A 57671-nucleotide genomic window follows, 5' to 3' on the forward strand; every position below is an offset into this window, starting at 1 on the left:
GTACCATTAGTGATAGAGCTTACTTTAGTAATAGTACCATTTGTCAATGAACTTAATTGAGTAACATCAACAGTACCATTAGTGATAGAGCTTACTTTAGCGATAGTACCACTTGTCAATGAACTTAATTGAGTTACGTCAACAGTACCATTAGTGATAGAGCTTACTTTAGTAATAGTACCATTTGTCAATGAACTTAATTGAGTAACATCAACAGTACCATTAGTGATGGAACTTACTTTAGTAATAGTACCATTTGTCAATGAATTAACTTGAGTTACATTTACAGTACCACTTGTCAGTGAACTTAATTGAGTTACGTCAACAGTACCATTAGTGATGGAACTTACTTTAGCAATAGTACCATTTGTTAATGAACTTAGTTGAGTAACATCAACAGTACCATTAGTGATAGAGCTTACCTTAGTAATAGTACCATTTGTTAATGAATTCAACTGAGTAACATCAACAGTACCATTAGTGATGGAACTTACTTTAGTAATAGTACCATTTGTCAATGAATTAACCTGAGTTACATTTACAGTACCGCTAGTGATAGAATCTATTTTACTTATTGTTCCTACATTAATATCTAATTCACCATATTGATTTACTTTAAGAGGTAAATAATTACTGCCGTCATACCCAAAAACAGAGGTTTTTAGTTCCTCAGCTGAATTCGAGAAAACTATACTGTTAGCCATATAAAAATCACTTCCTCTATAAAAAATGAAGCCTTCAAAAGCTTCAATACATACTATGCAGTTTTCATAGTAAATGCTACAATAAAAAATAAAATTGTTTTAAAAAAATAGAGCTCAAGCTATTAAATAAAAATTTAAAGCCTAAACCCCATTTTTATAACTAAGAAAAATAATCTATTATATTTTTTTCAAAATCCTCTTCTGGTAATTTTAATTTTTTTAAATAGTATTCTAGTTTATAATTACAAGGAAAGTATTTAATAATAGGCTCTTCTACGGTTAATTCATATTTTAGATTGGTGTTGGATGTAATAATGTATAACATTTCCTTTAATTTGATTTTTTTTGAAGGTGTTAAATTTATAATTTCTTCCCCTGGAAAAACACTGATATTTTTAGCCGACTCAATCATAACTTTAGATATAAATTCAGCAGATAGTGGATTAAAATAATTATTATAGCCATTAACTTTTAAAACTTTATTTTCTTTAATACACCTGTCAATTAAGGACATTAATCTGTTATCTCTTTCAAACCTTCCATAACCATAGGTAAGTCTATATATAATCAATTTTTTATTCTTTACATCTTTCATTATATATTTTATAGCCATTTCAGCGTTATATTTACATATCCCATATAGACTATTAGGATATATATTTTGGTTTTCTTTAACACAGCCAAAGTTTCCGTCATATACAGCTGCACTAGAGAGAAATACAATATTACATTTTATTTTATCTTTCATTTCAAATATATAATTGGTGTCTTTTTTTATAAATTCATAGAAATTATTTGTATTAATATTCGTGTTGCTATTTCCACAAGTAACTATTAAAGTATCAATTTTATCCATAAGTTTTTCATTTTTTACAAAATTATCAAAACTTATTTTATTAAATCCCTGTAATATATTATTTGATTTATTAAAGTATATCATTAATATATCTTTATATTCTTCTTCATAGTTTTTACTTAAGATACTTTGAATATTTTGTCCTATAAATCCACTAGCTCCTAAAACTGCTATCATTTTATATTCTCTTCTTTAATTTGTTTATACCAATCAATCATTTGTTTTATACCTTCTTCAATACTTACTTTTGGAATAAATCCCAGATTTTGCAATTTATCTGCATTAAAATATTTGCTTTGAGATTTAAACTTGCCATTAAATGTTTGCTTTTTTATTAAACTAGGATCTGCAGATAATTCTTTTCTGATAAATTCTGCACTTTCTTCTATAGTTTTATATTCTTTGTTATTTCCTATATTATATGCATGATATTCATGACTATCAAAATTATGCTTTTTAATTATTAATAATATTCCTTCTATAAAATCATCTATATGACACCAAGAACGAACACAATTTTTATCAACATTAATTTCTTCGCCATTTAAAAGCTTCCATGTAAAAATATCCAAGGCAGATTTATATTTTGAAGAATATACTCCTGGTCCGTATACCATAAAAGGTCTTATACCGACTGCCTTTAATCCATAATTTTTAACATAATGTCTAACTAAACTTTCACCAAATAATTTACTTATAGCATAAACATTATTTAAAGTTAAAGGGCTTACATTTAGCATATCATCTTCCATAACTTCTTTATCGTCAAAAATATCTCCATAAACCTCTGAGGTGCTAAAATATACAAATTTAGCATCATACTCTAATGCAATATTTATTAAATTCAAAGTTCCTTTTACTGCAGAGTCAATCATTTTCCAAGGATGCTCTTCACCATTTATTCTACCAACCTCACTTGCAGCATGAATTATATATTTTATATTCCCATCTATTCTTTTTACATTAGTATAGATTTCACCGAAATCGGTAATGTCTGATCTTATATAATCATCATAATCTCTAATATATTGATCTAAAACAACTATTTTGTAATCCTTATATTCTAATTTTAATTTCTCAACTAATTTTTTACCTATAAAGCCTAATCCACCTGTAACTAAAATAACATCTTTCAATTCTTTACATCCCCTTTATAAGATTAATATTTTTATAAAATTCACTAAAGGATTCACTATCCATTAGTTCTATTGATTTTTCAAAAATATTTTGTAAATCTTTTTTATAAAATGTATTTTCCATTTTATATGCAAAATTATTTCCTATATCTTTAAGAGTATCTTTATTTAATTTAATTAGATGATAACTAAATATAGGACGTATATTTAAACAGCTATCGTTAAACCAATTAAATTCTTCTATAAATTTTAAAAAGTCTTTCATATTTCCATGTTTTTTTAATAAATTTAAAATTCTTAGTCTAGTTATATTTGAACCTACTATCATTTTTATTGTACTTTTAGAGGTTTGATTTGGATGAGAAGTGTTAAAAACAGTTTTATCATCGTGAATAAATTTCAGATTTAATAAAATAGCTTTGCTTAGTAAATCCCAATCACCATCCACACTAACTAAGCTTGTATCAAAACCTCCACATTTTTTATATGCTTTCTTTGAAAAAATAAGGCTACTTCCATTTATAGGATTACTGTATGATAAATATGCTAATTTTTTCATTGTATTATCTGATTGCATCAAGTTGAGAATATTATTATCCATATTATATAATGCTCCATTTGTAATATTAGTTCCAAGAATCATTTTATTTGAGAAAACAATATCATAATTTTTATTCTTTAATAGATATAGATCTTGTTCTAATTTATCTGCATCTACATATAAATCATCTACGCTTATCCATCCTATATAATTGGTTTCAGCCATATTAAACCCAAATTTAAGAGCATATATTGCTCGGGAATTTTTATCCAAAGAGTAAATTTTTATATTTCCTATTTTGTCTTTATTTTTTTCTGCTAAAGATACACACTTATTTAGGCTGTTATCTGTGGATTTATCATCTACTAATATCCATTCCACTTTATTTTTAATAGTTTGACTTCCTATACTATTAAAAATATTTTCTAGAAAAATTTCTCCATTATAAATAGGTGTAACTACAGTAATTTCTTTTTCTATATTGCTATGACTGTATATTAGTTTTCCTTGAGTATTTATAATCTTATTATTATATAAAGATATTTCAGAATTAAGATTTATTAAATTATGGTTTTGTTGTGTTTTTGTGTCTTTTCCTTCTATAATTTCACTTATAATCTTATGGTTTGTATCCGATATTGAATAATTTTTTTCTATAAAATTTCTATATTCTATAGAGGAATATTCTTCATCAGAGAGCATATTTACGATATCATCTAAAGAGCTCCATACGTATTTTTCAGGATAAACTTCTTTAGCTCCTACAAAATTATGAATAAGGGGCCTGATTCCTTTTGACATAGCCTCCATAATCCCAAGGCCCTGGCTTTCTAAAACACTGGTACAAATAAGATAATTTTTATCCTCTAACCATTTATTTATATCTTTTTGCCAGCCATAAAATATAATATTTTTTTCTAATCCAAATTCCTTAATCATTTGATGAAAATATAATCTATATCGTTCTTCATCAAAAGTTCCAGCAATATGAAGTTTATATCTATTGTCTGTATCAAAAATCTTTTTAAAGGCATGCATAAGTAACATAGGTCCTTTTTTAAAATTTATATATCCAACATAGGCTATATTAAAACCTTTTTTTCTTTCTTTGTATTCCTGTTTACTTAAATCGATACCATTAGGAATAACATAGACTTTATGCTGAGGTATAAAAATCTTACTTAAAACAATTCTTTTTATATGCTCTGCTACAAATATAACTTTATCAACATTGCTCCAATTAACTTGATATATATAGTTAGTAAAAGCTTCATAACTATGGAGTCTACATATTATTTTTTTATCTTTTGCCATTTCAAGCTTACTTCCATAAGCGACAAGAGGGTCACACCATTCAAACCAACAAATATCTGCCTTTTTCATCTCTTCATCAATTTGATCATAGTGATTTACAATTACTTTTTTTGTATCATACTCTTGCGATAAATATTCAATAATATCATCAATAAAGTTATCCAATCCTGGTAAAATAAAGAATGCTATTTTTTTCTTAGCTTCCACCATATCAACTCCTTTTAAGCTATTAAAAAACATATAGGAAATTAATTTTTAATTTAAAATTAGACCCATATTTATATAATATGATTATGTTGTTGTAATGCTTTTAAAAGAAGATAAAAGTTAAAAAATAGTTTATTTTCAAAATGGAGAATGAGAAAATGTTAATAAATATTATTACGGTATTTATCATAAATTTAAACTTTATTTAAGTAGTGAAAATCCCATTAGTTTATATATCACCCAGATAAGTAAAATGAATACTATATAATTAGGCACATTTTTTAGACTACTAATGTATGTTGTAATTAAAGAATTAGGAATTTATAGTAGTAGGAAATGTAACTAATGAAATTGAGATATCTAAAGATCAGGTTTCAAAGTAATATGATATGAGTAGCTATTACTTATTAAAGTAGTCATTATTTAAAATAATTATAAGGAGTGAACATATATGGCAACAATATCAGGTAGAGTTGTATTCGACCGAGATAGAAGTGCTACGATTAATGCTGGAGATTCAGGTATAGCTAATGTACCCGTGGTATTACAAAATACCGCTTCAGGTCTTAGACTTGTAGTTCTTACAGATGTTAATGGAAATTATTCATTTATAAATGTACCAAATGGTGATTATAGAATTGTACAATCTTTTGGAACACCTGGAGGCGTTCCAACACCAGGAAATTTCAATAACGCAGTAGTTGGACCTGTTCCAGTCGGAACAAATCCTCCAATAAGCTTTGCGACAAACCCTCCACCAGGTTCAACTAATCTAGATTCTTTAACCCCAGATACACTTCTAGTAACTGTTACAGGAGGAGATTTAACAAATGAAAACTTCCTTGATGGTCCAGTTATATATACACCTATACAAAATATACTAGATCCATGTGTGTCAGTTTCAAATGTAAATCTTATTAATGTTGCTGATAATGGAACATTTGGTTTTTTCCCTCCGGGTACTCCCGCTAATACGGGTGCTCCAGTTGAACCTTACCCAGGTGTAACCCCAGATTTTACCTATGTATTACCGGATCCAACTAAGTTTACACCACTTGATGGTGAGTATACAGTACAAAACATTATGACTAATGCAATGAGTAATCAAATAGGTGCTTGGTGGCGTATTGCAGACCATACTACAGGTAATGAAACAGGAAGAATGATGGTGGTAAATGGTTTTAATCCAGGGGCTGTTTTTTTTAGAGATGTAGTTTCAGTACAGCCTAATACAAACTATTTATTTAGTTCTTGGATTTTAAATCTATTTAAAGTAACGGGATTCCCAAATCCTGAGCTTGGTGTACGAATACTTGGTTCAAATGGCGATGTACTATATAGTGCAACATTGGGAGCTCAGATTCCTGTTAATACAAATGCTCCAGAATGGAAACAAATAGGTACTGTAATAAATTCACAAAACAACACAAGCTTAACGGTAGAATTTTTAAGTGAAGGGCCAGCGGTTATTGGAAACGATTATGCTATAGATGATGTATCATTAAACGAAATTCAGATTCCTCTATTTATACCTGTAAAAACTGTTAGTACCCCTGTTGCAAATGTTGGGGAAACAGTAACCTATACAGTAACATTAGAAAATACTTGTACTAGTCCTTTAACAAATGTATTTTTTAAAGATAACGTACCGAATGGATTATCATTTGTGCCTGGCAGCGTAACAGTTAATGGAGTATCAGATATAACATTAGATCCTAATATTGGATTTACTATACCGGATATTCCAGGAGGTTCTACTGCTACTGTAACTTTTGATGCTATAGTTAAAACTGTTCCAACCCCTAATCCAACCCTTAATACAGCAACAATAAATTATTCTTATACACCTGTAGAAGGGGGAATAGAAAACAATTTTACTGTGAATTCTAATACTGTCCCACTTGAGGTAGGTGCTTTAGCAGATGTTTCAGTTGTAAAAACAGGAAGTCCAGACCCAGTAATACCAGGAGAAGTATTGACTTATACAATTGATGTAATGAATGCAGGACCATCAGATGCCCAAAATGTTGTTTTAGATGATGAAATTCAATCTACTATAATAGATCCAGAATTCTCAATAGATGGAGGAGTAACCTTTAATCCATGGCCAACGATTTATGATATAGGAACATTATTAGCGGGTGAAATAAGAACTATTTTAATAAGAGGAACAGTAGCATCATTCGCCACAGGGATTATAAGTAATATTGCAAATGTAATTTCATCAACACCAGATCCTGATCTAAATAACAATACATCAATAGTAAATACAGAAGTTAATGCATTAGCAGATATTTCAGTTGTAAAAACGGCAAGTCCAAACCCAGTAAATCAAGGAGAAATATTAACTTATACAATTGATGTAACAAATGCAGGACCAGCAGATGCCCAAAATGTTGTTTTAACGGATGCTATTCCACCTGAAATTATAGGAGCAGAATTCTCAACAGATGGAGGCGTAATCTTTAGTCCATGGCCAGGAAGTTTTGATATAGGAACATTATTAAATGGCGAAACAAGGACTGTTTTAATAAGAGGAACAGTGTCACCATCAGCAATAGGTACTATAAGGAATACTGCGGGGGTAATTTCATCAACACCTGACCCTGACTTGAATAACAATATGTCAACAGTAGATACCGAAATTAATACAGCAGATATTAGTGTTATAAAAACATCAGATTTAAATCCAGCATTCCCAGGAGAGATACTAACTTATACAATTAGAGTAACAAATGCAGGACCAGCAGATGCCCAAAATGTTGTTTTAACGGATACTATTCCACCTCAAATTGTAGGAGCGGAATTCTCAATAGATGGAGGGGTAACCTTTAATCCATGGCCAGGAAGTTTTAATATAGGAACATTATTAAATGGTGAAACAAGAACTATTTTAATAAGAGGGACAGTAGCGGCATCAGCTTCAGGAATTATATCTAATACTGCTGAGGTAACATCAACAACACCAGATCCTAATCCAGATAACAACACATCAACAGTAGATATAGAAGTTAATGCTTTAGCAGATATTTCAGTTATAAAAACAGGAAGTCCAAATCCAGTAATGTCAGGAGAGACTTTGACCTATACAATTGATGTATCAAACTTTGGGCCATCCCTTGCTGAAAATGTTACTTTAAGTGATGTTATTCCACCTGAAATAACAGGAGCAGAATTCTCAACAGATGGAGGAGTAACCTTTAATCCATGGACAGGAAGTCTTGATCTTGGAACATTATTAAATGCTGAAACAAGAACTATTTTAATAAGAGGAACAGTAGCTCCAGTAGCTCCAGGTTTCATAACTAATACTGCAGATGTAACATCAACAACACCAGATCCTAATCAAAGTAATAACACATCAACATCAGTTATAGAAGTTAATGAATCTACTCAAGTAGCAGATGTTGGAGTTTTTAAATCAGTAGAGATGAATCCGGTAACTCCAGAAGAGATGGTAGTTTATCCGATTAAAGTATCAAATTTTGGACCAGCAGATGCCCAAAATGTTATTTTAACGGATGCTATTCCGCCTGAAATAACAGGAGCAGAATTCTCAACAGACGGAGGAATAACCTTTAATCCATGGCCAGGAAGCTTTAATATAGGAACATTAACAGCTGGTGAAACAAGAAATATTTTAATAAGAGGAACAGTATCACCATCGGCTACAGGGATTATAAGTAATACTGCAGAGGTAAGTTCAACAACAGAAGATCCTAATCCAAGCAATAACACATCTACAGTAGATGTGGAAGTTGTACCATCAGCAGATGTTTCAGTTACAAAAACAGCAGCTCCCAATCCAGTAATACCAGGAGAAATATTGACTTATACAATTAATGTATCCAATGCAGGTCCATCAAATGCCCAGAATGTTGTTTTAACGGATGTCATTTCATCTGATATTATAGCGCCAGAATTTTCAATAGACGGAGGAGTAACCTTTAATCCATGGCCAGAAAGTTTTGATATAGGAACATTACTAAGTGGTGAAACAAGAACTATATTGATAAGAGGAACAGTGTCATCATCAGCTACAGGAACTATAACTAATACTGCAAATATAACTTCATCAATACCAGATCCTAATCTAGACAATAATGAATCTACAATAATTACAGAAGTTAATGCTTTAGCGGATATTTTAGTTGTAAAAACAGGAAGTCCAAACCCAATAGTAACAGGAGAAATATTAACTTATACAATTGTAGTATCCAATGCAGGACCATCAGATGCTAAAAATGTTATTTTGAATGATGAAATCTCATCTAATATTATAGCGCCAGAATTCTCAATAGATGGAGGAGTAACATTTAATCCATGGCCAACAATTTATGTTATAGGAACATTACCAGCTGGTGAAGCAAGAACTATATTGATAAGAGGAATAGTGTCACCATCAGCCACAGGAGTTATAAGTAATACTGCAAGTGTAATTTCATCAACACCAGATCCTAATCTAGACAATAATGAATCTACAACAATGATAGAAGTTAATCCAGCAGCAGATATTGGGGTTATAAAAACATCAAGTCTGAATCCAGTAATGCCAGGAGAAATATTAACTTATACAATTGATGTAACAAATGCAGGACCAGCAGATGCCCAAAATGTTGTTCTGGATGATGCAATTTCACCTGATATTATAGCGCCAGAATTTTCAATAGATGGAGGAGTAACATTTAATCCATGGCCAACAATTTATGTTATAGGAACATTACCAGCTGGAGAAACAAGAACTATTTTAATAAGAGGAACAGTGTCACCATCAGCTACAGGAGTTATAACCAATACTGCAGCTGTAACTTCATCAACACCAGATCCTAATCCAAACAATAATGAATCTACAGTAAATACAGAAGTTAGTGCTGTTGTATCAGCAGATATTTCAGTTGTAAAAACAGCAATCACAAAGCAAGTAAGGTCAGGAGATACGGTAGTTTATACAATTGTAGTATCCAATGCAGGACCATCAGATGCCCAAAATGTTTTTTTAACGGATACTATTCCACCTGAAATAATAGGAGCAGAATTTTCAACAGATGGAGGAGTAACCTTTAGTCCATGGCCAGGAAGTCTTAATATAGGAACATTACCAGCAGGGGCTTCAAGAACTATACTAATAAGAGGTAAGGTAGTATCATCAAATACAAAATGTAAATGCATAACTACTATAACTAATACCGCAAGAGTAACTTCAACAACACCAGATCAAAATCTAAATAATAACACATCAACTGCCACTATAAAGGTTTGCAGATGTTTTATAGTTTGTTTTAAATGTCGTTGCTGTAATAAGTGCAAACCTGATTGTAAGAATGAACATTAAAAATTATTAATATAAAATAAAGGGACTGTCTCACAAAGTATAAAAATACAATGTGAAAAGTCCCTTATCTGCTTTATAGCCAAATTGTATTTGAAAATTTAATCATTACAATATATTTGGGGTTATTTTAAAATATTTTTGTATAATAATTCAAACTGTACCCTTTATTGTTTTTTAGTAGATATAATCTTTAATCATTAATGGCTCTAATATTCCAATCTTCTTAAGAGTAAGAGTAGGGGGAAAATTAGAATTTTGTTTATTATTTTAAATATAAAAGATATTTGGAATAATTTAATGGATAGCGTCCTATGTATTAGTATAGAAGTATTAATAATGAAAGGAGATTAGAAAAATGAAAAAAGTGTTTAAAAGGATATTTCCAATCTCTTTAGTATTAGTTATGTTATTTTTGTTTATTCCTATAACTAATGTATTTGCTAGCTCAAATTCTTCTGACAAAATATTGGTGGGATATTGGCATAATTTTGACAATGGTACTGGAATTATTAGACTGAAGGATGTATCTACTAAGTGGGACGTAGTAAATGTAGCTTTTGGAGAATCTATAGGGGATAGAGCTACTATAGAATTTTCACCAGAAATAGGAACTGATCAGGAATTTAAAAAAGACATTGCATATCTTAATAGCATAGGAAAAAAAGTTGTTCTTTCTATTGGAGGGCAAAATGGGGTAGTATTATTACCTGATGAAGATGCAAAAAAGAATTTTATAGATTCTATGATATCTTTGATTGATAAGTATGGATTTAACGGCATAGATATTGATCTTGAATCTGGGATAAATTTAATAAATAATGATAAAGATTTTAAGAATCCTAAAACTCCACAAATTGTAAATCTTATATCTGCTGTTAGAGATATATGTAACCATTATGGTCCAGATTTTATATTAAGTATGGCGCCTGAAACAGCATATGTACAAGGTGGATATGTGGCTTATGCAGGAAATTGGGGAGCTTATTTACCAATAATACATGGATTAAGAGACAAACTTACTTATATTCATGTACAGCATTATAATGCAGGAGGAAATACAGCACTTGATGGAAACAATTATACACAGGGAACAGCAGATTATGAGGTGGCAATGGCAGAAATGTTATTACAAGGCTTTCCTGTAGCAGGGAATGCAGATAATATATTTCCACCATTAAAGCAAGAACAGGTGGTAATAGGTTTACCCGCTTGTCCGTCAGCTGCTCCAAGTGGAGGATATATTAAACCTAGCGAAATGAAAAAGGCTTTGGACTATCTTATGAAAGGAATTCCTTATGGAGGAAAGTATAAACTTGTAAATAGTAATGGATATCCAGCGTTTAAAGGATTAATGACATGGTCAATTAATTGGGATGCAAAAAGTAATTATGAATTTTCAACAAATTATAGAGAGTATTTTGATAATTTTAAGCAACCACCAGTAACTGAAAAACCATCTATACCAACAGGTTTAAAGGGAGAAGCTATAAGTAAGTCACAAATAAATATAACATGGAATTTAGCACTTGGAGCAACTAGCTATGATTTAAAGGTTGATGGAAACATAATAAGTAATGTGAATAATCCATACAAACATATTAATCTTAAACCAGGCTCTATGCATAGCTATGAGGTAAGGGCTGTGAATTCAGTAGGGAATAGCGAATGGAGTAAAGCTATATTAGTACAAACCAAATCTGAATCTGATGTGGAAAATTGGGGAGCGAATATTTTATATAAAGCTGGAGACATTGTAAGTTATGAAGGAATTAATTACAGATGCATACAGACACATACTTCTTTGATAGGATGGGAACCTATAAATGCTCCTACTCTTTGGAAAAAAATAGACTAGATATAATTGAATTTTAATTATATATATGTTTGAGATAATCATAAATAAAATTTAGCTATAAACGGAGAAGGGACTTCTCATAATGAATCTTTATGCATTATGAGACAGTCCTTTTATTTGTTTAAAAAGAATTTCAATTTCTAAGGGGTTGATTTATATTAGCAATTTATGAATAATCAGGCTTTTATAGTGAGAAACTATACAAAAATAACAAGAAGGAAGGGAACAGAGTGTTGCAAAATATAGGTGAAAAAACAAATAGATTAATTAAAGAAAAGTCCCCATATCTTCTTCAGCATGCTCATAACCCAGTGGATTGGTATCCTTGGGGGGAAGAAGCTTTTGAAAAAGCAAAGATAGAGGTTAAGCCTGTATTTTTAAGTATAGGTTACTCTACTTGTCATTGGTGCCACGTTATGGAAAGGGAGTCCTTTGAGGATGAAGATGTAGCAGAGATTTTAAATGAAAATTTTATTTCTATAAAGGTGGATAGAGAAGAAAGACCAGATATAGATAGTATATATATGAATTTTTGCCAAGCATATACAGGCAGTGGGGGATGGCCGTTAACTATACTTATGACTCCAGATAAAAAGCCTTTTTTTGCAGGGACTTATTTCCCAAAATGGGGGAAACATAATATACCTGGAATTATGGATATTTTAAAATCCATAAATAAGCTTTGGCGTGAAGATAAAAATAAAGTATTAGAATCTAGTAATAGAATATTAGAACAAATAGAAAGATTTCAAGATAATCATGGAGAAGATGAACTTGAAGAATATATTATTGAAGAAGCCGCTCAAACTTTACTAGATAATTTTGATAGCAAATATGGTGGCTTTGGTACAAAACCTAAATTTCCTACAGCTCATTATATATTATTTTTATTAAGATACTATTATTTTAAAAAGGATAAAAAAGTATTAGATGTTATAAATAAAACCTTAACTAGTATGTATAAAGGTGGCATATTTGATCATATAGGTTTTGGATTTTCAAGATATTCTACAGATAATAAGTGGCTTGTACCTCACTTTGAAAAAATGCTTTATGATAATGCGCTCTTATCTATGGCTTATACAGAAGCTTATGAAGCTACAAAGAATCCTTTATATAAAGTTGTAACAGAAAAAATATTAAACTATGTAAAAAAATCTATGACTAGTGAAGAGGGAGGATTTTATTCTGCAGAAGATGCGGATTCTGAAGGAGTAGAAGGAAAATTTTATTTATGGACTAAAAAAGAAATAATGGATATTTTAGGAGAAGAGGATGGAGCGTTTTACTGTAAACTTTATGATATAACATCTAGAGGAAATTTTGAAAAGAAAAATATAGCTAATCTTATACAGACTGACTTAAAAGATGTTGATAATAATAAAGATAAATTAGAAAGAATTAGAGAAAAATTATTTGAGTATAGAGAAAAAAGAATACATCCTCATAAGGATGACAAAATATTAACTTCATGGAATGCTTTAATGATAATAGCTTTTTGTAGAGCAGGTAGAAGTTTTAAAAATGATAATTATATAGACATAGCAAAACAATCAGCAGATTTTATAATAAAAAACTTAATGGATGAAAAGGGTACATTATATGCAAGAATTAGAGAGGAAGAAAGAGGGAATGAAGGATTTATAGATGATTATGCTTTCTTTTTATGGGCACTTATAGAGTTATACGAAGCAAGCTTTGATATTTATTATTTAGAAAAATCTATAGAAGTTGCTGATAGTATGATAGATTTATTCTGGCATAAAGAAAAGGGCGGATTTTACTTATACAGCAAGAATAGTGAAAAGCTCATAGTAAGACCGAAGGAAATTTATGATGGGGCTATGCCCTCAGGAAATGCTGTAGCATCTTTAGCATTGAGTTTACTTTATTATATTACAGGAGAAGATAAGTATAAAAATCTAGTGGATAAACAATTTAAGTTTTTTGCAGCAAATATAAAAAGTGGGCCAATGTATCACTTATTTTCTGTAATAGCTTATATGTATAATATATCACCTGTACAGGAAATAACATTAGCTTATAGTGAAAAAGATGAAGCTTTTTATGAATTTATAAATGAATTGAATAATAGATATATACCTTTTTCAATAATAACCTTAAATGATAAAAGTAATAAAATAGAAAAAATAAATAAAAATTTAAAAGATAAAACTCCTATAAAAGATAAAACCACAGTTTATATATGCCAAGACTATGCTTGTAAAGAACCTATAATGGATTTAGAAAAATTTAAATCTGCATTATCTACTGATTCTTAGGGATAGTAAAGAAATATTTAATATAAGCCTTCGTTATAGTTTCATAGCGAAGGCTTAAAAAATTTAAGAGTAATTAATAAAATTATTATTTTTTAATTTTGGTATTTATAATATAATAAACTAAATGATAGTTATTTTCACATATTTAAGAGTTAATTAATAAATAAAAGGAGTAAATATGAAATATGAAGTTTATTGGTTATAGGACATTAAAGACAGCAGTTGGAGCTACAATTGCTATGAGTATTGCAGGAGCTTTGGGATTAAAGTATTCAGTATCTGCAGGGGTAATTACTATTTTAAGTATTCAAAATACAAAAAGAAAATCATTAAATGTAGCCATCCAAAGGATGATAGCTTGTATATTAGCTTTAGCTATATCCTCAATTTTGTTTACCCTGTTAGGTCATAATGCTATAGTTTTTGGATTATTTTTACTTGTATTTATACCTTTAGCAGTTAAATTTAATTTACAGGAAGGAATTGTAGTAAACTCTGTATTAGCGACCCATATATTAGCAGAAAAATATGTAAGTATAAATTTATTTTTAAATGAAATTCTATTAATGTTTATAGGAGCAGGAATTGCTTTATTACTTAATTTATATATGCCAAGTATAGAGAAAGAAATAAGGGAAGATCAATTATATATAGAAGAAAAGATGAAAGAAATACTTATTCAAATGTCCATAGCATTAAGAGAACTGTCTGTTTCACTTAAGGAAGATGAAATATTTAAGGATTTAGAAGAAAGACTTTTTAAGGCAAAAAAAAGAGCATATATTAATTTAAATAACTATTTTCTTTTAGATGTAAGTTATTATGCAACTTATATGGAAATGAGAATACAACAATTCGAAACTTTGAAAAAAATGAGACAGCACTTTCAAAAATTCTTTATGACCTATGAGCAGACAGAAATGATAGCAGATTTTACAAAAAAAGTAGCAGATTCTCTGCATGAAGAAAATACAGGAGAGGATTTACTTTTAGATTTAGAGGATTTAAGAGAAAGTTTTAAAAATATGAATTTGCCAAGCACAAGAGAAGAATTTGAAAATAGAGCTTTGCTTTTTCAATTTTTAAATGATATGGAACAATTTTTAATTACTAAAAATGAATTTAAAAAGACCATAGACAAATTAGATTACAAAATGAAGGATTATGAAATCAAAAATTAAACTTATTATTTATATTAAAGGAACTTAAAAATATTAGATTAAAGTAGTTTTTAAATTTATAAATAATGATACAGTAGTGCTAAAGGACAAAGAGGAACTTTAAGCACTATTTTGTTTTATGCTCATATAATAGCTATGAAGAGATTAATATATAAGAGGGAGTTATGGAAAAACAAGAATATTATATAGAACTGAATAATAAAGCAGAAAGGATGCTTAGAAAAGGAGAGTTTTTAGGTAGTGGTCATAACGGTATAGTATATCTATTACCAGATAAAAAAGCAATCAAAATTTTTAAAGAAAAAAAGGTATGTAAAAAAGAAAGAGAAATTTTACAAAAAACTAATACTAGCAAATATTTTCCGAAAGTATATGATTATGGAGACTATTTTATACTAAGGGAGTACATAAGGGGAGAAAGATTGGATCACTATATAAAACAAAATGGAATTAACAAAAGATTAACTCACAATATAATTAAACTTATAAAAGAGTTTGAAAGATTAAAATTTAAAAAATTAGATATAAGATGCAAAGATATTTATGTAGATAAGAAATGCAAACTAAGAATAATAGACCCTAAAAATAATTATTCTAAAACTGTTATATATCCAAGACATTTAATGAAAGGATTAAATAAACTTAAAGTATTAGATGATTTTTTACTTCAAGTTGAAAAGGAAGATCCTAAATATCACAATTTATGGAATACTAGAATGAAAGAGTATCTAGAAAAAGGAATAAAATAAGGAAATTACGACTTAAAAAGAAGTTATACTACCTGTACTTTAAAAAAGGGATATGTGGCGAGATCGGCAACTCACTTCAATAAGAGATTCTAATTTGTTTTTTCTTAAAATATATGGTTCCAAATCAAACTTAATGAACGCTCGGACAATAATTTGGAACATACATATATTTTGAAAAAACAGGCCAGAATCTCTAATCTTGTTGAAATGCCTTTTACACCACATAGCCCTATTTTTTAAACCAAGGGAAGCTAGCATAACTCTTTAAATCAATAAATTTAGTTAATACCTTACAAATTACAGTTGTTATAAATCAAAATATTCCAAATAAAATAAATCCTATTACATTAATTGCAAAGTTAGCAAACATATGTACCATCCAGGAGGAGTATATATCTTCATTTTTCTCATTTAAAAAGTTAAATATAATTCCACCTACTACTAGTCCCATCATTACCAACACAAAGGTAACTATAGAGAACCATCCAATCATCATTGCAATGTGATATAAGGCAAAAGATATGGAACTGATACTGTATGCCAAAGATCGTGAGGTAAATTTTTTCAGCGACAAAAAAGCGAAACCACGAAAAAAGAATTCTTCAAGGAGCGAATTAATAAAGGAGATATATAAGGAGACAAACACGAAGTTATTTTTACTAACACCTATATTACTTTGTAGAGCAATTGTAATTCCAGACAAATCCAATACATTTCTTAAGGAAAAATATGTACCCATTATAACAATAAAAACTCCCATGCCAAGGAACAATGACATAAAAAAGCTTTGTTTTTTAAAACAAAACAATTTTTTTAAAGATAACTGCTTGGTCAGATGAGAATATACCAAGGGACACCCTAAAAATAAAATGATTTTAATTGCAGATTTCACAGCATAGCTGGGTTTAATTATAGCATCCACGATACCCATAATGATACAGCACATCAGGACAATAGAAGTAATTATAATTAATTGTACAGATTTGTTTTTTATTATTGGTATATCTATATTCATACCATTTTATCCTCCATAAAATATAAACAATTTCTATTTTATTATATCTCCAATTAAGAGGTAAGATCCATTTCTTCCTTTGTTTCAGCTGCTTTTTTTAATTGATATCATGATATTACCAATTCAGTTCTAATCCTACTCCAACTTCTTTTACGGGCAAAGTTTTATGTATTTCTGCTCTAACAGAAAATGAAGTACAATGGCAAGGATATAATTCTTTTACGTTGTTCTGTCTTAAATAATCTATAGTTTTATTAACTTGTTCATTCACCTCAAATAAATGAAATCCTCCTATAATTCCTAATACTCTAGTATCTTTACATACTTTTTTTGCATATTCTATTATATTGCATATCCCACTATGAGAACATCCTGTAATAATATAAATGCCATTTTTACTTTTATATACAAGAGCTGTATCATCTATTACGTAATCATCAATTGAATTTTCACCAATAATCTGTTTACCAATAGGCTTTCTATTTTCAAAGTCATTTAATTCAGGTATTTCTCCTAAAAAAGTTATATGTTTGCTAATTTTTTTAGGTTCTTTAGAAAGAATTAGATTACATTTTTCTTTTAGTTCTTTCTCCAAAATAGGAGAGCAAATTTTTAAATTGCCTATCATTTTTTCTTTAAATGCATTGGGATGAGCAATGATAGAAATATTTTCTTTATAATTTTGTTCAAAATAGTATTTTAATCCTCTTGTGTGATCATCATGACCATGTGAAATAACAATAGAACTTATATTTTGTAAATCTATCCCTAGTGCATTTGAGTTTCTAATAAATAAATCAGAATACCCTACATCAAATAGAAAACTAGTATCTTCATCTTCAATGTAGTATGAAACAGCAGGTTCACCACAATAATATTGGTCAATGTATGTATTATTATCTACTAAGACTTTTAATTTCATATTTTTAACTCCTTTATGTAATGCAAATAAATTCTCCCATAAATTATAAACTTATACTAAATCATAGTCTAATTGTATACATTACTAATATTAATTTCAACATAATGTATACAGCAACTGATGGAAATTATCTTTAAAAAGTATGCTATTTTCCCGTGGTTTAAAAATAAGGATATGTGCTGTAAAAGGCATTTGAATAAGATTAGAGATTCTTAGTTGTTTTTTTATATAACAATTATTAAAATAGTTTTTACAGTTATTAAAATAAGAAATAATTTTAGAGAAAATAGATATCTAGAAAAATAATTAGAATACTTTATTTGTGAGCTAATATTTAAGCGTAAAGTAAACAGGACGTTTACTTAGCTCTGTTGCCACAGGACGTGGAATTAGAGCGCTAGCTTAAATATTAGAGAACAAATATTAGTATTCTTTATTTTTATAGCTATCTATTGAACAAAATTATTTTTTATTTTAATTCTCTAACTATAAAGTTTTTTTATTTTCCTCTATTTCCTGTGCTAGATTTTCTAAGTATTCTTGTCTTTCCATTTTAAATAATAGTTCTTCCTCAACTTTATCCTTCTCCTTTAAAAGATCTTCAAGTCTCATAAAGTCAGAGGCATTTATTTCTACTTCCTCTTCTAGATTGGATAATTTTTTTTCAAGTTTTTCTATTTCCTTATCTATATTTTCATATTCAAGTTTTTCTTTATAAGAGAACTTTAATTTTGGTGTTTTTTCCTTTTGGTTATTAGTTTCCTTTGAAGCTTTATTTGTTTTTTCTTCCTTTGAAGTTATATTTGAGATTTCTTTTTTCTTATCTATAAAGTCTGAATAGTTTCCAATATATTCAGAAATTTTTCCATTACCTTCAAAGTGAAATATTTTATTACAGGTTCTATCCAAAAAGTATCTATCATGGGATACAGATATAACGGGACCATTAAATTCATCAATATAGTTTTCTAAAACTTTTAATGTATCAATATCTAGGTCATTAGTTGGTTCATCTAGTATAAGTACGTTAGGAGCAGTCATTAAGATTTTTAAAAGATATAGTCTTCTTTTTTCTCCACCAGATAGTTTTGAAATATAGCACCATTGCATATAATCTGTGAAAAGAAATCTTTCCATCATTTGGGAGGCGCTTATTTTAGTTCCATCTGCTGTGGTTATAAATTCTGCTGTTTCTCTTATATATTCTATAGCTCTTAAATTTGGATTCATATCCTCTGAATGCTGCGAGAAATATGCAATATTTACTGTAGTACCTATATCAATGGAACCACTATCTGGATTTATTTTATTTGTAATAATATTTAAAAGGGTAGATTTACCCATACCGTTGTTTCCTACTATACCAATACGATCATTTCTAAGTAAAATATAACTAAAATCTTTTATTAAAGTTTTCTTTTCAAATTTTTTAGTTAAGTGTTCTATGTTAATTATTTTTTTGCCTAATCTTGAATGAGCTACAGATATGTCTATATCATCACTATTATGACTGTAGTTACTTTCTCCTAGTTCTTCAAATCTTTTTATTCTTGCCTTTTGTTTGGTTCCTCTTGCTTGAACTCCAGCTCTAATCCATTCTAATTCTTTTTTATAAAGACTTTGTCTTTTTTCTTCTAAGGAATTTTCTAATGCTATTCTTTCAGCTTTCTTTTCCACAAACTGTGAATAATTGCAATTATAAGTGTACATAGTTCCATAATCTAGTTCTAAAGTTTTATTAACAACTCTATCTAAAAAATATCTATCATGGGTTACCATTAAAAGGGCACCTTTTCTAGTTTGAAGATAATTTTCAAGCCAATCTATAGTGTCATTATCCATGTGGTTTGTTGGTTCATCTAATATAAGTAAGTCACAAGGAGATATTAAAGAGGAGCATAGGGCAACTCTTTTCTTTTGGCCACCAGAGAGTTCTTTTATTTTTTTATCAAAGTCTGTTACATTAAGTTTTGTAAGAACGGTTTTAATTTTGCTTTCAAGATCCCAAGCATCTAAAGAATCCATTTCACTAGTTAATGTTAACAAATGATTTTGGAGTTTTTCATCCTCAGGATTTTTAGAAATTAGGTCTAAAGTCTTTTCATATTCACCTATTACAGACATTACTTTAGAATTACTTTTAAATACTTGTTCTAGTATTGTAGCATTAGGATCTAAATCTGGATTTTGATCTAAATATTCAATGGTAGCTCCCTTAGGAATAGTAATGGTACCACCATCAGGGCTATCTTCACCGGTAACAATTTTTAAAAGAGAAGACTTTCCTGTACCGTTAACTCCTATTAAACCTATTTTATCTTCATCACTTATGGTAAAAGAAACATCTTTAAATAAAGTTTTTTCACCATAACTTTTACATATATTTTCAACAGTTACTATAATCATTAAAATCATCCTTTTGTTAATTTAATTTATACTCTATGATGTATATTCTATTATAAAAAGCATTTATAGTAAAACATAAATATTACAAAATAGATTGTATAAATATTTATGGATTTATTTTATTTCATTTAAAGAAAGTAAACTTGCAAAATTTTTATAATTTAATTTTTTTTATTTAAATAGTTTGATAAACTACTTTAAGGTGTAAAAGTAATTGTATAAAAAATAACAAAATCATAAAAGAAATAATAAAGATATTTTTTTGAAAACATATAAAATATAGACTTGAAAAGGACTATATTTTATACAACTATATCTATTATTTGATTTATATAAATAATTTGTAAAATTATGAATTATGTGTTAATATATATGTGTGGAAAATTTAGCTAAAAATAGTTAAAACTTTATCATATTTATATTAAGCTCAGTACATATATAATACAAAATATTATCTAAATTTTCTAAAAATTGAAACTTATCTTTAAAAACAGATTTTATGTTAAAATATAAAAAACTACTATGTAAGTTAACTGTTTTATTTAAAACTGATTAATATACTTAAAAAATTTATAAAAATACTTAAATTTTTATAAAAATTTAAATTTTATATAAAATCTAGGAGGGACGATTTTATGTCAGATTCAAATACTATAACAGAACAAGAAATTGAAATTAAGGAGGTGGAAAAGAAAAATCTTAGACCTGTAATAGGAAAAGAAGGATTTATATGTTTAGCTTTGTTCTTAGGATTCTTCATTATTTTAGGTACTAAAATGGGAACAGTAAACATGTTTAATACATTAATGAAAACAGGATATCAACTACTTATGGAAACAGTTTTTTATATTATGGCTATAGCTGTTTTAGCTGGAGCTATATCAGGATTGTTATCTGAATTTGGAGTTATTTCTTTAATAAATAAAGCTTTGTCTCCATTAATGAAACCTTTATACAAGTTGCCAGGGGCTTCAGCATTAGGAGTAGTTACAACTTATTTATCAGACAACCCTGCAATTATAAGTTTGGCTAAGGATAAAGGATTTTTAAAGTATTTTAAAAAATATCAAGTACCAGCATTAACTAACTTAGGAACTTCTTTTGGAATGGGATTAATTCTAACCACATTCATGATTGCACAAAAATCTCCGGCAGGGGAAAATTTTGTGACAGCCGCTATAATAGGCGATATAGGTGCTGTTATTGGTAGTATTGTAAGTGTTAGATTAATGGTTAGACATACTAGAAAATTCTATGGAGAACATGCAGATGATATGGTTTATGAAAATGATGATGATGGTTATGATTCCTTAAAATATAGGGAGGTTAGAGAAGGCGGCGTAGGTGCAAGATTACTTGAATCTTTACTAGAAGGCGGTAAAACAGGTGTTGAACTTGGACTAGCTATAATTCCAGGGGTAGTTATAATTTGTACTTTAGTATTAATGTTAACTAATGGGCCATCACCAAAGGGATATACTGGAGCTGCATATGAAGGTATATCATTCTTCCCTTGGGTAGGAGAAAAATTAAGTTTTATTTTAAATCCATTATTTGGGTTTAAACATCCAGAAGCAATAGCATTTCCAATAACCTCCTTAGGAGCAGTTGGTGCAGCTATGAGTTTAGTTCCTCAATTTTTATCAAAAAATTTGATTGGTGCTAATGAAATAGCAGTATTTACTGCTATGGGTATGTGCTGGAGTGGATACTTAAGTACTCATATAGCTATGATGGATAGCCTAAACTGTAGAAAATTAACAGGTAAAGCTATACTAAGCCATACTTTTGGAGGATTAGTAGCAGGAATATCAGCTCATATCATTTATATGTTAGTCAGTGTATTTTAGTGATATAATAAAGAATGTAAAAATAGAGATATAGAATTTTAAAATTCTATATCTCTATTTTTATTGAAAAGTAAAAGATAAGTTTAAAATATTACTTATATAAATTTAGCTTATATAGCCAGACATATTACGCTGTGTTTAATCATATTAAATATTGTTTATATATCATTATGTATAACTTAAAGATTAAAGTTATAAAGTCTATGATAATTCTAATATATAGTAGTTCTAACAAATAAAAATATAAAATTATATTATGAAGATATATTAAAATTGTTTATAATGGTGTATGTATAAAATAAGCAAATATGAGCTGTGTATCATATGATATAGTAGATATTTAAAGGAGATAAGTAAAAATGAACATTCAAATATTTGGAATAAAAAAATGTTTTGATACAAAAAAAGCTGAGAGATATTTTAAAGAGAGAAAAATAAAGTACCAATTTATAGATTTAAATATAAAGGGATTAAGTAAGGGGGAACTTCAAAGCATAAAATCTGCGATAGGATTAAATGAGTTAATAAATAAAGATAGTAGGGAATATAAAAAAACTAATATAGGAAGTATTAGAACAGACAGTGTAAAAGAAGATTTGCTTTTAAATAATCCTAAATTATATAAAACTCCTATAGTACGTAATGGAAAAAAAGCAACAGTAGGATATGAACCTGAAATTTGGAAAGAATGGGATTAAGTGATTTTTAGCAAGGGTAGCAATAGGAGAAGTTTGTATTTTTTATAGATAGCATGTATTATAAGTGGTAGTTCAAATGTATCAAGTAAATTTTAAGTTTTCGGGAAGCTTGATTAGAATGATTAGTTTTTCATATGAATATTAGTAACAATAATAGTAATAAAATAAAGTATATAAGATTGGAGTATAAATTAGTGAAAAGATTTAAAAAATTTTATATTGAGATTACAAATGTATGTAATCTTGCCTGTGATTTTTGTCCTGAGACAAAAAGGAAAGCACAATTTATGTCAATAGAAATCTTTGATAAAATATTAGATCAAATAAAACCTTATACAGATTATATATATTTTCATGTAAAGGGAGAGCCTCTTCTTCACCCAGATATAGATAAATTCTTAGATTTAAGCTACAAAAAAGGTTTTAAGGTTAATATAACTACAAACGGAACTTTAATAAATAAGGCTAAAGATAAAATTATAATGAAGAAAGCACTAAGACAGGTTAACTTTTCTCTACATAGCTTTGATGGAAATGAAGAATCTAAAAACAAGGATAAATATATTAATGATATTCTTTCCTTTATAAGAGATACAATTGAAAATAATAATATTTTTATATCTTTAAGGTTATGGAATCTAGATAAGGATAATATAACAAATCTTAAGAAGAAGAGAAATGCTGAGTTGCTCCAGATAATAGAGAAGGAATTTAAATTACCTTATAAGATTGAAGAAAAAATAACTCCAGGTAAAGGGATCAAAGTCTACAATAGAATATATATAAATCAGGATCATGAATTTGAGTGGCCAGATTTAAAAGCAGAAGAGGATGATGGAAAAGGCTTTTGTTATGGACTTAGAAATCAAGTAGCTATATTAGTAGATGGAACAGTAGTACCTTGTTGTTTAGATGGGGAAGGCGTAATTAATCTTGGAAATATAAATGAGATTGATTTTTCTAGGATAATAGATAGTGAAAGAGCTAGCAATATTTTAGATGGCTTTTCAAGGAGAGAAGCAGTAGAAGAATTGTGTAGAAAATGTGGATATAGGAAGAAATTTAGTATTTAAATAATAATATATACAGTAATTATTGTTAAAAAATTAATTATATAAAAAAAACTTGAAAATTTGAAAACGATATGATATTATATAAGTGTAATTTAATTATAAAATTTAATTATTTCAGGCAGAGATATTGAGAGCCTTAATTTAAAATGGGATTATTATACCCATTTTAAATTAAGGCTCTTTTGATTTATAAGGAGGAGTAAGTAATATGTTTGATGTTACAATTATAGGTTCAGGGGTTACAGGAGCTGCTGTGGCTAGAGAGTTATCTAAATATAATTTAAAAACTTGTGTAGTGGAAAAAGCGATAGATGTAGCTAGTGGTACAAGTAAAGCTAATAGTGGTATTGTACATGCTGGTGAAGACCCAATTCCAGGAACTCTAAAGGCTAAGATGAATGTTAGAGGAAATGAAATGTTCGACAAATTACAAGAAGAAATAGATTTCCCATTTAAAAGAAATGAATCCTTTGTTTTATGCTTTGATGAAAAAGATATTGAAAAGCTAGAAGAACTAAGACAAAGAGGGTTAAAAAATGGTCTTCCAGACACAATGGAAATACTAAATAGAGAAGAAGCTTTAAAGTTAGAACCTAATTTATCAGAATATGTAGTGGCTGCTCTTAGACTTCCTACAGGAGGAATAGTATCTCCTTATGAATTTAATATAGCTCTTGCAGAATCAGCAGCTATGAATGGTGTAGAGTTTAAACTTGAAACAGAAATAATTGATATAGAGAAAAAACAAGATGGATATATATTAAAAACTAATAAAGGCGACATAGAAACTAAAGTTGTAGTAAATGCAGCTGGAGTTTTTGGAGATAAAATAAACAACATGGTAAGTGAAAAAAAATACCATATAACTGCAAGAAAAGGTGAATATTTATTATTTGATAAAACTGTAGGTGATATGGTTCAAAGAACAATATTCCAACTTCCAACAAAGATGGGTAAAGGGGTATTAGTTACTCCAACAGCAGATGGAAACTTACTTTTAGGACCAACTTCTGTAGATGTAGAAGAAAAAGATGATTTTGAAACTACAAGAGAAGGTCTAGATAATGTAGCAGAGAAAGCTAAATTAAGTATAAAAGAAATACCAATGAGACAGGTTATAACATCCTTTGCAGGACTTAGAGCTCATGAAGAAAATAGTGATTTTATAATAGGAGAGGCAGAAGATGCTGAAAACTTCATAAATGCTATAGGAATAGAATCACCTGGTTTAACTAGTGCACCAGCTATAGGTGAGTATATAAGAGAGATGATAGTTGAAAAATTAAAACCAGAAGAAAATAAAGAGTTTAATCCAATTAGAAAAGATATACCTAAATTTAGAGAAATGACAAATGAAGAAAGAAAAGAAATGATAAAAGAAAATTCTGCTTACGGAAAAATAGTCTGTAGATGTGAAGTAGTAACTGAAGGAGAAATAAGAGATGCTATAAGAAGACCTTTAGGTGCTAAAACTGTAGATGGAATAAAAAGAAGAACAAGAGCAGGTATGGGAAGATGCCAATCAGGGTTCTGTTCAAACAGAATAGTTGAAATATTAGCAGAAGAGTTAGGTATAAAAAGAAATGAAGTTACTAAGTTTGGCGGAAATTCAAAAATATTATATTAGAAAACTAATTTAAATTAATGAGGTAATTTAAAGCAAATGCATTGGAGGGCGTAGTATGCAACAATATGATGTAGTTATAATTGGTGGAGGCCCAGCAGGTCTTGCCGCTGCTATAAAAGCTAAAGAAGAAGGCGTAGACAGTATATTAATATTAGAGAGAGATAAAAGATTAGGTGGAATATTAAATCAATGTATTCATAATGGATTCGGACTTCATACTTTTAAAGAAGAACTTACAGGACCAGAATATGCTCAAAGATTTGTGGATAAAGTAGAAGAAATGAAAATACCATACAAATTAAATACTATGGTAATTGATATGAACAAAGATAAGGTAATAACAGCAGTTAATGAAGAAGACGGATTGATAGAAGTGCAAGCTAAATCTATAGTACTAGCTATGGGTTGTAGAGAAAGATCAAGAGGAGCTATAAATATTCCAGGCACAAGATGTTCAGGGATATATTCAGCAGGAACAGCACAAAAATTTGTAAATATAGAGGGTGAAATGCCAGGAAAGGAAGTAGTTATTTTAGGTTCTGGAGATATAGGACTTATAATGGCTAGAAGAATGACTTTAGAAGGAGCTAAAGTAAAGGCAGTAGTAGAACTTATGCCTTATTCTGGAGGATTAAAAAGAAATATAGTTCAATGTTTGGATGACTTCGGTATTCCTTTAAAATTAGCTCATACTATAACTAAAATAGAAGGAAAAGAAAGATTAGAAGCTGTTACTATAGCAAAGGTAGATGAAAAATTAAAACCTATAAAAGGAACAGAAGAATATATAAAATGTGATACATTACTTTTATCAGTTGGATTGCTTCCAGAAAACGACCTATCAAGAAAAGCAGATGTTAAGTTAGGCGTAACTGGCGGTCCAGAAGTAGATGAAACAATGCAAACTAATATAGATGGAGTATTTGCTTGTGGTAATGTTCTTCACGTACATGATTTAGTAGACTTTGTAACAGAGGAAAGTTATAATGCAGGTAAAAATGCTGCAGATTATGTAAAGGGTAAAAAAGTAGAAGGTGAAAAAATAGATTTAGTTGCAGAAAATGGTGTAGGATACACTGTACCAAAATCAATACACAAAAACAATATAGGAAATACAGTGGATGTTAGATTTAGAGTAAGAAATGTGTTTAAAGATAGTTTCATATCTGTATATTTTGATGATGAAAGAGTAGTTCACAGAAAGAAAAAAGTTATAGCTCCAGGTGAGATGGAAACAGTAAAATTAACTAAAGATATGTTTGAAAAACATTTAGATTGCAAAAAAATTACTGTTAAAGTGGAAGGTGAATAATTATGGCTATAAGAGAATTAATATGTATAGGATGTCCATTAGGATGTAATCTAGAAGTAGAAATTGAAGATAAAGAAGTAAAATCAGTTAAGGGAAATACTTGCCCTAGAGGTAAAATATATGCAGAAAAAGAATGCACAAATCCTACAAGAATATTAACTATATCTGTTAATGTGAAAAATGGAGAAGAAGATGTGGTTTGTGTTAAAACAGAAAAAGATATTCCAAAGGAAAAACTAATGGAATGTGTAAAAATATTAAAGGATACAACTGTACAAGCACCTCTAAAAATAGGTGATGTAATAGTAGAAAATATAGCAGATACAGGAGTAAATGTTATAGCTACAAAATGCCTAAATGCTAAAAATTAAAGATCAATGAGGATAGCTAATTTAATATTAGCTATCCTTTAAGAGATTTAATAAATATTCATAATAAAAGAAAAGAGGAATGACATAATGTTAAAAGACTTATTTAAACCGGCTCCTCATATAGAAAGGTTGCCAAAGGAAAAAATTGATTCAGCTTACAGGCGATATCGTATACAGGTATTTATAAGTATTTATATAGGATATTTAACTTATTATTTTGTAAGAAGTAATTTTTCCTTGGCAAAGGTTTACTTGATCCAAGAAGGTTTTACTAAGACTCAGTTAGGTTTTGTAGCTTCAGCTCTTGGTCTTGCTTATGGAGTAAGTAAATTTATAATGGGAAATTTATCAGATAGATCTAATCCTAGATATTTTTTAGCGGCAGGATTAATTCTATCTGGTATTGTAAACCTATTCTTTCCTATAACTAAAAGTATCACAGCAATGTTTGCATTAATGCTTTTAAATGGATGGTTCCAAGGTATGGGCTGGCCACCTTGTGGAAGAACTATGACCCATTGGTTTTCAGACAAGGAACGTGGAGTAAAAATGTCTATATGGAATACTGCCCATAATGTAGGTGGTGGTTTTATTGCCACAGTAGTTTTAATTGGTGTATCTGTGTTTGGAAGTTGGAAGGGAGCTTTTTATCTACCAGCTGTAATAGCCATTGTAGTAGGAATTTTATTTATAGTATTTGCAAAGGATACACCTCAATCAGTGGGACTTCCACCAATAGAGGAATACAAAAATGATTATCCAGAAATACAAGTAGAGGATAGAGAAAAGGAATTATCAGGAAAAGAAATATTATTCAAATATGTTTTAAATAATAAATATTTATGGTACATAGCTATTGCAAATATTTTTGTATATCTTGTTAGATATGGAGTTATAAATTGGGTTCCTACCTATTTGAAAGAAGTTAAAAATTTTAATCCTAAGGATTCATCTTTAGCCTTTGCTTTGTTTGAATATGCAGCAATACCAGGAACTATATTTGTTGGATGGTTAAGTGATAAGGTGTTTAATGGTAGACGTGCACCTGTTGGTGTATTTTGTATGATAGGTGTAACTATAGCAACTTATGTATATTGGAAAAGTAATAGTATACTAGCAATAAACTGTGCACTATCTTCTATAGGAGCTTTAATATATGGACCAGTTATGTTAATAGGTGTTAGTGCCTTAGATTTAGTTCCTAAAAAAGCAGCAGGTACAGCAGCAGGCTTTACAGGATTATTTGGATATATGGGAGGACAAGTATTAGCAGAAGTAGCAATGGGAGCAGTTGTTGATAAATTTAGTTGGAATGGAGGATTTATTTTATTAATGATATCTTCTGTATTAGCTATAGTGTTCTTATCTTTCACTTGGAATATTCATGATAGATCAGAAAAAGAGACGTCTTAGGTAGTAGGTTAAAAATAGAATATATTTTTAGAACTTGACAAAAATAATAAATAAGACATATAATAGATTATAATTTTAAAGTAAAATATTTATATTCATTGATGAGAAGAGTACTTTTTAATAGGGTTTAAAGCGAGCGGGGTTGGTGTGAGCCTGTAACTAGTTAAAAGGGAAGAGAGTCTCGGAGAAGCTTACTAAGAAAGGCATATTTATATAAAATAAAAATATATTCCATAAGTAAGCCGTTAACTGCGTTAAAGTTTTAAGAGGACTTAATAGTATCAATATATCATAGCTAATATAATTAGAAGTGGAATTTAAAGAGAATTCTTTACAATCATATTAAAGATATTTGTATTATTATTTAGTCAACTAGAGTGGTACCGCGGATAATCCGTCTCTGTTTTTACAGAGGCGGTTTTTTATATACAATAACTAATAATTATAATTTAAGATATATTCTATAAATTAGAGTAAATAACTATATAGAAGCTTAAAAATATTATTAAATAAAAAATTAATTTTAAATATTAAAATCCTATAATAAAACTTAAATATAAAAACTTGGAGGTAGATTAAATCATGGATTACAAAAATATAGTAGCTGAAAGAATAAAAGAAAATACAGAATTAGAAGTTGATTTAATAGAAAAACTTATAGAGATTCCACCAAAGAAAGAAATGGGAGATTATGCTTTCCCATGCTTCCAATTAGCTAAAACTTTTAGAAAAGCACCAAATTTAATAGCAGAAGAATTAAAAGAAAAAATAAATAAAGAAGGTTTTGAAAAGGTAGTGACCGTAGGACCTTACGTGAATTTCTTTGTAGATAAAACTGTATTAATAAAAGACGTATTAGAAAAAGTTTTAAGTGAAAAAGAAAAATACGGTTCTTCTAAGGTAGGAGAAGGAAAGAATATAGTAGTTGAGTATTCATCACCCAATATTGCAAAACCCTTTCATATAGGTCATTTATTTACTACAGCTATAGGTAATGCACTATATAAAATATTATCCTTTGAAGGTTATAATTGTATAGGAATCAATCATCTAGGAGATTGGGGAACACAATTTGGTAAACTTATTTCTGCATATAGAAGATGGGTAGATGAAGAAGCACTAGAAAAGGATGCTATAGGAGAACTTTTAAGAATATATGTTAAATTCCATGAGGAAGCAGAAAAAGACCCTGAACTTGAAAAAGAAGCTAGATTAAACTTTAAAAATCTAGAAGATGGTTCAGAGGAAGAAACTGAGTTATGGAATAGATTTAAAGATTTAAGCTTAAAAGAATTCAACAAGGTTTATGACATGTTAGGAATAAAATTTGATTCTCTTGCAGGAGAAAGTTTCTATAGTGATAAAATGGATGCAGTAGTTCAAGAAATAGATGATAAAGGATTATTAGTAGATAGTAATGGTGCAAAGGTAGTTATGCTTGATGAATACAATATACCACCTTGCATGATTAAAAAATCTGATGGAGCAACTATTTATGCTACTCGTGATTTAGCAGCAGCTATATACAGAAAGAAAACTTATGATTTCCACAAATGTATATATGTAGTTGGAACTCCTCAAGCCCTACATTTTAAACAAGTATTTACTACTTTAAAACTTATGGGACATGATTGGGCAGATGATTGTAAACATGTAGGCTTTGGTCTTGTTAAATTAGCAAATAAAAAGCTATCTACAAGAAATGGAGATGTTGTATTCTTAGAGGATTTATTAAACCAATCTGTAGAAGAAACATTAAAAATTATAAATGAAAAGAATCCTAATTTGAAAAACAAAGAAGATACAGCTAAAAAACTTGGTATAGGTGCAGTTGTATTCACATATCTAAAAAATAATAGAGAAAGAGATATTGTATTTGACTGGAAGGAAATACTATCCTTTGATGGAGAAACAGGTCCTTATGTAGAATATAGCTATGCAAGAGGAAAAAGCGTATTAAGAAAGGCAGGAGAATTAACTGGAGAAGTAGATTATTCTAAATTAGAATCTAAAGAAGAGTTTGAATTAGCGAAACTTCTTGGAGGATTTAATGATGCCATAATGAACGCTATAAATAAATTAGAACCAGCTATGGTAACTAGATATGTAATTGAAGTAGCAAAAGCTTTCAATAAATTTTATAATGCTCATGGTATATTAAATGCAGAAGATAATGATGTAAAATTAGCAAGAGTAAAACTTGTAGAAGCTACTTGTCAAGTAATAAAAAATGCTCTTAACCTATTAGGTATAGATGTAGTTGAAGAAATGTAAAAAATAAAGTAAATAATTTTATTCATTGAAGAGGGTGTCTTAAAAATAGAATAGATTTAATTTTAACACCGCAAAGATAAAAAATACACTTATAAATCAATTCATTTCGCTAAGAAGTTCTAAATCTTACTACATTAAAAATTTCCTACCCGGTAGAGGCGCCTTCCTTGGCTTCACTCCCGGCTCCTCACGTCCTGTGAGGAATTACGTAAATTTTTAATTGCGTCAGATTAAGAACTACTAAAGCTTATTTATATGTTTATTACATGTATTTTTTATCTTTGCTATATTAAAATTAAATCTATTTCTAAGACACCCTCTTATAAATTAGTTAATATAAATGGATATACAAAATTGCTGGATTTATTAGATTATAAATAAGAGATTTCAAGTAATTTTAAGTTAGATGATAAATTATAGAATACGTTTATATATATAATTTATGTGTAAATGATCATTACAAGGGGGCTAGTATACCTTGTAAACTATATATTGGGGAAAGGAAGATGTTAAATGAAAATTAAAACCTTTAAAGTAGAGCAGTGGATGAATCAATATGAGAATGATGCAATATATAATTTGGCAGAAACTTGTATAGATTCATTAACATTGAGAGAATTATTAAATTTAGCTGGAAAGAATTTTGAAGAGTACATGGTGAGTCTTGGGGATATTCGTATGACATATAGCCATATCTACGGATCTCCTAATCTTTTAAAAGGAATAGCTTCTCTTTTTCAGGATGTGAAGGCAGAACAAATTATACCAACCCATGGAGCTATCGGTGCTAATTACCAGGTGCTTATAACTCTTTTAGAGCCAGGAGATAGCATGGTATCTGTAGCCCCTACATATCAGCAACATTATTCTATTCCAGAGTCTATGGGTACAGAGGTTAATATTCTTAAGCTTTTACCTGAAAATAATTTTTTACCAGACTTACAAGAGCTAAAGAAAATGGTGAATTCAAATACAAAGCTTATTACAATCAATAATCCTAATAACCCATCGGGATCTTTAATTCCTGTAGAGCTTATTAAACAAATCGTTGATATTGCAAAGAGTGTAGATGCTTATGTGCTTAGTGATGAGGTCTATAGGGGTATTAGTGAGGATGGAAGTTATATGCCTTCAATTGTAGATCTCTATGAAAAAGGTATTAGTGTAGGAAGCATGTCTAAGACATTTTCTCTTGCAGGACTACGTCTTGGGTGGATCGTTTCAAAAGACGAGAAAATAATTAATTTGTGCAGGGAAAGAAGAGATTATGATACTATAAGTTGTGGTGTATTGGATGATATTTTTGCTTCTTTGGCCTTAGAAAATAAGGAAGCAATTTTAGAAAGAAACCGAAAAATTGTTATGACAAATAGAGAATTACTCCATCAGTGGGTGAGCTCAGAACCACGAGTATCATATGTAAAGCCAGTTGCCGGTAATACAGCATTAATTTATTACGATGCGGACATGCATTCCTATGAATTTTGTGAGAAGCTTTTAAAGGAAACGGGAGTATTTTATACTCCAGGAGAATGTTTTGACTTAGATTATTGTTTCCGTATTGGCTATGCTTTTGACTCTAAAACCTTAATGGAAGGTTTAGAGAAAACTAGTAAATTCATATCTAATCTTCCGAGAAGATAATAGGAAGAAATAATCAATAAAAAATTTACAAGTGAGTTATTGTTACTTTAAACAATATTATCTGGTAAGCTGTATTCATATTTCAAAGGATTGAAATAAATTATACTTCAATCAATAAAAATATTAAGTAGTGGATATTTTCATAGATAATTCCCCGGGAGAAAATTTTATACCCATATAATTTTAAATATATAATATATATCAAATATGTGTTATCATTAAACTATGATCATTAATTATAGAATTTTCACAAAACTATTTTTATATGTAAATATATGATTTCATGGAGGAGATTAATATGGTTTGTGATATTATGAATACACATGTTATTGTTCTTAATCCTAAAGATAGTATAAAAAAAGCATTAAATCTTATGAGTGAAAACAATATAAATGGAGCACCTGTAGCTAATGAAGAGGGCAATTTAATAGGAATGATAGTAAAGGCGGATATTTATAGATTTTTGATGGAAGAAGGACATTATGATACTTGTCCTGTAGAGTGGGTTATGACCAAAGAAGTTTTTACTGCCTCAGAGGAGGAGGATGTTATATCTATAGCTAAGAAAATTTTAGACAAAGATATAATAGCAATGCCAATAGTAGATTCTTCAAAAAAACTTTTAGGAATAGTATCCATTGAGGATATATTAAAAAGTTTAATATATAAATTAAAGTAAATAAAGGGTCAGTTATAACATACTAAAATAAATATTCTTATAAATATAATGAACGTTTAAATAATTAAAGAAAGAAAAGCTATGAATTTAGAAATTATATTCTAAATTCATAGCTTTTAAATTTAAAAATTAAACTTGTATTTTATAAAGTTTAATGCATAGTTATTCTTATTTATCTTAAACTTTGTTTTTATTCATTTGTTCTTTTTCTTTTTTACTGCTACAAGAACAACCTGTTGGACACGATGAACAATCACATTGTCCAGAGGTTTTCTTTTTAATATTTTTAGCTAGTATATATATGGCTAAAAGTATTATAACTATAGCTATAATTATTTCCATGGTATTTAATCACCTTCTTTTTAAATTATATGATTAAAGCACCTACGTTGTATATTAAGAAAGATATAATCCATGCTAATATAATCTGATAAGTAACAGAAAATAAAGCCATTTTAGAGCCATATTCTTTTCTCATAGTAGCTACTACAGATACACAAGGAGTATATAATAAAACAAAAACTAAGAAAGAATAAGCAGATAATGGACTAAAATGATTTAAAAGAGTAACTTTTAAATCTCCACCATATATAACGCCCATAGTTCCAACAATAACTTCTTTAGCCATAAGACCTGTTAACAAGGAGACAGAAGTTTGCCATCCTGAAAAACCTAATGGTTTAAAGATAGGTGATAAAACTCTACCTAGGGAGGCTAAAAAGCTTTCATTTATGTCTACCATTCCAGAAAAATTAAAATTAGAAAGTAACCAAACAATAACTGAAATTGAGAATATTATAGTTCCAGCTTTTTTCAAAAATCCTTTACCCTTATCCCATGTATGAAGCATTAAATTTTTAAATTCAGGCATTTTATATTCAGGAAGTTCTATTATAAAAGGTTCTTCATCTTTTTTAAATAAAGTGTTTTTAAATAGAAGTCCTATTATAAATGCTAATAGTATTCCCAAAATATATAAAGAAAAAACTATAGAAGTTTCATGGCCTGAAAAAAATACAGAAGCAAATAGAGCATAAACAGGCAATCTAGCATTACAGGACATTAAAGGAACCAATAATGCGGTAAGTTTTCTATCTCTTTCACTTTCTAAGGTTCTAGCAGACATTATTCCAGGTACAGAACAACCAAAACCAACTACCATAGGTATAAAAGCTTTACCGGAAAGTCCCATTTTTCTCATTAGCTTGTCCATTATAAAGGCTGCCCTTGCCATATAGCCACTATCTTCTAAAAAGGATATACCCAAAAACAAAGTAAGGATTACAGGTAGAAATACTATTACAGAGCCAACCCCAGCTACTATACCATCTAATAATAAAGATTTAAACCAAGGAGCTGTGCTTGCTAATAAAGTACCTAGGTAAGGTATTAAACTATCATTTAATAAGGCATCTATATAGTCCGCTAAAGGTGTACCTACCCAGTTAAAGGTGAACTTAAATATAATATATAATATTCCTAAAAATAAGGGATAGGCAAGTACTGGATTAAGGACTATTTTATCAATTTTATCCGTATTAGAAATAGTCTTTTTTTCTTCTAAAGTAACTGCTTTTTCGAAAATATTACCAATGAATTTATAAGCATCTCTTTCACTTTCAAAATTATAATCATTGTTATCTTTGTAACTTAAAAAAGTTTTATTTTCTAAAGTTTCTATTAGTTTATCAATTCCTATACCCTTTGAGGCTATTATAGGAATAACTTTAACATTAAGTTCTTTAGATAAAATATCATAATTTATTTTTATGCCTTTATTTTCCGCTACATCTATCATGTTAAGCACTAAAATAATAGGTTTATTAAATTGTTTTAATTGGGTAGTTAAGTATAGATTTCTATCCAAATTTGAAGCATCTACAATATCAATTATTACATCAACATTTCCATTGATGAGAAAATTCTTAGATACTTTTTCCTCATTAGAAAAGGTATCCATGGCATATATGCCAGGTAAATCCACAATTTTAATAGAATCATTAACCAAACCTTCCTTTTTTTCTACTGTTACACCCGCCCAGTTTCCAACATATTGATTAGAGCCGGTAAGTTGATTAAAAAGGGAGGTTTTACCTACATTAGGATTACCAAGTAATGCGGTTGTTATCATATTTGTCCTCCAGTCTATTTATCTACAGATATAAATTTAGCATCTTTTTTTCTTATAGCTAAATCAAATCCTCTTAAATTTATTAGTATGGGGTCTCCTAAAGGGGCCCTTTTTTTTAAGGATATTTCTGTGCCTTCGATACAGCCTAATGCCATTAGTCTTTTGACTAATTTTTCGTTGCCAGAAATACTAGAAATCTTAGCAGTTTGGCCAGGTAATAATTCACAGATACTCATAATATTCACTCCTTGTTGAAAATAGTTATCAATATTTATAATAATATTTTAGCATCAAGAATAATGAAAGTCAATTTAATTTATAACAATAATATTAGGTTTTGAGTAGAATAAATATTGGAGATTTATAGGGAAAATATTAAATTATAATATGAAAATAAAATTTACATTTGATTTTTATAAAAACTGAAAATTCTGTAAAAAACAACAAATAGATGTTTGGTTTTATTAAATGATATAATAATTATATAATATGTCTAATATAATTTTAATTATTTAAGCTGTATGGTAAAGTTTAAGGGGCTAAATTATAGAGGTGAAATAAGTTGAGAAAAAAACAAAATATATATAAAAGCAGTGAATATATTTATATAAAAGACGATGAAAAGAGAAAAGCTAAAAGAAAAGAATGCAATATATATATATACTATCCTAGAGTAAATAATAAAAGTATATATGAGAATTATGGTGAAGATTTAGCCAAAATGGAAGTTGTAGATATATCTAAATTTGGAGTTAGATTAAAAACTAAAATGGAGCTAAAGGAAGATGATTTTATAAACTTTTCTTTAAGGTTATCAGAAAAACCTTCCTTTTGGTGTATGGCTATAGTAAGAAGGATAGAAACCTATGAAGGTTATTTTATAGTAGGATGTGAGTTTTTATCTTTAACATTAGAACAAATGAGAGACATAGAAAAATATGTATTGTCTATCAAGTAATTCTTAGATTAAGGTAAAGTTTCATTAAAAGAATTGCGTTGTTGTAACTAATAGTTTTATTATTGTAAGTAATTGGATGAGCTAATTTAAATAAAAGAAAAAGGCTTAATCCCTTTTTCTTTTTTTATATAAAGCATATAATAGATAAAAACTAATAATTAGATTCAACAATATTTAAAGTGAATTTTTATTGAGCATTAAGTAATTAAGGAGGTTTATTATGAACATTGCAGCATTTTTTGATATTGATGGAACTTTATACAGAGAAGGACTTATAACAGAGGTTTTTAAAAAATTAGTAAAATATGAGGTTATAGAGCCAGAAAGATGGTATAACGAAGTAAGACCAGAATATATTAAATGGGATAAAAGACAGGGTAATTATGATAATTATCTTTTAAAAATGGCAGATATATATATAGAAGCTATTAAAGGATTGCATAAATCCCAAATAGAATTTATTGCAAAGAAAGTAGTAGAACAAAAGGGTGATAGAGTATATACCTTTACTAGAGATAGTATTAAATGGCATAAGCAGCAAGGACATAAAATAATAACTATATCAGGAAGTCCCTATGAACTAGTAAAAGAAATGGCATCTAAGTATGGATTTGATGATTTTAGAGGAGCTCAATATGTACTTAATAAAGAAAGTATTTATACAGGGGATGTTATTCCTATGTGGGATAGTGACAGTAAGAGAAAGGCTATAAATGAATTGGTAGAAAAATACGATATAGATTTGAAGAAAAGTTATGCTTATGGAGATACTTCTGGAGATTTTTCTATGTTTAAAATGGTAGAAAATCCTGTTTGTGTTAATCCTACAAAGGAATTAATTCAGAAGGTAGTAGAGGATGAAAATGTAAAAGAAAAGACGAAAATAATAGTAGAAAGAAAAGATATGGTATATAAATTAACACCAGAATCTATTAATTTATGGTAATAAAGAACAGTTAACTTGACAAATAAATTTTAAATTTTTTGAAATAAAAATATATATGAAGTTTTATATATTTAGAGGGATTAGTTAATTTTAAAATTGACTAATCTCTATTTTTTAGATTTATAGTAAAGCGTGTTTTCATTATAATTTTGGATAATTTTTATTAAAAATGATGTCTAAAATTAAAGATTAACTTTAGGATGACAAAATAAATATTATAAATTATTTTATTAACGTTTATGTTTCTATTTACATAATATATAATAATTGGGCAGAATTATTATTTTTAAAGTAAGAGTTATTTATATTAACTAATTTTATAAAAAAAATTTTATTTTATCTTTAAGATAGTAGAGATATCGTTAATTGATAACATAAAAGAAAATTAGCACTAAGTTTATTTTAAAAATAATTATAAAATGTATTAAGGTTTGTGTATTTTTTAACGAGGTAAATTATGTAATATAAATATTAATTAGCTAATTGTAAAACTAACAGGTTAGAAAACATTTATTCCAATATAGATGCTAGTTGTACCACTTACATTGAAAAATTGTATAATCATATGATATGATTCTAAAAAAGTTAAAATAAATTTAAAAAAAATTAAGTATTATATTTGAGTATAGTCAGTTCTAGTAGAAAATAGACTTTATATTATCAAATAAATATGCATGGAATTCAATAATTAGAAAATCTAAATATTTTTATTAAATTTTAGGTTAGCATTTTAAAATTTATGTGAATTAATGCGTTCATAAGTAAGAAGGCATTAAAAATAAATTTATTAGGTGGTAAGTACACATAAAGAAATTTATCATTAGTGTGTTAATGGGAACTACGATACTTTCAACTGTTAGTTCCGTATCAACTTATGAAAAATCAAAAAAATATTAATAATATGGGGGTAGATACAATGAAATCACGAAAAATTACTGCAATTATTTTATCCGTATTGGTAGCTTCAGGAGCCACTGTATCAGTTTTTACAGGGAAAAATGTAGTACAGGCTAAAGAGGTAGGAATCAACAGTGTACAATCTAAAATAGCTACTAATATAGGAGTGGGACAAGAATATTGGGGATCTACTGTTTTCGCTCCTTATGTAGATGCTTGTTCATATCCTGTGTTTTCACTTACTGAATATGCAAAGACTACAGGAACTAAACATTTTATATTAGGATTTGTAGTTGATAAAAATGGACAACCTTCCTGGGGAACTTATTATGATATGGAAGAAGGACCTACAGATTATCAAGGAGGAGGATTATTAAAAGAAATTAAAGCTTTAAGACAAATGGGTGGAGATGTAATGGTTTCCTTTGGAGGAGAAGCTAATACCCCATTAGCAGCATCAATTAAAGATGTTAATAAATTAAAAGATGCATATAAGAAAATAATTAAAGATTATGGATTAACTCATGTAGATTTTGACATTGAAGGAGCTTGGACAGCTGATACCGCTTCTATAGAAAGGCGCTCACAGGCTATTGCGTTACTTCAAAAGGAACTTAAAGCTGAAAATCATCCACTTGAAATATGGTATACATTACCTGTATTGCCTTCAGGGATGACTAATGGTGTGGATGTAGTAAAGAGTGCTGTTAAAAATGGTGTCCAGCTAAGCGGAGTAAATGTAATGACTATGTGTTTTGGACAGAAGGCTCCAGATGGAACTATGGGAGATTTAGTTATTGAATCAGCTAAAAGCGTTCATAAACAATTAAAGAATATATACACACAAGCTAATATACAAAAGTCTGATAAAGAAATTTGGAAAATGATAGGAGTAACTCCTATGAATGGTTTAGATTATAGTGGAAGTATACTTGATCAAAATGAAGCAAGAGAGGTTGTGAGCTTTGGTAAAACTGTAGGAATGAGATTAATAGGTATGTGGTCTGTCAACAGAGATTATCAAAATCCTAAAGGCGCAACAGATTATGTATCTATAACTGATAGTTCTATAGTACAAGAAAAATTTGAATTTGGTAAAATACTTTCAAAATATGATTCAAATGATGGTACAGAAATAATAGAAGAGCCAGGTACAACTGACCCAGAAGAACCAGGCGATGGTGAAGATGGAGGAGAAGTAGAAGGTGTTCCTGCATATAAGCCACAACAAGAATATTGGGCAGGAGATAAAGTTAGCTATAAAGGAAAGGTTTATCAAGCTAAATGGTGGACAAAAGGCTTTGCACCAGATACAGCAGTACAAAATTCCTGGGATACACCATGGGAACTAATAGGAGATTCAGATAATGGTACAGAAATACCAGAAAAACCAGGTACAACTAATCCAGTAGATCCAGAGGATGGTAAAGATGGGGAGCAGACAGGAGAAATCGCTGCATATACTCCTAACAAAGAATATTATGAAGGAGATAAAGTTAGCTATAAAGGAAAGATTTATATAGCAAAATGGTGGACAAAAGGTTTTGCTCCAGATACAAAAGTAGAAAATTCATGGGATACTCCTTGGAAACTAGCAGAATAAGATAAAGTATTGATAAACTTAAATATATAAATTATTAAAATATATTGAGTTAGAGGTGTATTTTTCTCTAACTCAATATTTTATTTTAAGAAATAAAAAAAACACTTTATATAAGGATTTTAGCGGAAAAATTATAAAAATGAGTAAATATATTTTAAAATTACTATTGACAAGTTGTCAAATATGGTTTATCATGCTAAATAATAAGTTAATAAAACTGAATATATTCGTTCTTATCAAGAGCGGTGGAGGGACTGGCCCTATGAAACCCGGCAACCAGTATATATTTTATACATGGTGCTAAATCCTGCAGATTTAACTGGAAGATGAGAAAATTTCGCTTATTAAAGCTAGAGATTTTTCTCTAGCTTATTTTTTTTATTTTATTCTATTTGGCCAAATAGATATAGATATGTAATTTTACTGGAGGGATAAAAATTGATAGAGGTTTCTAATTTAAAGAAAATAATAAAAGACAAAGTAATATTAGAAGATATAAGTTTATCTATAAAAGAAGGAGAAGTTTTTGGGATAGTAGGGCATAGTGGTGCTGGAAAATCTACATTGTTAAGATGCCTAAATGGATTAGAATCCTATGAGGAAGGGAGCATAAAAATAAATGATGAAAAAATAGATGAATTAAGTAAAAAACAATTAAGAATTCTAAGAAAAGATTTAGGTATGATTTTTCAAAGCTTTAACTTATTAAAAAGAAAAAATGTTTTTCAAAATATTGCATTACCTTTAGAAATATGGGGAATGAGCAAAAATGAAATAAACAATAGGGTTAAGGAGCTTTTAAAACTTGTAGATCTTGAGGACAAGGCCTATGTAAAGCCTCATAATTTAAGTGGTGGACAAAAGCAAAGAGTAGCTATAGCTAGAGCATTAGCTTTAGAACCTAAAATACTTTTATGTGATGAAGCTACATCTGCTCTAGATCCTAAAACAACTAAAGATATACTAAATTTATTAAAAGATATAAATCAAAAGTTAAGTATAACAATAGTTATAGTAACTCATCAAATGGAAGTTATAAAAGAAATATGTGAAAGAGTAGTCATTATGGATAAAGGAAAAATAAAAAGTTTAGGATTTTCAGAGGAATTGTTTTTAAGCCCCGACAAACATCTAAAAAAATTATTAGGAGAAAACGAAGTATTGCCTAAAGAAGGGGTAAATATAAAAATATTTTTTACAAAGGAATTAAGCAATGAAAGTATTATTACTACTATGGCAAGAGAATTAGATATAGACATATCTATAGTTTGGGGTAAGCTAGAAAAGTTTAGAGAAAATGTTCTTGGAAATTTAGTAATTAATGTATCAAAGGAAAATAAAGAAAAAATTTGTGATTATTTATCTTTAAAATCTATAGTTTGGGAGGTGCAATAAAATGTTGCAAGATATGTTATTTAAGGCTCTAAAGGAAACTCTATATATGGTTTCTATATCTACTATTTTATCTATATTATTAGGATTTATACCATCTATAATTCTTATAATTACAGACGAAAAAGGACTAAAACCTAATAAAGTAATATATAAATCTTTAGACTTTGTTGTTAATTTATTAAGATCCTTTCCTTTTATAATTCTTATGGTAGCCATACTTCCCTTTACAAAAGCTATAGTAGGGAAAACCATTGGAACTACAGCAGCTATAGTGCCTCTTACAATAGCCGCAATACCTTTTGCAACTAGAGTATTGGAATCTGCAATGAAGGAAGTAGATGAAGGAGTAATTGAAGCAGCTAAGTCTTTGGGAGCTAGTGATATTCAAATAATATTGAAAGTAATAATAAAAGAATCTATGCCTTCTATGATTGTGGCTATAACTTTAACTATAATTTCAGTGGTAGCATATTCAGCTATGGCAGGAGCCATAGGTGGAGGTGGACTAGGAGATGTAGCTATTAAGTACGGATACTATAGATTTAAAACAGATATTATGATATATACAGTAGTTATATTAATAATTTTGGTTCAGGTAATACAAAGTTTAGGGAATGTATTTTACAAAAGATTAAATAAATAAGCATCATATAGAAATTTAAAAAATTATTTTAAATTTTAGGAGGAACTAATTATGAATAAAAAAAGATTATTAGGAATAGTATTATCAGTTTTCTTAACATTAGGAGTGGTAGGTTGCTCTTCAAAAGAAAGTAAAGAAACAGTTAATGATAAAAAAACTATTATAGTTGGTGCAACTCCAGTACCAGCAGGAGAAATTTTAAAAGAAGCTAAACCTGTATTAGAAAAGAAGGGTTATAAATTAGAAATAAAAGAATTTACTGATTATGTTACTCCAAATACTGCCTTAAATGATGGCGAAATAGATGCAAACTTTTTTCAACATATACCTTATTTAGAAAAGTTTAATGCAGAAAAGAAAACAGAGTTAGTGCCTGTAGCAAAGATTTTTATAGCTCCTTTAGCAGTATATTCTAAAAAAATAAAGAATATAGAGGAATTAAAAAATGGATCTACTATAGCCTTGCCTAACGATCCTACTAATGAAACAAGGGCGTTAAAATTATTAGAAAAGGCAGGCCTTATAAAGCTTAAACAGGGAGATACTTTGACTAAGACTGATATAACTGAAAATAAAAAGAATATAAAAATAGAAGAAATAGATGCACCACAAATACCAAGAGTATTAAATGATATAGATGCTGCAGTAATAAATACAAATTATGCTATAGAGGCAGATTTAAATCCTACAAAGGACTCCATATTAATTGAGGATAAAAATTCTCCATATGTAAATGTAATAGCTGTGAGAAAAGAAGATAAAGATAAAGATTATATAAAAGCACTTTCAGAAGCTTTACAATCTAAAGAAGTAAAAAATTATATAAATAAAAAGTATAAAGGAATTTTAATACCAACATTTTAGTATTTAATTGTATTAAGACCTTTTAAAGTATCTAAGAAAAATTTTAGTTTAATTATTCTATATTACTAGCGTTCAGTTATTAGAAAATATTTTATATTGACATTTAAAAAATATTAGTCTATTAAGAAATATTGCAATTGCAAATGTAGGATTAATATTGACAGAACTTATAAAATAATAAGGGGGAATTATTAATGAAAAAGAAAATATTATCTATTGCTATAGCAACAACTTTAATTTTAGGATTAGTAGCATTAACAGGGTGTGGAAGTAGTAAAGAAGAGGCAAAAGAAAAGAAAACAATTGTAGTTGGAGCAACGCCGGAACCTCATGCAGAAATTTTAAAAAAAGTTAAACCTATTTTAGAGAAAAAGGGATACACTTTAGAAATAAAAGAGTTTACGGATTATGTTACTCCAAACACTGCATTGCAAGATGGTGAAATAGATGCTAACTTTTATCAACATATACCATATTTAGAAGAGTTTAATAAAGAGAAGAAAACTGATTTATCATACACAGTTAAAGTTCATTTAGAACCTATGGGTGTATATTCTAAGACTATAAAGGATTTAAAAGAGCTAAAAAATGGAGCAACTATATCAATACCAAGTGATCCAACTAACGGATCAAGGGCATTAAAATTATTAGAAAAAGAAGGCATTATTAAACTAAAAGAAGGAGAACTTGTATCAAAGATGGATATTACAAAAAACCCTAAAAATATAAAAGTAGAAGAATTAGATGCAGCCCAACTTCCAAGAACTTTAGGTGATGTGGATGCAGCAGTTATAAATACTAATTATGCTGTTCCAGCAAATTTAAATCCATTAAAAGACGCTCTTGCTATTGAATCAAAGGATTCACCATATGCCAATGTTATTGTAGTTAAGACTGAAAATAAAAATGCAGAGTATATAAAAGCTTTAGACGAGGCTATTAATTCAGAAGAAATAAAAAAATATATTGAAGAACAATATAAAGGAGCTATACTTCCAGCTTTTTAAAAATTAGATTATAAAACATAAATAATAACTTGAGCAAATTGCATAATTAATAAGTTTCAAATTCACATACAACATTGTGTTTTAAAAAATATATTAGAGCAATATATTGATTAATTATATTTCAAAATGAATTATGCAATTTTCTCACTTAAATGAATAAAGTTTTTATAATAAAATAAGTCTACTTAGCTATAAGCTACATAAGACATATATAATAGGTGATAATTATGGATATTGTAAATAAAATAGCAGATGAATATGAGAATTATGTAATAGATTTAAGAAGGTATTTTCATTCTTATCCAGAATGCAGTTGGGATGAAAAGAATACTTCTAAAAAGATTAAGAGTGAATTAAATAAATTTGGTATTCCTTTTGAGAGTATAGTCAGTACAGGTATTTTAGTAAACATAAAAGGAAAAGAGCCAGGAAAAACTATTTTATTAAGAGCAGATATGGATGCTATTCAAGTTAATGAATGTAATAATTTTGATTATGTATCTAAAAATAAGGGGATAATGCATGCTTGTGGTCATGATGGCCACATGGCAATGCTTTTAGGAGCTGCAATAGTTTTAAATAGTATAAAAGATAAGGTAAAAGGAAATATAAAATTATTATTTCAACCAGCAGAAGAAGTTGGAGAAGGAGCAGCAGCTTGTATAAAAGCAGGTGTATTAGATTCAGTAGATAATGCTTTTGCTATTCATCTTTGGAGTAATGTTCCCTATGGTATGGTAGCTATTGAAGAGGGGCCGATTATGTCTTCTGCGGATGTGTTTAAAATAAAAATAAAAGGTAAGGGTGGTCATGGGGCAATGCCTCATGAGACCATAGATTCTGTATTAGCTGCTTCTTCTTTTGTGATGAATTTGCAAAGTATAGTAAGTAGAGAAGTAAACCCCCTAGAACCTTTAGTAATTTCTATAGGTAAATTACAGGCAGGGAGTAGATTTAATGTGATAGCTAATGAAGCTATTATTGAAGGAACATCTAGATGTTTTAATATGTCGCTTAGAGAAAAACTACCTAATATAATTGAAAGAATATTAAAAAATTCTACAGGGATTTATAATGCTAGGGGGGAATTAAGTTATAAATTTGCAACGCCTGTAACTATAAATGATGAAAAATCTGTTTATAGAACAAAACAGGTTATAAATAAAATTTTAGGGAAAGATAAAATATATAAAATGAATAAAAATATGGTTACAGAAGATTTTGGATATTATCTAGAAAAAGTACCTGGAGCCTTAGCATTTTTAGGCGTAGAAAATGAAACTTTAGGTGCTAATTATCCTCAGCATCATGAAAAATATAACATAGATGAAAGGGCCTTAAAAATAGGGGTAAAACTTTATTGTGAATATGCGTTAGATTTTTTAAATTGTTAGTTATATTAAAAATCAAGTAATTTTAATAAAGCATAATAGAATAGAGTTCAAAATAGGTTTAATTTTAATATAGAGAATATAAAAAATACATGTAATAAACATAGGAATAAGCTTTAGGAGTTCTTAATCTTTGAAATTAAAAATTTTCACAACTTCTTACAGGACCTAAGGAAAGTAGTGTTGAATTTAAGTATGTTACTTTTCTAGAATAGAAAATTTTTAATGAAAGTAAGTTTAGAACTTCTTAGCGAAATGACTTGATTTATGAAGTGTATTTTTTTATATTTGTGCTTTTAAAATTAAATTCATCTAAAGAATATTTTCATATGTGCAAAATAGCTTTTAAAAAAATAACAAAAGATAAGATAATTTAATAAGAAAGATGTTATAATTGAATGAGAATAATATATTAAAGGAAAATAAAAAAATATTATAATTAGTATACTTATTTTTAAAGCAAGTATATAAATTATTAAAACTTCATAAATGACAGATAAAGTTTATGGAAATAATATATACTAATTTACGCTGAATAGAAAGAGTGATAAGGTGATAACACGACGAAATGAAATGAAGTTATGTAACTTTTCAGATGAGAATGAATTAATTTTTAATGAAAACAAAGAATTGTATAAAAAAGCTATATTTTTTGATTTAGAGCACTATGTATATAGAAAACCAGTATGTGTAGGTGTTTTTGGCTGTTGTTACTATGATAGTATAAAAAATGCTATAGAGGTTACCCAGTATATGATAGAAGGAAAAAAGGATGTAAAAAACATATTAGAATTAGCCAAAAAATATTTTCAAAATGCATATAGAACTGGAGAAAAAAAATATATAATTACTTTTTCAGGAAATAATGATTTTACAGTTATAAATTATCTTTTTGAAAAGTATGATATAGATTTTGATATAAAGGAATATTTTCAATCTATAGATCTGCAAAGAGAATACGAAAAAGAGAAAAAATCTTCAATAGGCCTTAAAAATTTAGAAAAAGAATTCAATATAATAAGAGAAGAAAAGGAACTAATAAGTGGCCAGAATTTAGCTAAAACCTTCAGTAAAATAATAAAAGATGATGACTATATAAATAGAATGCCGGAATATAAAAAGAAAAAAATATTGTTGTATAATGAACAGGATGTAGTAAGTTTATTTCATATATACACAACATGGAACAAATTTATAAACTAAGGAAAATGTAGAGTCCTTTCCTTAGTTTATAAATTTAGAAGCAAATATAACTCCTCAAAGGATATATATTTGCTTTGGTTTAAACAGACAAAATTATATATTATAAATTGGGCTAATTTATTAGAATCCAGTGGATTTACTATAGTACCTCTTTGTTTTTCATAGTCTATAAGTTTGCTTATTTCACTATATATTTTAGGATGATTAGATGGTCCACTCCCTTTTTTAAATGACAAAACGTAAAATGTAGATATATATTTATTTATAAATTTATCAAGTTCAATATATAAATTATAAATCTTTTCTTTTAAAGTAGCATCAGACAATCTTATTTTTTCAATAATTTTAATAGATCTTTCCCAATCTGATGCAAAGATTTCACGAACTAAATGATCTTTACTTGAAAAATAATTATAGAATGTACCTATAGCAATATTACAGTTTTTACATACATCTCTTATATTTAATTCCTCATAGTTTTTTTCTAATAAAATTTTTCTACCCTCTATCAGTAGTTTTTCTCTAATATTTTTTAATATTTTAGGCATAATATAAATCCCTCCTAAATGTCATGATTATATTATAAGGTTCATTATATTTAAAATCCACAATTTTTATTTCCTTTTTCATATGTTGTAAATAATGTGGTATACTAAAGTTATATATTTAACTATATAATTTTTATAAAGAAAGGGATTATATAATGTTTATACCAATAAAAAATGCTAAAGTATATGAGCAAGTAATAGAACAAATAAAAACAATGATTATATCTGGGAACTTACAAAAAGGAGATAAGCTACCTTCTGAAAGAGAACTAGTGGATCAACTAAAGGTTAGTAGAACATCTATAAGAGAGGCTTTAAGAGCTTTAGAAATAGTTGGACTAATTAAGTGTAAGCAGGGAGAAGGAAATTTTATTAGGGACAATTTTGATAACAGCTTATTTGAACCTTTGTCTTTAGTTTTTATGCTAGAAAGGAGCAATAAAGAGGACATAATTGAGGTAAGAAGAATAATAGAAGTTGAGGCAGCAGCATTAGCAGCTAAAAGAATTACTAAAGACCAGTTAAAAAGGTTAGAATACATAATATATGAATTTAAAAATAGTGAAGATGAAAAGATTCTTGTAAATTTAGATAAGAATTTTCACTATGAAATAGCCCAAGCATCTAATAATTTTATACTTTTAAATATAATCAATTCTTGTTCAACTCTTATAGATTCTTTAATAAAAAATGCTAGGTATAAAATTATGAAAAATGTTGAAAACAAAAAAGAACTAGTAGATCAACATGAAAAAATATATTTAGCTTTAAAAGAAAAGGATAGTGAATTAGCTTCCAAATTAATGAAAGAACATTTGGAGTTTAGTGGCAAATTTTTGGAAATATAGAAAATAAAATTATATAAAATATAGGAGAAGTTAATATTAGTTTTTAAGTTTAAAATAAAATTGATATTAACTTTTTATAAGTTATTATTAATATGGGTTAATTAAGTTAATTATTACTGACATAATAATTTTAAAAATATAAATGGTATGGTGCATAGTATTTATATTAAAAAACGTAGTTACCATAAAGCATATACAATAAAATAAATCTTTAATATATGAGAGCAGGAGGAGTAAAATTATGGGCTTTAAAGCATTAAATAAATATATTATTAAAGATATAGTAATGGTTATTATAGGATCACTCATAGCAGCTTTAGGTATTAATATGTTTCTAATTCATGCTAATTTATTAAGTGGTGGACTTTCAGGTATAACTTTAATTATTCAATATGTTACAGGTTTTCCTGCGGCTTACTCACTTTTAATTTTAAATATACCTTTATTCTTTTTAAGTTATAAGAAAGTAAATAAAAAATTCACATTTTTATCCTTAATTGGAACTATAGCTCTTTCAGTAGGACTTATACTAACGGAACCTTTAAAGAATACAATACAAGTAAATGATATACTTTTGTTGGGATTATATGGAGGTGTTTTAAATGGTATAGGTGTTGGAATTGTATTTAGCAATCATGGTTCTACTGGCGGTTTAGATATAGTATCTGCACTTATAAAAAAGAAATACGGAAATTTCGATATAGGAACTATAACGTTTATAGTTAACTTTATAATAGTTTCTATATCTGCATGTATATTTGGCTTAACTAGCGCATTGTATACTTTGGTATCTATGTATATAGCTTCTTATTTAGTAGATAAAGTTATAAAGGGATTTAATAGACAAAAGCTTATACTTATAATAACTGAAAAAGAAGAGGATGTAAGTAAAGTTTTAATGAATGAATTAAATAGAGGAGTAACTTTTTTATATGCTAAGGGAGCTTACACAAAAAAGGATAAAAAGGTCCTATATTGTGTAGTATCTTTATCTCAATTACCAAAATTAAAACTAATAGTTAAAGATATAGATGAAGGTGCCTTTATATCTATATTAGATGCTTCAGAAGTAGAGGGTAGAGGATTTAAAAAAGTTTCCTTATAATATTTTGAAATATCTGGATTAAATTATATTATTTTCTTATTATAATTGAATTAATGTTATCAATAACCAAAGAAAACCTTAACTATTAATACACATATATTGATTAAAAGTTAATAGTTAATTACGAGTACAATTTTTAACTAGCTTTCACCTAGTTACATAATATAATATGTTTTAAAAGAGCCATAATAAACTTAAGAGGTGATATTATGAGCTCACTAAAACTTATAAGTTCATTTTTAATAACTATTATGTTATTAATACCATTTACTAATAAATGTTTAAATGAAAATAAAATAGTTAAAAATAAAAGTAATTTAGTATTAATAGAAGAAAAAGAAGATGGCTCAAACAAAATTAAAAAAAGAGTAAAATTAAGACCAGAAAAAGAAGTTAATAATATATATATAAACAAAATTTAAAAAGAAAGATTTTTTAATATTATATAGTATTTCAAATTTAGATATATATAAACAAAATTTCAAAAATAATATTCTTAATATTATATAGTATTTCAAATTTAAATTTAAATATTTATAAAAAATGAAAAAAATATAAAAAAGTAAAATCTCAGCTATAATTAGCTGAGATTTTTCTTAATGTATTTATTACAATTTTTAAATATAAAACATAATTTTATTGTAAAGCTTTAAGCTTTTCTATTCCTATTTTTATTCTTTTTATAGTTTCTTCTTTACCTAATATATCAGCTATTTCAAAAGCTCCACCAGGAGTGAATTGTTTTCCAGAAACTGCTGTTCTTATAGGCCATAAAACTACACCATTTTTAACTTCAAGTTCTTTAACTAAATCCATACATACTTCTTTAATATTTTCAAAAGTCCAGTCTTCTAAGCTTTCTAATTTAGGAAGAACTTCTTCTAAGCTTTTTAATGAATTTTCATAAGTTGTTTTCATTTTTTTATGAATATACATTTCTTCTGAGTATTCAAGAAGATCATTAAAGAAATCTAGTTGTTCAGGAATTTCATTTAAAACCTCCACTCTAGTGTGTAAAAGTTCACTTATTTTTTTAGTATCTAAGTCTTTAGTTAAAGCTTCTTTATAATAAGGAAGAGCCATTTCATGGAATTTATCTAAAGATAAAGCTCTTATATATTCTCCGTTCATCCATTTTAATTTTTTTGTATCAAAAACTGCGGGAGCTTTATTTATATTTCTGTAATTAAAGGCTTCTATTAATTCTTCCATAGAAAAGACTTCTTTTTCTCCACCTGGGTTCCATCCAAGTAAAGCTATATAGTTTAAGATAGCTTCTTTTAAGTAACCTTTAGCCATTAGATCTTCGAAAGAAGCATCGCCATTTCTCTTACTTAATTTATGATGTTCATCTTTCATTATTGGTGGGCAATGAACGTATATTGGAACATCCCAACCAAAAGCTTCATATAGTCTATTATATTTAGGAGAAGATGATAAATATTCACTTCCACGTACTACGTGAGTTATTCCCATAAGATGGTCATCTACTACATTAGCGAAATTATATGTTGGAAGTCCATCGGATTTTATTAAAATCATATCATCTAATTCAGAATTATCTACGGAAATATCTCCATAAATTTCATCATGGAAAGAAGTTGATCCAGTAGTTGGATTTTTTTGTCTTATAACATATGGAATACCTTCAGCTATTTTTTTATCAATTTCTTCTTTAGAAAGATCTATGCAGTGTTTGTCATATCTGAAAGGTCTTTTTAAAGCTTCTGAATTAGCTCTTAGCATATCTAATCTGTCTTTTGAACAGAAACAGTAGTATGCTTCTCCTTTCTCTATTAGCTTTTCAGCATATTCTATGTATATATTTCTTCTTTCACTTTGAACATATGGACCAACAGGGCCGCCAATATCTGGACCTTCATCGTGGCTAAGACCAGTAATTTCTAGAGTATTATATATAACATCTAAAGCACCCTCTACTAATCTTTCTTGATCTGTATCCTCAATCCTTAATATAAAATCACCATTATCGTGCTTTGCTATTAAATAAGCATATAAAGCAGTTCTTAAGTTACCAACATGCATATAACCTGTTGGACTTGGTGCGAATCTTGTTCTGACTTTGTTTGTCATTGCTTTCACTCCTATTTAAAAAATATTTATAAATAAAACCTTTCATCACTAGGACGAAAGGTAAAAATTCATTTTATAAGTAAATTTTATAACAAGGCCTATTTAATGTCAAGAATTATGTACATTATATATAGTTATGAAAGGACATATTTATAGGATTTATAAAAAATAAAGAAAAATAAAGAAAAAAAGAGATATTATAAAATATATCAAGGATACATTGTATAGGTTTTCATATTAATGTGTTGACTTATATCTATAAAATTGTTATAAATAATATAGCACATATAATTAAATAGTACATACAAATAATATATGATAAGAAATTATACAACATATATATTGGTTTAATGAATTATAAATAAAGTATTTTAAAGATTATTTAAATAATATATTAATAGGGGGAAAAAACAATGGGTATAAAAGTTGGACTAAATGGTTTTGGAAGAATAGGAAGAGCAGTATTAAGAATAGCACAGGACAAATTCCCAGAAGATGTAGAAATAGTAGCATTAAATGCAAGAGCAACTACTGAAACATTAGTACATCTATTTAAATACGACTCCTGCTACGGAAGATTTAATGGAGAAGTAGAAATAATTTCTAATGATAAAATGAAAGTAAATGGAAAAGAAATAAAAATATTTAGAGAAAATGATCCCGAAAATTTACCTTGGAAAGAACTTGGAGTAGATATAGTTATAGAATCTACAGGAATATTTAAAGATAGGGAAAAAGCTATGAAGCATATAGAAGCTGGAGCTAAAAAAGTTATAATCACAGCACCAGGGAAAAATGAAGATATAACTATAGTTTTAGGAGTAAATGAAAATGAATATAATCCAGAAGAGCATAATATAATTTCAAATGCATCTTGTACTACAAATTGTTTAGCTCCTTTTGCTAAAGTACTTGACGATAATTTTGGTATAGTTAGAGGTTTAATGACAACAGTACATTCTTATACAAATGACCAAAGAATATTAGATAAAACTCATAAAGATTTAAGAAGAGCAAGAGCTGCAGCAGAATCAATAATACCAACTACTACAGGAGCTGCAAAGGCAGTAGCTAAAGTTTTACCGAGTCTTAAAGGTAAATTAAATGGATTTGCTTTAAGAGTTCCAACACCAACAGTATCTTTAACAGATTTAGTTTGTGAATTAAAAACTAAAGTAACTGCTGAAGAGATTAATGCAGCATTTAAAAAAGCAGCAGAGGGTGAAATGAAGGGCGTTTTAGGATATTCAGAAGAACCACTAGTTTCAGTAGACTACAAAGGAGATCCTAGATCTTCTATAGTAGATGGATTATCTACTATGGTTTTAGAAGACGACATGGTTAAAGTTGTGTCTTGGTATGATAATGAATGGGGATATTCCTGTAGAACTGTAGATTTAGTTAATTATGTAGCTAAATTTATGAAATAAAAATAACTAATTAGCTTATATAAATTAATTTTTTATATATAAGTACCTCTTTTATAAAGTAATTATTTATATTTATAATAACATTATGTTATTTAACTTCTTATATTTATATAATGTAAAATAAGATTAAAGGAGACTATCTCAAAATAAATTTAAATTTATTTTGAGACAGCCTCTTTCTTTTTAATATTTTTTAATATATAGGTAGTTTTAAAATTTAATGGATATAATGGTTTTGTTTTTAATATATTTCTTTTTAATATATTTCTTTTTTAATCAAGTTTAATAAATCTTCTTTATTTAATGAGTCTATATCTTCTATAGAAGATAATAAATTAGTTATTTTATTTTTAATCTCACTTTTCCTTTGACCTTTAAATTCGCTTGAATATATATCACCTATATTAGGACAAAAAGTATTGTAGTTTTTTTCAATTAATAGATTTCTAAAGTAGTCTCTTGAATCTTTTTCACCATGGATTAGTATAACTTCCTTAGGTTTTTCTCTAAAGCTTTCTAACCAATTTAATAGACCGTTTTTGTCAGCATGACCAGATAATGATGGTAGATTATATATTTCAGCATTTACAGCAATTTCTTCACCAAATAATTTTACTTTTTTAGCGCCACTTAATATTTTTTGTCCTAAAGTCCCCTCAGCTTGATAGCCTACAAATACTATAGAACACTCTTTTCTCCAAAGATTATGTTTGAGATGATGACGAATTCTACCAGCTTCACACATACCACTAGCAGATATTATAATAGCACCGGTTTTTATTTTATTTAATTCCATAGATTCTTGAGGAGAATTAGTAAAGTAAAGACCATTAAATTCTAGAGGATTATCACCTTTGTTTAATAATTTTTGAGCATCTTCATCAAAGTCAATGGTGTATTCATTAAATATCTTAGTAGCTTCTGAAGCTAAAGGGCTATCTACGTAGACTTTGATATTTTTTAATATATTACTTTCCACATATTTATTTAATGCGTATATTACCTCTTGAGTTCTACCCACAGCAAAGGAAGGAATAATAACATTACCTCCTCTTTTAAAGGTATCCTTTATAATATGAATTAATTGCTTTAATTGAGAATTTATGTTATCATGAACTCTATTTCCATAGGTTGTTTCCATTAGCAGATAATCTGCATAATCTACTTGAACAGGATCTTTTAGTATAGGTAAATTTGTATTGCCTAGATCACCGGAATAAACAATTTTAAATTCCTTATCATTTTCAGTTATATATAATTCAGTTATAGCAGAGCCTAAAAGATGACCAGAATCTAAAAATCTTATTTTAAGGTTAGGGAATATTTCTATATATTCATTGTAATTGTAACCTTCAAAAAGAGATGTACTCATTTGAGCTATTTTTAAAGTATATAAAGGTTCTATAGGGTCTAGACCACTACGAATTCTTTTTCTGTTTTTCCATTCAACTTCTGATTCTAATATATGGCCGCTGTCAGGAAGCATAATGGAACATAGGTCTGCAGTAGCTTTAGTAGAGATAACTTTCCCTCTATAGCCTAGTTTATATAAAAGAGGAATTCGGCCACTGTGATCTATATGAGCATGAGAGAGTATTACACAGTCTATATCTTTAACATCGAATTTAAAAGAATAATTTCTATCTCCGACCTCGTCTTTGCCTTGATAAGTACCACAATCTAAAAGAATATTTTTATCCTTTATTTTTAATAAGTGGCAGGAACCTGTTACACAACAAGCTGCTCCTAAAAATTTTATTTCCATATAACCCCTCCTGTTCTAATGATTAATTAATACTTGTAAGAATATTTTAAGAATATTTTAATACTATTTTATTGAAAAATATATATGTATTTAAAAATAATATAAATAATTATTCATATTATTTTATTTCATAGCATATATATATTGGGTTAAAGAAAAATTTTTAATATAAAAAATTTTTTTATTTAATACTATCTTTATATAAACATAACAATAATAAAATTCTTATCCAGAAAATAAATATTTTTAACTGATTTGCTTATGATTAATATACCTCTTCAATTCTTTTTTTATAAAGTATTTTAAGAGTATTAGAATAGCGATTTGTTGGATAAAATATATGTTTTTACAGATAGTAAAATATATAGGGTTTAAGGGAGTGATTAATATGTTTCAATTTATAAAATATAAATTGAGGAAGGCTTTAGATGAAAAATTTGTTTTAAGTGCCTACCTGTTAACTATAGTATTTTTATTTATAATTAGTTTAGTCTATGATTTAGGGAAAAAAATAGGGGGATTTATAATGGTACTTTAAATAAATTAAATGAATGTATTATAAAATATAAGGGGAAAATAGTTAATGTAATTTAAAATAAAAGTTATAAATTAATTAACAGGATATAAGTTTAAATCTTAATGAAAACTTAAAGAATAAGTGCAGGTATAGGAGGACTTTATGAATACTAGAGATGAAATTAATAAAGATATACAGAAGGTATTTAAAGATATAGATGAGCATATTTTAAGGGATGAAAAACCTTCTGATTATATAAATAAATTATATGAAGAAGGAAAATTAGAAGGATATCCTTTTGATATGCTTACAACCTTAAAAAAAATAGATCAGTCACCTAAGTATCATCCGGAGGGAAGTGTTTGGAATCATATTATGATGGTTTTAGATAATGGAGCTAAGGAAAGGGAAAAAAGTGAAGATAAAAGGATATTTATGTGGGCGTGTCTTCTACATGATATAGGCAAAGGAACTACTACAAGGATAAGAAAGGGGAGAATAACTTCCTATAACCATGATAAGGAAGGGGAAGGATTAAGTATAAAATTTTTAAAATGTTTCACAAAAGATGAGGAGTTTATAAGGGGAGTTTCTAAACTAGTAAGATGGCATATGCAACCTCTTTTTGTTAATAAGAATTTGCCTTTTAAAGATATAGAAACTATGGTAAAAGAAGTTTCTATTAAAGAAATAGCTCTAATTTCTTTATGTGATAGATTAGGAAGAGGAGGTATGTCAGAAGGAAAAAGAGAAGAGGAAATTAAAGCAATAGATTTATTTATAGAGAAATGTTCCAATTATATGTAATAATATTTCCATTTGCATTATAATAGTATATATAATGTAAAGAGGGGAAATAGATATGGAAAGTATAAGAGATATGTTGAAAAAACAGAAGAGTTTTTTTGAGAAGGGATATACAAAGGATATAAATTTTAGAATAGAGGCTTTAAAAAAATTAAAACATAATATAAAGATGAATGAAACCAATATCTTTAAAGCTTTAAAGATAGATTTAAATAAATCAGAATTTGAAACATTTATAACAGAAATAGGTATTGTGTATGATGAAATAAATGGAGCAATTAAAAATATAAAAAAATGGTCAAAATCTAAAAAAGTAAAAACCTCAATTACTAATTTTCTAGCTAGTAGTTATATATATAATGAGCCTTACGGTGTAGCTTTAATAATGGCTCCCTGGAATTACCCATTTCAACTTATTATGGCTCCTTTAGTGGGAGCTATAAGTGCTGGTAATTGTGTTTTGTTAAAGCCTTCTGAACTAGCAGTAGAAACAGAAAAAATAATAGTTAAAATAATAAAAGAAACATTTTCTGATGAATATATAGGGGTTGTTACTGGTGGGGTAAAGGAAAGTGAAGCTTTGCTTAAAGAAAAATTCGACTATATATTTTATACAGGTGGAATAAATGTAGGTAAAATAGTTATGAGGGCAGCGGCAGAACATTTAACACCTATGACCTTAGAATTAGGAGGGAAAAGTCCCTGCATTGTTGATAAGGATACTAACATAGATTTGGCAGCTAGAAGGATAGCTTGGGGGAAATTTTTAAATGCTGGACAAACTTGTGTAGCACCAGATTATTTAGTTGTGCATAGAAACATAAAAGAAAAATTAATAAGTTCAATAGAAAATTATATAATTGAGTTTTTTGGTGAAAATGCTTTTGAAAGTGAAGAGTATCCTAGAATAATAAATGAAAGACATTTTAAAAGATTAGAAGGGTATTTAAAGGAAGGAAAGATAATTTCTGGAGGAAAAACAGACATAAGTAATTTATATATAGAACCAACTATTATAGAAGGAATAAATTTTAAAAATAGAATAATGGAAGAAGAAATATTTGGTCCTATTTTCCCAGTTATAGAATTTGAAGGCATGGATGAAGTTATAGACATAATAAAAAATAATCCTAAACCACTGGCACTATATTATTTTTCTGAAGATAAAGAAAAACAGGAATTTATTATTAAAAACATATCTTTTGGTGGAGGATGTATAAATGATACTATAATGCATTTGTCTACTTCTACATTACCCTTTGGTGGTGTAGGAAGTAGTGGAATGGGAAGCTACCATGGGCGAACTAGTTTTGAAACCTTTTCTCATAAAAAAAGTATACTTAAGAAGAGTAATTTAGTAGATATAAAAATAAGATATGCACCTTTTAAAGGAAAAATAAATTTAGCGAGAAAATTATTTAAGTAAAAAATAACATAAATAAATAAGAGGGGCTCTCAAAATAAAATCTATTTTGAGAGCCCCTCATTTGTTATTTAGCAAGCTTTTTCATTATTTTTATTATTCATTTTTTTTCCTGCTGGTGGATAATATTTTGGATCAGAGAAGAATGCTATTTTTAATTCTTTAACTTCTTTTCTCATAGCAAGTACACCAATCATGTTTGGTATAATAACTAGAGCTAAAAGAATATCAAGAATTGCAAATAAATTTTCTAGATTTCCAAAAGATCCATATATTATAGCACCTAGACAAATAAATCTTATTATTTTACTGAAAGTTGGGTTAAATAAAGCTTCTGCTTGTTTTTCACAGTAGAAAACTATAACTATTATAGTTGATAAAACAAATAACAATAAACTGAAAGAAACTATTGCACCACCAACACTTTTGCCAAATACTGATTGGAATGCTAATGCAGGCATAGAAGCTGCTTGGGATGCAGGTAGTTTTTGCCATATTCCAGTAGTTAAAATAACAAGAGCTGTCATAGTACAAATTAATATAGTATCAACTATAACTTCAAATACTCCCCAGAAACCTTGACGAACAGGGTGATCTGTAACTGCAGCTGAGTGAGCTATAGGAGCGCTTCCCATACCAGCTTCATTTGAGTAAG

The 57671-nt window shown here is 28.1% G+C and carries 44 protein-coding genes, 1 pseudogene and 1 riboswitch (1 of these 46 running past the window's edge); of the genes and pseudogenes, 31 read left to right on the forward strand and 14 right to left on the reverse strand.

Annotated elements, in window-relative coordinates; all coding sequences use genetic code 11:
* The 4 genes and pseudogenes from ACYUDJ_RS08760 to ACYUDJ_RS08775 form a co-directional block, all read right to left on the reverse strand.
* Window positions 1–704, reverse strand: a pseudogene (locus tag ACYUDJ_RS08760) (hypothetical protein); the annotation flags it as partial.
* Between the two features lie 160 nt (window positions 705–864).
* A complete protein-coding gene (locus ACYUDJ_RS08765; protein WP_045516610.1) occupies window positions 865–1737 on the reverse strand; it encodes an NAD-dependent epimerase/dehydratase family protein in 873 nt (290 codons plus the stop codon).
* Window positions 1734–2696 carry an NAD-dependent epimerase/dehydratase family protein gene (locus ACYUDJ_RS08770; RefSeq protein ID WP_003489470.1) on the reverse strand — a complete coding sequence of 321 codons (963 nt, stop codon included), beginning with the start codon at window positions 2694–2696 and terminating at the stop codon, window positions 1734–1736. Before ACYUDJ_RS08770 ends, ACYUDJ_RS08765 begins: the two co-directional genes overlap by 4 nt.
* 4 nt (window positions 2697–2700) lie before the next feature.
* A complete protein-coding gene (locus tag ACYUDJ_RS08775; RefSeq protein ID WP_042386399.1) occupies window positions 2701–4761 on the reverse strand; it encodes a glycosyltransferase in 2061 nt (686 codons plus the stop codon).
* 448 nt (window positions 4762–5209) lie between these two features.
* Between ACYUDJ_RS08775 and ACYUDJ_RS08780 the strand changes: the two genes are divergently transcribed.
* The 5 genes from ACYUDJ_RS08780 to ACYUDJ_RS08800 all read left to right on the forward strand — a co-directional run bounded on the left by ACYUDJ_RS08780 (window position 5210) and on the right by ACYUDJ_RS08800 (window position 16157).
* On the forward strand, window positions 5210–10090 hold the full coding sequence (locus tag ACYUDJ_RS08780) for an SdrD B-like domain-containing protein (protein WP_460289542.1): 4881 nt from the start codon (window positions 5210–5212) through the stop codon (window positions 10088–10090).
* Window positions 10091–10445: 355 nt separating this feature from the next.
* Window positions 10446–11945 carry a glycosyl hydrolase family 18 protein gene (locus ACYUDJ_RS08785; protein ID WP_003489475.1) on the forward strand — a complete coding sequence of 500 codons (1500 nt, stop codon included), beginning with the start codon at window positions 10446–10448 and terminating at the stop codon, window positions 11943–11945.
* Between the two features lie 233 nt (window positions 11946–12178).
* Window positions 12179–14227: a thioredoxin domain-containing protein gene (locus ACYUDJ_RS08790; RefSeq protein WP_042386492.1), complete on the forward strand. Its 2049-nt coding sequence runs from the start codon at window positions 12179–12181 to the stop codon at window positions 14225–14227.
* A gap of 185 nt (window positions 14228–14412) precedes the next feature.
* Window positions 14413–15408: an aromatic acid exporter family protein gene (locus tag ACYUDJ_RS08795; RefSeq protein ID WP_003489479.1), complete on the forward strand. Its 996-nt coding sequence runs from the start codon at window positions 14413–14415 to the stop codon at window positions 15406–15408.
* Window positions 15409–15572: 164 nt separating this feature from the next.
* Window positions 15573–16157, forward strand: a complete 585-nt coding sequence (locus ACYUDJ_RS08800) for a hypothetical protein (protein WP_003489481.1) — start codon at window positions 15573–15575, stop codon at window positions 16155–16157.
* A gap of 313 nt (window positions 16158–16470) precedes the next feature.
* Here ACYUDJ_RS08800 and ACYUDJ_RS08805 read toward each other — a convergent pair whose 3' ends face one another.
* From ACYUDJ_RS08805 to ACYUDJ_RS08815, 3 genes are all read right to left on the reverse strand, one after another.
* Entirely contained in the window at window positions 16471–17172 is a 702-nt protein-coding gene (locus ACYUDJ_RS08805) for a CPBP family intramembrane glutamic endopeptidase (RefSeq protein ID WP_003489483.1), read from the reverse strand.
* Window positions 17173–17287: 115 nt separating this feature from the next.
* Entirely contained in the window at window positions 17288–18094 is an 807-nt protein-coding gene (locus tag ACYUDJ_RS08810) for an MBL fold metallo-hydrolase (RefSeq protein WP_003489484.1), read from the reverse strand.
* Between the two features lie 486 nt (window positions 18095–18580).
* A complete protein-coding gene (locus ACYUDJ_RS08815; protein WP_460289543.1) occupies window positions 18581–20500 on the reverse strand; it encodes an ABC-F family ATP-binding cassette domain-containing protein in 1920 nt (639 codons plus the stop codon).
* Window positions 20501–21135: 635 nt separating this feature from the next.
* Between ACYUDJ_RS08815 and ACYUDJ_RS08820 the strand changes: the two genes are divergently transcribed.
* From ACYUDJ_RS08820 to ACYUDJ_RS08865, 10 genes are all read left to right on the forward strand, one after another.
* Window positions 21136–22350, forward strand: coding sequence for a CD0519/CD1768 family membrane protein (locus tag ACYUDJ_RS08820; protein ID WP_003489489.1), 1215 nt, complete (start codon window positions 21136–21138; stop codon window positions 22348–22350).
* A 359-nt stretch (window positions 22351–22709) separates the two neighbouring features.
* A complete protein-coding gene (locus tag ACYUDJ_RS08825) occupies window positions 22710–23048 on the forward strand; it encodes an arsenate reductase family protein (protein WP_003489491.1) in 339 nt (112 codons plus the stop codon).
* A 179-nt stretch (window positions 23049–23227) separates the two neighbouring features.
* Window positions 23228–24121, forward strand: coding sequence for a radical SAM/SPASM domain-containing protein (locus tag ACYUDJ_RS08830; protein ID WP_080333601.1), 894 nt, complete (start codon window positions 23228–23230; stop codon window positions 24119–24121).
* A 208-nt stretch (window positions 24122–24329) separates the two neighbouring features.
* The gene (locus tag ACYUDJ_RS08835; protein WP_003489496.1) at window positions 24330–25748 is read left to right on the forward strand and encodes an NAD(P)/FAD-dependent oxidoreductase; all 1419 of its coding nucleotides are present in this window, start codon (window positions 24330–24332) and stop codon (window positions 25746–25748) included.
* Window positions 25749–25803: 55 nt separating this feature from the next.
* On the forward strand, window positions 25804–27060 hold the full coding sequence (locus ACYUDJ_RS08840; protein ID WP_003489498.1) for an NAD(P)/FAD-dependent oxidoreductase: 1257 nt from the start codon (window positions 25804–25806) through the stop codon (window positions 27058–27060).
* 2 nt (window positions 27061–27062) lie between these two features.
* Window positions 27063–27431 (forward strand): DUF1667 domain-containing protein, encoded by a 369-nt coding sequence (locus ACYUDJ_RS08845; protein ID WP_003489500.1) that lies wholly within the window; start codon window positions 27063–27065, stop codon window positions 27429–27431.
* Between the two features lie 87 nt (window positions 27432–27518).
* The gene (glpT, locus tag ACYUDJ_RS08850; protein WP_003489502.1) at window positions 27519–28844 is read left to right on the forward strand and encodes a glycerol-3-phosphate transporter; all 1326 of its coding nucleotides are present in this window, start codon (window positions 27519–27521) and stop codon (window positions 28842–28844) included.
* Between the two features lie 582 nt (window positions 28845–29426).
* Entirely contained in the window at window positions 29427–31118 is a 1692-nt protein-coding gene (gene argS, locus ACYUDJ_RS08855) for an arginine--tRNA ligase (RefSeq protein ID WP_003489504.1), read from the forward strand.
* 513 nt (window positions 31119–31631) lie between these two features.
* Window positions 31632–32762 (forward strand): aminotransferase, encoded by a 1131-nt coding sequence (locus ACYUDJ_RS08860; protein ID WP_003489505.1) that lies wholly within the window; start codon window positions 31632–31634, stop codon window positions 32760–32762.
* 298 nt (window positions 32763–33060) lie between these two features.
* Window positions 33061–33441, forward strand: a complete 381-nt coding sequence (locus ACYUDJ_RS08865) for a CBS domain-containing protein (RefSeq protein WP_042386407.1) — start codon at window positions 33061–33063, stop codon at window positions 33439–33441.
* A gap of 177 nt (window positions 33442–33618) precedes the next feature.
* Here the strand turns inward: ACYUDJ_RS08865 and ACYUDJ_RS08870 are convergent, their stop codons facing one another.
* From ACYUDJ_RS08870 to ACYUDJ_RS08880, 3 genes are read right to left on the reverse strand one after another with little or no spacing between them, the layout of a single operon-like run.
* A complete protein-coding gene (locus ACYUDJ_RS08870; RefSeq protein WP_003489507.1) occupies window positions 33619–33783 on the reverse strand; it encodes a FeoB-associated Cys-rich membrane protein in 165 nt (54 codons plus the stop codon).
* Between the two features lie 25 nt (window positions 33784–33808).
* The gene (gene feoB / locus ACYUDJ_RS08875; protein ID WP_003489508.1) at window positions 33809–35572 is read right to left on the reverse strand and encodes a ferrous iron transport protein B; all 1764 of its coding nucleotides are present in this window, start codon (window positions 35570–35572) and stop codon (window positions 33809–33811) included.
* Window positions 35573–35586: 14 nt separating this feature from the next.
* Window positions 35587–35808, reverse strand: a complete 222-nt coding sequence (locus tag ACYUDJ_RS08880; RefSeq protein ID WP_003489509.1) for a FeoA family protein — start codon at window positions 35806–35808, stop codon at window positions 35587–35589.
* A 326-nt stretch (window positions 35809–36134) separates the two neighbouring features.
* Here ACYUDJ_RS08880 and ACYUDJ_RS08885 point away from each other — a divergent pair, with 326 nt between their 5' ends.
* The 9 genes from ACYUDJ_RS08885 (at window position 36135) to ACYUDJ_RS08925 (ending at window position 46479) form a co-directional block, all read left to right on the forward strand.
* On the forward strand, window positions 36135–36530 hold the full coding sequence (locus tag ACYUDJ_RS08885) for a PilZ domain-containing protein (RefSeq protein WP_003489510.1): 396 nt from the start codon (window positions 36135–36137) through the stop codon (window positions 36528–36530).
* A gap of 220 nt (window positions 36531–36750) precedes the next feature.
* On the forward strand, window positions 36751–37476 hold the full coding sequence (locus ACYUDJ_RS08890; RefSeq protein WP_003489511.1) for an HAD-IB family hydrolase: 726 nt from the start codon (window positions 36751–36753) through the stop codon (window positions 37474–37476).
* A gap of 916 nt (window positions 37477–38392) precedes the next feature.
* Window positions 38393–39976, forward strand: coding sequence for a chitinase (locus ACYUDJ_RS08895; RefSeq protein WP_042386409.1), 1584 nt, complete (start codon window positions 38393–38395; stop codon window positions 39974–39976).
* A gap of 230 nt (window positions 39977–40206) precedes the next feature.
* Window positions 40207–40309: riboswitch (SAM riboswitch) on the forward strand.
* A gap of 105 nt (window positions 40310–40414) precedes the next feature.
* A complete protein-coding gene (locus tag ACYUDJ_RS08900) occupies window positions 40415–41371 on the forward strand; it encodes a methionine ABC transporter ATP-binding protein (protein ID WP_003489514.1) in 957 nt (318 codons plus the stop codon).
* Window position 41372: 1 nt separating this feature from the next.
* Window positions 41373–42014 (forward strand): methionine ABC transporter permease, encoded by a 642-nt coding sequence (locus ACYUDJ_RS08905; RefSeq protein ID WP_003489516.1) that lies wholly within the window; start codon window positions 41373–41375, stop codon window positions 42012–42014.
* A gap of 51 nt (window positions 42015–42065) precedes the next feature.
* Window positions 42066–42878: a MetQ/NlpA family ABC transporter substrate-binding protein gene (locus ACYUDJ_RS08910; RefSeq protein WP_003489518.1), complete on the forward strand. Its 813-nt coding sequence runs from the start codon at window positions 42066–42068 to the stop codon at window positions 42876–42878.
* A 194-nt stretch (window positions 42879–43072) separates the two neighbouring features.
* A complete protein-coding gene (locus ACYUDJ_RS08915; RefSeq protein WP_003489519.1) occupies window positions 43073–43885 on the forward strand; it encodes a MetQ/NlpA family ABC transporter substrate-binding protein in 813 nt (270 codons plus the stop codon).
* Window positions 43886–44112: 227 nt separating this feature from the next.
* Window positions 44113–45279, forward strand: coding sequence for a M20 family metallopeptidase (locus tag ACYUDJ_RS08920; RefSeq protein ID WP_003489521.1), 1167 nt, complete (start codon window positions 44113–44115; stop codon window positions 45277–45279).
* A gap of 570 nt (window positions 45280–45849) precedes the next feature.
* The gene (locus ACYUDJ_RS08925; RefSeq protein ID WP_042386411.1) at window positions 45850–46479 is read left to right on the forward strand and encodes a ribonuclease H-like domain-containing protein; all 630 of its coding nucleotides are present in this window, start codon (window positions 45850–45852) and stop codon (window positions 46477–46479) included.
* A gap of 26 nt (window positions 46480–46505) precedes the next feature.
* Here the strand turns inward: ACYUDJ_RS08925 and ACYUDJ_RS08930 are convergent, their stop codons facing one another.
* Window positions 46506–47027, reverse strand: coding sequence for a TetR/AcrR family transcriptional regulator (locus tag ACYUDJ_RS08930; RefSeq protein WP_003489525.1), 522 nt, complete (start codon window positions 47025–47027; stop codon window positions 46506–46508).
* A gap of 155 nt (window positions 47028–47182) precedes the next feature.
* On the opposite strand from ACYUDJ_RS08930, the gene ACYUDJ_RS08935 reads away from it, so the two are divergent.
* The 3 genes from ACYUDJ_RS08935 to ACYUDJ_RS08945 all read left to right on the forward strand — a co-directional run bounded on the left by ACYUDJ_RS08935 (window position 47183) and on the right by ACYUDJ_RS08945 (window position 49402).
* The gene (locus ACYUDJ_RS08935) at window positions 47183–47875 is read left to right on the forward strand and encodes a FadR/GntR family transcriptional regulator (RefSeq protein WP_003489527.1); all 693 of its coding nucleotides are present in this window, start codon (window positions 47183–47185) and stop codon (window positions 47873–47875) included.
* A 241-nt stretch (window positions 47876–48116) separates the two neighbouring features.
* The gene (locus tag ACYUDJ_RS08940) at window positions 48117–48980 is read left to right on the forward strand and encodes a YitT family protein (RefSeq protein ID WP_003489529.1); all 864 of its coding nucleotides are present in this window, start codon (window positions 48117–48119) and stop codon (window positions 48978–48980) included.
* Between the two features lie 209 nt (window positions 48981–49189).
* A complete protein-coding gene (locus ACYUDJ_RS08945; RefSeq protein ID WP_003489531.1) occupies window positions 49190–49402 on the forward strand; it encodes a hypothetical protein in 213 nt (70 codons plus the stop codon).
* A gap of 214 nt (window positions 49403–49616) precedes the next feature.
* Here the strand turns inward: ACYUDJ_RS08945 and gltX are convergent, their stop codons facing one another.
* Complete coding sequence (gltX, locus tag ACYUDJ_RS08950; RefSeq protein ID WP_042386413.1) at window positions 49617–51074, reverse strand: glutamate--tRNA ligase; 1458 nt, start codon at window positions 51072–51074, stop codon at window positions 49617–49619.
* Window positions 51075–51487: 413 nt separating this feature from the next.
* On the opposite strand from gltX, the gene gap reads away from it, so the two are divergent.
* Window positions 51488–52504, forward strand: coding sequence for a type I glyceraldehyde-3-phosphate dehydrogenase (gap, locus tag ACYUDJ_RS08955; protein WP_003489534.1), 1017 nt, complete (start codon window positions 51488–51490; stop codon window positions 52502–52504).
* A gap of 256 nt (window positions 52505–52760) precedes the next feature.
* Here the strand turns inward: gap and ACYUDJ_RS08960 are convergent, their stop codons facing one another.
* The gene (locus ACYUDJ_RS08960) at window positions 52761–54269 is read right to left on the reverse strand and encodes an MBL fold metallo-hydrolase RNA specificity domain-containing protein (RefSeq protein WP_003489535.1); all 1509 of its coding nucleotides are present in this window, start codon (window positions 54267–54269) and stop codon (window positions 52761–52763) included.
* Between the two features lie 388 nt (window positions 54270–54657).
* Here ACYUDJ_RS08960 and ACYUDJ_RS08965 point away from each other — a divergent pair, with 388 nt between their 5' ends.
* From ACYUDJ_RS08965 to ACYUDJ_RS08975, 3 genes are all read left to right on the forward strand, one after another.
* Window positions 54658–54807 carry a hypothetical protein gene (locus tag ACYUDJ_RS08965; protein WP_030034236.1) on the forward strand — a complete coding sequence of 50 codons (150 nt, stop codon included), beginning with the start codon at window positions 54658–54660 and terminating at the stop codon, window positions 54805–54807.
* 141 nt (window positions 54808–54948) lie between these two features.
* Window positions 54949–55593, forward strand: a complete 645-nt coding sequence (locus ACYUDJ_RS08970) for an HD domain-containing protein (protein ID WP_003489538.1) — start codon at window positions 54949–54951, stop codon at window positions 55591–55593.
* Window positions 55594–55648: 55 nt separating this feature from the next.
* Window positions 55649–57019 (forward strand): aldehyde dehydrogenase, encoded by a 1371-nt coding sequence (locus tag ACYUDJ_RS08975; RefSeq protein ID WP_460289544.1) that lies wholly within the window; start codon window positions 55649–55651, stop codon window positions 57017–57019.
* A 68-nt stretch (window positions 57020–57087) separates the two neighbouring features.
* On the opposite strand, the gene ACYUDJ_RS08980 is transcribed toward ACYUDJ_RS08975, so the two are convergent.
* On the reverse strand, window positions 57088–57671 hold the 3' end of the coding sequence (locus ACYUDJ_RS08980; protein ID WP_003489543.1) for an alanine/glycine:cation symporter family protein. Its footprint extends 814 nt past the window's final position; 584 of the gene's 1398 nt are visible here — the last part of the coding sequence; its start codon lies off the right edge, out of view; it ends in the stop codon at window positions 57088–57090.

The sequence above is a fragment of the Clostridium sp. CTA-6 genome (assembly GCF_054768115.1).

Excerpts from the sequence above, each read along its gene's own strand:
- ACYUDJ_RS08765 (WP_045516610.1), bottom strand. The coding sequence starts at position 1,737 with ATGATAGCAGTTTTAGGAGCTAGTGGATTTATAGGACAAAATATTCAA.
- ACYUDJ_RS08775 (WP_042386399.1), bottom strand. The coding sequence starts at position 4,761 with ATGGTGGAAGCTAAGAAAAAAATAGCATTCTTTATTTTACCAGGATTG.
- ACYUDJ_RS08780 (WP_460289542.1), top strand. The coding sequence starts at position 5,210 with ATGGCAACAATATCAGGTAGAGTTGTATTCGACCGAGATAGAAGTGCT.
- ACYUDJ_RS08785 (WP_003489475.1), top strand. The coding sequence starts at position 10,446 with ATGAAAAAAGTGTTTAAAAGGATATTTCCAATCTCTTTAGTATTAGTT.
- ACYUDJ_RS08795 (WP_003489479.1), top strand. The coding sequence starts at position 14,413 with ATGAAGTTTATTGGTTATAGGACATTAAAGACAGCAGTTGGAGCTACA.
- ACYUDJ_RS08800 (WP_003489481.1), top strand. The coding sequence starts at position 15,573 with ATGGAAAAACAAGAATATTATATAGAACTGAATAATAAAGCAGAAAGG.
- ACYUDJ_RS08805 (WP_003489483.1), bottom strand. The coding sequence starts at position 17,172 with ATGAATATAGATATACCAATAATAAAAAACAAATCTGTACAATTAATT.
- ACYUDJ_RS08810 (WP_003489484.1), bottom strand. The coding sequence starts at position 18,094 with ATGAAATTAAAAGTCTTAGTAGATAATAATACATACATTGACCAATAT.
- ACYUDJ_RS08815 (WP_460289543.1), bottom strand. The coding sequence starts at position 20,500 with ATGATTATAGTAACTGTTGAAAATATATGTAAAAGTTATGGTGAAAAA.
- ACYUDJ_RS08820 (WP_003489489.1), top strand. The coding sequence starts at position 21,136 with ATGTCAGATTCAAATACTATAACAGAACAAGAAATTGAAATTAAGGAG.
- ACYUDJ_RS08825 (WP_003489491.1), top strand. The coding sequence starts at position 22,710 with ATGAACATTCAAATATTTGGAATAAAAAAATGTTTTGATACAAAAAAA.
- ACYUDJ_RS08835 (WP_003489496.1), top strand. The coding sequence starts at position 24,330 with ATGTTTGATGTTACAATTATAGGTTCAGGGGTTACAGGAGCTGCTGTG.
- ACYUDJ_RS08840 (WP_003489498.1), top strand. The coding sequence starts at position 25,804 with ATGCAACAATATGATGTAGTTATAATTGGTGGAGGCCCAGCAGGTCTT.
- ACYUDJ_RS08845 (WP_003489500.1), top strand. The coding sequence starts at position 27,063 with ATGGCTATAAGAGAATTAATATGTATAGGATGTCCATTAGGATGTAAT.
- glpT (WP_003489502.1), top strand. The coding sequence starts at position 27,519 with ATGTTAAAAGACTTATTTAAACCGGCTCCTCATATAGAAAGGTTGCCA.
- argS (WP_003489504.1), top strand. The coding sequence starts at position 29,427 with ATGGATTACAAAAATATAGTAGCTGAAAGAATAAAAGAAAATACAGAA.
- ACYUDJ_RS08860 (WP_003489505.1), top strand. The coding sequence starts at position 31,632 with ATGAAAATTAAAACCTTTAAAGTAGAGCAGTGGATGAATCAATATGAG.
- ACYUDJ_RS08865 (WP_042386407.1), top strand. The coding sequence starts at position 33,061 with ATGGTTTGTGATATTATGAATACACATGTTATTGTTCTTAATCCTAAA.
- ACYUDJ_RS08870 (WP_003489507.1), bottom strand. The coding sequence starts at position 33,783 with ATGGAAATAATTATAGCTATAGTTATAATACTTTTAGCCATATATATA.
- feoB (WP_003489508.1), bottom strand. The coding sequence starts at position 35,572 with ATGATAACAACCGCATTACTTGGTAATCCTAATGTAGGTAAAACCTCC.
- ACYUDJ_RS08880 (WP_003489509.1), bottom strand. The coding sequence starts at position 35,808 with ATGAGTATCTGTGAATTATTACCTGGCCAAACTGCTAAGATTTCTAGT.
- ACYUDJ_RS08890 (WP_003489511.1), top strand. The coding sequence starts at position 36,751 with ATGAACATTGCAGCATTTTTTGATATTGATGGAACTTTATACAGAGAA.
- ACYUDJ_RS08895 (WP_042386409.1), top strand. The coding sequence starts at position 38,393 with ATGAAATCACGAAAAATTACTGCAATTATTTTATCCGTATTGGTAGCT.
- ACYUDJ_RS08905 (WP_003489516.1), top strand. The coding sequence starts at position 41,373 with ATGTTGCAAGATATGTTATTTAAGGCTCTAAAGGAAACTCTATATATG.
- ACYUDJ_RS08910 (WP_003489518.1), top strand. The coding sequence starts at position 42,066 with ATGAATAAAAAAAGATTATTAGGAATAGTATTATCAGTTTTCTTAACA.
- ACYUDJ_RS08915 (WP_003489519.1), top strand. The coding sequence starts at position 43,073 with ATGAAAAAGAAAATATTATCTATTGCTATAGCAACAACTTTAATTTTA.
- ACYUDJ_RS08920 (WP_003489521.1), top strand. The coding sequence starts at position 44,113 with ATGGATATTGTAAATAAAATAGCAGATGAATATGAGAATTATGTAATA.
- ACYUDJ_RS08925 (WP_042386411.1), top strand. The coding sequence starts at position 45,850 with ATGAAGTTATGTAACTTTTCAGATGAGAATGAATTAATTTTTAATGAA.
- ACYUDJ_RS08930 (WP_003489525.1), bottom strand. The coding sequence starts at position 47,027 with ATGCCTAAAATATTAAAAAATATTAGAGAAAAACTACTGATAGAGGGT.
- ACYUDJ_RS08935 (WP_003489527.1), top strand. The coding sequence starts at position 47,183 with ATGTTTATACCAATAAAAAATGCTAAAGTATATGAGCAAGTAATAGAA.
- ACYUDJ_RS08940 (WP_003489529.1), top strand. The coding sequence starts at position 48,117 with ATGGGCTTTAAAGCATTAAATAAATATATTATTAAAGATATAGTAATG.
- ACYUDJ_RS08945 (WP_003489531.1), top strand. The coding sequence starts at position 49,190 with ATGAGCTCACTAAAACTTATAAGTTCATTTTTAATAACTATTATGTTA.
- gltX (WP_042386413.1), bottom strand. The coding sequence starts at position 51,074 with ATGACAAACAAAGTCAGAACAAGATTCGCACCAAGTCCAACAGGTTAT.
- gap (WP_003489534.1), top strand. The coding sequence starts at position 51,488 with ATGGGTATAAAAGTTGGACTAAATGGTTTTGGAAGAATAGGAAGAGCA.
- ACYUDJ_RS08960 (WP_003489535.1), bottom strand. The coding sequence starts at position 54,269 with ATGGAAATAAAATTTTTAGGAGCAGCTTGTTGTGTAACAGGTTCCTGC.
- ACYUDJ_RS08965 (WP_030034236.1), top strand. The coding sequence starts at position 54,658 with ATGTTTCAATTTATAAAATATAAATTGAGGAAGGCTTTAGATGAAAAA.
- ACYUDJ_RS08970 (WP_003489538.1), top strand. The coding sequence starts at position 54,949 with ATGAATACTAGAGATGAAATTAATAAAGATATACAGAAGGTATTTAAA.
- ACYUDJ_RS08975 (WP_460289544.1), top strand. The coding sequence starts at position 55,649 with ATGGAAAGTATAAGAGATATGTTGAAAAAACAGAAGAGTTTTTTTGAG.